The 44,152-nt window shown below is 38.4% G+C and carries 39 protein-coding genes; 20 read left to right on the top strand and 19 right to left on the bottom strand.

The window, feature by feature from the left end; translation table 11 throughout:
• The coding region (locus tag CL42_RS07305) for a YbjQ family protein (RefSeq protein WP_035266706.1) at positions 1–219 on the top strand (219 nt) is incomplete at its 5' end.
• Between the two features lie 9 nt (positions 220–228).
• Positions 229–669: a YbjQ family protein gene (locus CL42_RS07300; RefSeq protein WP_035266705.1), complete on the top strand. Its 441-nt coding sequence runs from the start codon at positions 229–231 to the stop codon at positions 667–669.
• 159 nt (positions 670–828) lie between these two features.
• Here CL42_RS07300 and CL42_RS07295 read toward each other — a convergent pair whose 3' ends face one another.
• Positions 829–1,635 (bottom strand): SDR family NAD(P)-dependent oxidoreductase, encoded by an 807-nt coding sequence (locus CL42_RS07295; protein WP_035266703.1) that lies wholly within the window; start codon positions 1,633–1,635, stop codon positions 829–831.
• Between the two features lie 18 nt (positions 1,636–1,653).
• Positions 1,654–2,334, bottom strand: coding sequence for a hypothetical protein (locus CL42_RS07290; RefSeq protein WP_035266700.1), 681 nt, complete (start codon positions 2,332–2,334; stop codon positions 1,654–1,656).
• A gap of 187 nt (positions 2,335–2,521) precedes the next feature.
• Here CL42_RS07290 and CL42_RS07285 point away from each other — a divergent pair, with 187 nt between their 5' ends.
• From CL42_RS07285 to CL42_RS07275, 3 genes are all read left to right on the top strand, one after another.
• Positions 2,522–5,416, top strand: a complete 2,895-nt coding sequence (locus tag CL42_RS07285; RefSeq protein WP_035266698.1) for a valine--tRNA ligase — start codon at positions 2,522–2,524, stop codon at positions 5,414–5,416.
• Positions 5,417–5,482: 66 nt separating this feature from the next.
• Positions 5,483–6,727, top strand: a complete 1,245-nt coding sequence (locus CL42_RS07280; protein ID WP_035266712.1) for an AAA family ATPase — start codon at positions 5,483–5,485, stop codon at positions 6,725–6,727.
• Positions 6,720–7,385, top strand: coding sequence for an HNH endonuclease (locus tag CL42_RS07275; RefSeq protein ID WP_035266696.1), 666 nt, complete (start codon positions 6,720–6,722; stop codon positions 7,383–7,385). Before CL42_RS07280 ends, CL42_RS07275 begins: the two co-directional genes overlap by 8 nt.
• 42 nt (positions 7,386–7,427) lie before the next feature.
• Here CL42_RS07275 and CL42_RS07270 read toward each other — a convergent pair whose 3' ends face one another.
• Positions 7,428–8,465, bottom strand: coding sequence for a hypothetical protein (locus CL42_RS07270; protein WP_051586557.1), 1,038 nt, complete (start codon positions 8,463–8,465; stop codon positions 7,428–7,430).
• 57 nt (positions 8,466–8,522) lie between these two features.
• Positions 8,523–10,184 carry a diguanylate cyclase gene (locus tag CL42_RS07265; RefSeq protein WP_035266695.1) on the bottom strand — a complete coding sequence of 554 codons (1,662 nt, stop codon included), beginning with the start codon at positions 10,182–10,184 and terminating at the stop codon, positions 8,523–8,525.
• A 309-nt stretch (positions 10,185–10,493) separates the two neighbouring features.
• Between CL42_RS07265 and CL42_RS07260 the strand changes: the two genes are divergently transcribed.
• Positions 10,494–11,171: a YetF domain-containing protein gene (locus tag CL42_RS07260; protein ID WP_035266694.1), complete on the top strand. Its 678-nt coding sequence runs from the start codon at positions 10,494–10,496 to the stop codon at positions 11,169–11,171.
• A gap of 82 nt (positions 11,172–11,253) precedes the next feature.
• Here the strand turns inward: CL42_RS07260 and CL42_RS07255 are convergent, their stop codons facing one another.
• Positions 11,254–12,246, bottom strand: coding sequence for an NAD(P)H-quinone oxidoreductase (locus CL42_RS07255; RefSeq protein ID WP_035266693.1), 993 nt, complete (start codon positions 12,244–12,246; stop codon positions 11,254–11,256).
• A 131-nt stretch (positions 12,247–12,377) separates the two neighbouring features.
• On the opposite strand from CL42_RS07255, the gene CL42_RS07250 reads away from it, so the two are divergent.
• From CL42_RS07250 to CL42_RS07240, 3 genes are all read left to right on the top strand, one after another.
• Positions 12,378–12,668, top strand: coding sequence for a hypothetical protein (locus CL42_RS07250; RefSeq protein ID WP_155756968.1), 291 nt, complete (start codon positions 12,378–12,380; stop codon positions 12,666–12,668).
• Positions 12,669–12,807: 139 nt separating this feature from the next.
• Positions 12,808–15,267: a glycerophosphodiester phosphodiesterase family protein gene (locus tag CL42_RS07245; RefSeq protein WP_035266691.1), complete on the top strand. Its 2,460-nt coding sequence runs from the start codon at positions 12,808–12,810 to the stop codon at positions 15,265–15,267.
• A gap of 264 nt (positions 15,268–15,531) precedes the next feature.
• On the top strand, positions 15,532–17,952 hold the full coding sequence (locus CL42_RS07240; RefSeq protein ID WP_228133242.1) for a glycerophosphodiester phosphodiesterase family protein: 2,421 nt from the start codon (positions 15,532–15,534) through the stop codon (positions 17,950–17,952).
• 56 nt (positions 17,953–18,008) lie between these two features.
• Here the strand turns inward: CL42_RS07240 and CL42_RS07235 are convergent, their stop codons facing one another.
• The 5 genes from CL42_RS07235 to cysD all read right to left on the bottom strand — a co-directional run bounded on the left by CL42_RS07235 (position 18,009) and on the right by cysD (position 22,503).
• Positions 18,009–18,884 (bottom strand): SDR family oxidoreductase, encoded by an 876-nt coding sequence (locus CL42_RS07235; RefSeq protein ID WP_035266690.1) that lies wholly within the window; start codon positions 18,882–18,884, stop codon positions 18,009–18,011.
• A 121-nt stretch (positions 18,885–19,005) separates the two neighbouring features.
• On the bottom strand, positions 19,006–19,254 hold the full coding sequence (locus CL42_RS07230; RefSeq protein ID WP_035266689.1) for a DUF2798 domain-containing protein: 249 nt from the start codon (positions 19,252–19,254) through the stop codon (positions 19,006–19,008).
• A 296-nt stretch (positions 19,255–19,550) separates the two neighbouring features.
• A complete protein-coding gene (locus tag CL42_RS17010; RefSeq protein WP_155756967.1) occupies positions 19,551–19,724 on the bottom strand; it encodes a hypothetical protein in 174 nt (57 codons plus the stop codon).
• Between the two features lie 122 nt (positions 19,725–19,846).
• Positions 19,847–21,463, bottom strand: coding sequence for a sulfate adenylyltransferase subunit CysN (gene cysN / locus CL42_RS07225; protein WP_035266688.1), 1,617 nt, complete (start codon positions 21,461–21,463; stop codon positions 19,847–19,849).
• Positions 21,464–21,588: 125 nt separating this feature from the next.
• Complete coding sequence (gene cysD / locus CL42_RS07220) at positions 21,589–22,503, bottom strand: sulfate adenylyltransferase subunit CysD (RefSeq protein WP_035266686.1); 915 nt, start codon at positions 22,501–22,503, stop codon at positions 21,589–21,591.
• A gap of 141 nt (positions 22,504–22,644) precedes the next feature.
• Here cysD and CL42_RS07215 point away from each other — a divergent pair, with 141 nt between their 5' ends.
• Both CL42_RS07215 and CL42_RS07210 read left to right on the top strand, forming a co-directional pair.
• Positions 22,645–23,088 (top strand): GNAT family N-acetyltransferase, encoded by a 444-nt coding sequence (locus tag CL42_RS07215; RefSeq protein ID WP_035266682.1) that lies wholly within the window; start codon positions 22,645–22,647, stop codon positions 23,086–23,088.
• A gap of 15 nt (positions 23,089–23,103) precedes the next feature.
• On the top strand, positions 23,104–23,631 hold the full coding sequence (locus tag CL42_RS07210) for a hypothetical protein (RefSeq protein WP_035266679.1): 528 nt from the start codon (positions 23,104–23,106) through the stop codon (positions 23,629–23,631).
• Between the two features lie 48 nt (positions 23,632–23,679).
• Here the strand turns inward: CL42_RS07210 and CL42_RS07205 are convergent, their stop codons facing one another.
• Positions 23,680–25,128 (bottom strand): capsule assembly Wzi family protein, encoded by a 1,449-nt coding sequence (locus tag CL42_RS07205; RefSeq protein ID WP_035266678.1) that lies wholly within the window; start codon positions 25,126–25,128, stop codon positions 23,680–23,682.
• A gap of 301 nt (positions 25,129–25,429) precedes the next feature.
• Positions 25,430–26,959 carry a lysine--tRNA ligase gene (lysS, locus tag CL42_RS07200; RefSeq protein WP_035266676.1) on the bottom strand — a complete coding sequence of 510 codons (1,530 nt, stop codon included), beginning with the start codon at positions 26,957–26,959 and terminating at the stop codon, positions 25,430–25,432.
• A 247-nt stretch (positions 26,960–27,206) separates the two neighbouring features.
• Between lysS and CL42_RS07195 the strand changes: the two genes are divergently transcribed.
• Positions 27,207–27,719 carry a YqiA/YcfP family alpha/beta fold hydrolase gene (locus tag CL42_RS07195; RefSeq protein ID WP_035266673.1) on the top strand — a complete coding sequence of 171 codons (513 nt, stop codon included), beginning with the start codon at positions 27,207–27,209 and terminating at the stop codon, positions 27,717–27,719.
• Positions 27,720–27,750: 31 nt separating this feature from the next.
• Here the strand turns inward: CL42_RS07195 and CL42_RS07190 are convergent, their stop codons facing one another.
• Complete coding sequence (locus tag CL42_RS07190; RefSeq protein ID WP_035266671.1) at positions 27,751–28,287, bottom strand: adenine phosphoribosyltransferase; 537 nt, start codon at positions 28,285–28,287, stop codon at positions 27,751–27,753.
• A gap of 492 nt (positions 28,288–28,779) precedes the next feature.
• Here CL42_RS07190 and rubA point away from each other — a divergent pair, with 492 nt between their 5' ends.
• From rubA to oxyR, 4 genes are all read left to right on the top strand, one after another.
• Positions 28,780–28,944: a rubredoxin RubA gene (gene rubA, locus CL42_RS07185; protein WP_000760495.1), complete on the top strand. Its 165-nt coding sequence runs from the start codon at positions 28,780–28,782 to the stop codon at positions 28,942–28,944.
• A 79-nt stretch (positions 28,945–29,023) separates the two neighbouring features.
• Complete coding sequence (locus CL42_RS07180; RefSeq protein WP_035266666.1) at positions 29,024–30,202, top strand: NAD(P)/FAD-dependent oxidoreductase; 1,179 nt, start codon at positions 29,024–29,026, stop codon at positions 30,200–30,202.
• Between the two features lie 61 nt (positions 30,203–30,263).
• Complete coding sequence (locus CL42_RS07175) at positions 30,264–31,199, top strand: alpha/beta fold hydrolase (RefSeq protein WP_035266665.1); 936 nt, start codon at positions 30,264–30,266, stop codon at positions 31,197–31,199.
• Between the two features lie 16 nt (positions 31,200–31,215).
• A complete protein-coding gene (oxyR, locus tag CL42_RS07170) occupies positions 31,216–32,121 on the top strand; it encodes a LysR family transcriptional regulator OxyR (RefSeq protein WP_035266662.1) in 906 nt (301 codons plus the stop codon).
• 51 nt (positions 32,122–32,172) lie between these two features.
• Here oxyR and ppk1 read toward each other — a convergent pair whose 3' ends face one another.
• Complete coding sequence (gene ppk1 / locus CL42_RS07165; protein ID WP_035266707.1) at positions 32,173–34,251, bottom strand: polyphosphate kinase 1; 2,079 nt, start codon at positions 34,249–34,251, stop codon at positions 32,173–32,175.
• 123 nt (positions 34,252–34,374) lie between these two features.
• On the bottom strand, positions 34,375–35,049 hold the full coding sequence (mtgA, locus tag CL42_RS07160; RefSeq protein ID WP_035266660.1) for a monofunctional biosynthetic peptidoglycan transglycosylase: 675 nt from the start codon (positions 35,047–35,049) through the stop codon (positions 34,375–34,377).
• Between the two features lie 76 nt (positions 35,050–35,125).
• Between mtgA and CL42_RS07155 the strand changes: the two genes are divergently transcribed.
• A complete protein-coding gene (locus CL42_RS07155; RefSeq protein WP_035266658.1) occupies positions 35,126–35,938 on the top strand; it encodes a rhomboid family intramembrane serine protease in 813 nt (270 codons plus the stop codon).
• Between the two features lie 31 nt (positions 35,939–35,969).
• Here CL42_RS07155 and CL42_RS07150 read toward each other — a convergent pair whose 3' ends face one another.
• On the bottom strand, positions 35,970–38,456 hold the full coding sequence (locus CL42_RS07150) for an ABC transporter permease (RefSeq protein WP_035266655.1): 2,487 nt from the start codon (positions 38,454–38,456) through the stop codon (positions 35,970–35,972).
• Positions 38,453–39,166 carry an ABC transporter ATP-binding protein gene (locus tag CL42_RS07145; RefSeq protein ID WP_416202014.1) on the bottom strand — a complete coding sequence of 238 codons (714 nt, stop codon included), beginning with the start codon at positions 39,164–39,166 and terminating at the stop codon, positions 38,453–38,455. The genes CL42_RS07150 and CL42_RS07145 overlap by 4 nt, the downstream gene beginning before the upstream one ends.
• A 41-nt stretch (positions 39,167–39,207) precedes the next feature.
• Here CL42_RS07145 and CL42_RS07140 point away from each other — a divergent pair, with 41 nt between their 5' ends.
• Positions 39,208–39,852 (top strand): arylesterase, encoded by a 645-nt coding sequence (locus tag CL42_RS07140; protein ID WP_035266652.1) that lies wholly within the window; start codon positions 39,208–39,210, stop codon positions 39,850–39,852.
• 76 nt (positions 39,853–39,928) lie between these two features.
• On the opposite strand, the gene CL42_RS07135 is transcribed toward CL42_RS07140, so the two are convergent.
• Positions 39,929–40,543 carry a carbonic anhydrase gene (locus tag CL42_RS07135; RefSeq protein WP_035266649.1) on the bottom strand — a complete coding sequence of 205 codons (615 nt, stop codon included), beginning with the start codon at positions 40,541–40,543 and terminating at the stop codon, positions 39,929–39,931.
• Between the two features lie 321 nt (positions 40,544–40,864).
• Here CL42_RS07135 and CL42_RS07130 point away from each other — a divergent pair, with 321 nt between their 5' ends.
• Both CL42_RS07130 and CL42_RS07125 read left to right on the top strand, forming a co-directional pair.
• On the top strand, positions 40,865–41,875 hold the full coding sequence (locus CL42_RS07130; protein ID WP_035266647.1) for an alpha/beta fold hydrolase: 1,011 nt from the start codon (positions 40,865–40,867) through the stop codon (positions 41,873–41,875).
• A 17-nt stretch (positions 41,876–41,892) separates the two neighbouring features.
• The gene (locus tag CL42_RS07125) at positions 41,893–42,894 is read left to right on the top strand and encodes a hypothetical protein (RefSeq protein WP_035266646.1); all 1,002 of its coding nucleotides are present in this window, start codon (positions 41,893–41,895) and stop codon (positions 42,892–42,894) included.
• 28 nt (positions 42,895–42,922) lie between these two features.
• On the opposite strand, the gene CL42_RS07120 is transcribed toward CL42_RS07125, so the two are convergent.
• The coding region (locus CL42_RS07120) for a class I SAM-dependent methyltransferase (RefSeq protein WP_035266644.1) at positions 42,923–44,152 on the bottom strand (1,230 nt) is incomplete at its 5' end.

Below are 44,152 nucleotides of genomic sequence, written 5' to 3'. Positions count from 1 at the left end.
GGAGAACTCACCGCATACACGGAATTACTTGAAGAGTCTCGTCAAGAAGCAATGAACCGTATGATTGATAAAGCACGTGGCTTAGGGGCGAATGCGATTGTCGGAATTCGTTTCTCAACTTCCAATATTACCCAAGGTGCTTCCGAATTATTTGTTTATGGCACAGCTGTGTATGTTACACCGAATGCACCTAAAATTCCTGATCCATTCACCTCTTAAGGATTCGTTATGGATGGTATCATTTTTCAGGTGGTCATCTTTCTCATCCTATTTTGTCTTGGATTTGGATTTGGTCGCTATAATGAACAAAAGCATCTTAAGCAACTTGATGAACAAGAAGCGCGCTTAGCTTATATCAAGTTAGATAGTCAGCGTTTTAAAACTTCTGAAAACCATGGACAAATGATCAGCAGTAATGTTGTGATTTCGCATGATTATTTTAAGTTTGTACTTGCGCAAATCCAAAATTTCTTTGGTGGACGCTTACGCAGTTATGAAAGTATTGTTGAACGTGCAAGACGTGAAGCTATCGTTAGACTTAAACTTGAAGCAGAAAAAATGGGTGCAACTGAAATCTTAGGATTAAGACTCAGCACCACTGATTTAGGTCTTCAAGGTGGAATGGTTGAAGTTTTCGCTTACGGAACTGCTATACAAAAGAGAGACTAAAAGTCTCTCTTTTTCTCTACAAGTATGTAGTAGTCACTCAAGCCGTACACTTTACTTGAGGAGTCTTTAAATCCCTTATCACTCGCATGATCATTGAGATAAAAACCCAAACATAGTTGATTAAATTTTTCTCATCGATAATTGCATGATCATTAAAATTTACTTTACTTTCATTTTTCGGATCATTCGATACAGTATTGCTGGTGATAACCGTGAAATAAAGACGCCTAATTTTTCTTTTGCCCCACCCACGACAATATACTCATCCCCTTTCAATAATGCCTGTACGGTTTGTTTAGCAAATTCCTCTGCTTCTAAACCATTTTCAATAGCCTCATCTTGATAACCTTGGGGCTTTCCTTCACCGTTTAATGCGTTAAAGGACACATTGGTTTTCACAAATCCTGGGAAAATTACCGAGACACCCACACCATCTTGCGCAACTTCAGCACGTAAGCTATTCGCCCACATATGAATCGCACCTTTGGCTGCCGAATAAGTCGCACGATATTGTGTGCCCAATAACCCAGCGACACTTGAGATAAAGGCAATTCGTCCTGACTTTTGTTGCTGAAAAGTCGGCAAAACCGTTTTGGTTAAAAAAACTTGAGAGAAATAGTCAACTTCCATGATCGCACGTTCAGTTTGCATGGTCGTGTCTTTAATTAATGCACGTTGTGATAGACCTGCATTATTGATTAACCAATCAATACGTCCTTTTTGTTGGAGAACTTGTTCATAAGCATGACGAACTTGTGATTCATCTGTGATATCCGCTTTAATGGAAATATGTCGTTCTGGGTGTGCCAAAGACTGCCTTACCGTTTCCAGCTCTTCAAAACGACGAGCCGTCAAAATAACCTGTGCCCCTAAACTGGCACATTCAGCAGCCAACGCTTTACCAAGACCTGATGATGCACCTGTAATCCACACCACTTTCTGATCAAGCTGTTCCAACTTTGCCATTCCCTTTATCCTTATGGTTTAAGCATTTAATTTTGCTTTTTGCTGTCCTTCATTATCAAGAAAAACCAGAAAATGGTCAAAGTACTTCACGATACTTTGTGCATCATGAATTTTGCTTAAATTTTCAAATCGCTTGTACCCTAATCCTGTGGTCAGACTGATCACACCATTTAAGGTTTTATCCACCACCATATTAAATTTCAGCATTTTTTTAGGCTCACGAATTAAGCTCGTAACGCCTTGATCAACCACTTTAGTGAAGGCTTTTAATCCGGGAGCAACATATTGATTTTGACCTTCACGCATACGTTCTGCACAGCCCAGTAACTCATTCACAATAACTTTTTCAACTGGGTATGAAATATAGTATTTTCCATCTTGTTCATACATCAAACTTTGTACATGATTCACCATAGGCGTTAAGCGATCATTACCAAAAAAAGATACCGACCAAGGCATGTATTTCAAGATTGCATCTTGCACTTGTTTCAATACTTTTGCTGAGTCTTGATCCTTTGCATTAGAATCTTTGACCAGTGTGCCAAAGGCTTGATCAATAATCTCACAAGCAATTTTGGACAGATTATCTCCAAGAATTTTAGCTTGCGCTTCACGATCTCCTGCATTGAGTTTTTGGTGAATAGTTTGATATTGCTGATAAGTTTCAGGTTGTAAGCGCAAAGAAATAGTATAGGTCATGCTATTGTTATCCTTTATTGTCAGGCCGATTCCGCGAGTTGACGCTGGCTTTAGTGTTATTCAAAATCAATTACTGTTCGATTGTGTGTGATTTGAAACGAGAATGCATTTGCTTAACGTGCCTCTCCATGCATTTTTTTTGCTACAATAGATGCAATTTTTTATCTACTTTTGATCTGTTCGAACTATGACTGATTCAGCGCAAAATATTGCTACAACCTACGATCCGACCGAGATCGAGAAAAAATGGTACCAAACTTGGGAAGAACGCGGTTACTTTAAGCCGTCTGAAAAAGGCGAGTCTTTCTGTATCATGATTCCGCCACCAAACGTCACTGGTAGCTTGCACATGGGTCATGGTTTTAACAATGCCATCATGGATGCTTTGACACGTCATAAGCGTATGTCAGGTTTTAACACGCTTTGGCAACCAGGGACTGACCACGCAGGTATCGCAACGCAAATGGTTGTAGAGCGTCAGTTGGGCGCGCAAGGCGTAAGCCGTCATGACTTGGGTCGTGAAAAGTTCATCGATAAAGTATGGGAATGGAAAGAACAATCTGGCGGTAATATTACCCGTCAAATTCGTCGTTTAGGTTCTTCTGTTGATTGGTCACGTGAACGCTTTACCATGGATGAAGGTTTATCAAACGCTGTTAAAGAAGTGTTTGTAAAACTTCACGAAGATGGTTTGATCTACCGTGGTAAACGCCTTGTAAACTGGGATCCAAAATTACAAACCGCCCTTTCTGACTTAGAAGTTGAGTCTGATAAAGAAGAACAAGGTTCACTTTGGCACTTCAAATATTTCTTTGAAGATAAGTCACTTCGCACGCACGATGGTAAAGATCACATTGTTGTGGCAACCACTCGTCCTGAAACTTTGTTGGGTGATACAGCAGTTGCGGTTGCACTTGATGATGAACGTTATGCACACTTAGTTGGTCAAAACATTATCCTACCAATCACAGGTCGTGCGGTTCCGATCGTTAAAGACGAATACGTAGACAAAGAATTCGGTACAGGCTGTGTAAAAATTACCCCTGCGCATGACTTCAATGACTATGAAGTGGGTAAACGTTGCGAATTGCCAATCATCAACATCTTCAACAAAAATGCTGAAGTGTTGGCTGAGTTTGAATATATCGCAAAAGCGGGTGAGCAAATTTCTAAAACCATTCCTGCGCCTGCAGACTACATTGGTTTAGAGCGTTTTGAAGCACGTAAAAAGTTAGTTGAACAAGCGGAAACTGAAGGTTGGTTAGATCAAATTCAACCATATACATTGAAGCCACCTCGTGGTGACCGTTCAGGTGTAATTGTTGAACCGTTACTCACAGACCAATGGTACGTGAAGATTGCACCACTTGCGAAACCTGCAATTGAAGCGGTTCAAGATGGTCGTATTAAGTTCGTGCCTGAGCAATACAGCAACATGTACATGGCGTGGATGAACAACATTCAAGACTGGTGTATCTCTCGTCAATTGTGGTGGGGTCACCGTATCCCTGCTTGGTACGATGCAGAAGGCAATGTATATGTCGGTCGTAACGAAGATGAAGTTCGTGCGAAAAACAACATCCCTGCAGATGTTCAACTAGATCAAGACGAAGACGTATTGGATACATGGTTCTCATCTGGGCTTTGGACATTCTCAACTTTAGGTTGGACGGGTGACGAAGCGAAAGATAAAGAAAACTACTTCTTAAATACCTTCCACCCGACTGATGTTCTTGTAACAGGTTTCGACATCATCTTCTTCTGGGTTGCTCGTATGATTATGCTTACGATGCACTTCATGAAAAATGAAGATGGTACACCTCAAGTGCCGTTCAAAACTGTGTATGTACACGGTTTGGTACGTGATGGCGAAGGTCAGAAGATGTCTAAATCTAAGGGTAATGTACTTGACCCATTAGATTTGATTGACGGTGTTGATCTTGAAACTTTAGTACAAAAACGTACCACAGGTTTGATGAACCCGAAACAAGCGGCGAAGATTGAAAAGTCGACTCGTAAAGAATTCCCTGAAGGTATTCAATCTTACGGTACAGATGCGGTTCGTTTCACATTCTGTGCGCTTGCAAACACGGGTCGTGACATTAAGTTCGACATGAAGCGTGTTGAAGGTTACCGTAACTTTGCGAATAAAATCTGGAACGCGACGCGTTTCGTGATGATGAACTGCGAAGAGCAAGTGATTGGCCAAGAAGTGCGTCAAGACCTTTGGGAATTGCCTGAACAGTGGATCATAAGCCGTCTACAAAAAGCAGAACAAGCGGTGCAAACCGCATTTGCAACCTACCGTTTAGACTTGGCTGCACAAGCGATTTACGAGTTCATTTGGAATGAATACTGTGACTGGTATGTCGAGCTGACGAAACCTGTTCTGAATGATGAAAATGTATCGGTTGAGCGTAAAGCTGAAGTACGTCGTGTTCTTCTTTCTGTGATGGAAGCGTCTTTACGTTTGGCTCATCCGTTGATGCCTTACTTGACAGAAGAAATCTGGCAAACACTTGCGCCAAAACTCAACATCGTTGGCGAAACGATTATGTTGGCACAGTACCCTGTTGCTGACCAAGCGCTTAACAACGAACAAGCTGAAGCAGATATGCAGTGGCTTCAAGGTTTGATTGGTGCGGTACGTAACATCCGTGGTGAGATGGGCTTAGGTAATGCTCGCTTGTTGCCTGTTCTACTTCAAAACACAACTGATGCAGAAAAAGCACAGATTGCCCGTATTGAACCATTGTTTAAAGCATTGGCAAAAGTTGAAAGCATTACGTTCTTGGCTGATGCTGAACAACCACCATTGTCATCATCTTCTGTAGTCGGTCATGTGTCTGTATTCGTTCCAATGAAGGGTTTAATTGACCCGAAAGCGGAGTTGGGTCGTCTACAAAAAGACTTAGACAAGGTTCAAAAACAGCATGACCAAATTGCAACTAAACTTGCGAATGAAGGTTTTGTGGCTAAAGCACCTGCGGCTGTGGTTGAAGGCGAGAAAGTAAAACTTGCTGAGTTTGCTGATCAGTTAGCGAAGATTAAAGCGAATATGGAGCAGATTGCAGCGCTTTAATTTGTTGTTAGTTTGATCTAATTTGTGTATAAAGGGCTGATTATTCAGCCCTTTATAATTTTAAATATGAAGTATTTAGTAAACATTAGTGGAGAGATTCCACATGCAAACCTTTATGACATCAATATTCCATTAAATGGGAGAAATTTGATTCTCACTGGACGAAATAGTAGCGGAAAAACAAGTTTCCTTAATAAGCTTTTTGAAACTTTAAATAATGATTTAGATTCATTAAATGATAATCAACAACAATATAAAAATAATATTTCTCATTGGCAGTCAGAGATTCACCGGTTAGGGCCTTCAAATCCAGATTCCCAAGGATTAAAGAATCTAGTCAAAGAATATCAAGGAAAATTAAAACTACTTGAAACTGGTTTTAATATTGAAACAATAAACTTTGAAGAGTTCAAAAATAAATATAAAGAATATAAAGCAATCTTTAGAAATTTTGATGCTATGCGTGAGATTCATATTGATGAGTCTACACAAACTACTCTGTCTAATACTGAAATTGAAAGAGCAAGAAACGCATTTAGGCAAAATATAGGTAGCCGTCTAGAACAACATCTTGTCAACTTAAAAACATCTGAAGCTTTTGCTAAAGGTATTGAACAAAATGAAATCAAAGGGAAAAAATTTGAGAACTGGTTTAGCGATTTTGAAATTTCTTTAAAAAAATTATTTGAAAACGAAAAAACACTGTTAGTTTTCAAAAATGAAGAAAGAAAATTTGAAATTTATAATGGAAAAAACTACACAACTTTCCAAAATTTATCTTCTGGATATAAAGCAATTTTTGATATTTTTGCTGATCTTTTATTAAGAACGGAATTTTTTGATATAACACCTTCTGATTTAGAGGGAATTGTATTAATTGATGAAATAGATGCTCATTTACATATATCACTTCAAAAGTTAATTCTCCCATTCTTTAAAGATTCATTTCCAAATATTCAATTTATTGTAAGCACTCATTCTCCTTTTGTTATTACATCAACAGACAATGATACTGTAGTTTATGACATTTCTAGTGGTGAATTTTTTGAAGAAGATTTAAGTCGCTATTCATACGAATCGGTTATTAAAGGTTTATTCCATGTAGAAATAAAATCGGCACAATTAGAATCAGAAATTAAAGCTATCGCTGAAATTTTAAATAAAGATCCTAATAATTATGAGAAACTTAGAGATCTTTTAAAAAATATTTCACCATTCGCAAAACAACTTGATGTTGAATCTAAATCTTTTTACTTCAAGGCATTAAATCATTTATTAGACAATCAAGAACTAGGTGATCTTGATGTTTAAAGTTATACGATCAGAAAGACCCGAAGATTGGACTAATTCGGATTACACAGATCCAGTTGTAGTTAAACAATTGAAAAAAGATTTCTTATCTAAATGTTATTTGTGTGAACAAGCAGATTTCGGTTATATCAATGTAGAACACTTTGTGCCACACCTTAACAAAAGTGAAAAGTTAAGAACCGATTGGAATAATCTTTATTATGCTTGCTCTCACTGCAATAGTATTAAAGGCTCAAGACATAAGGAATTACTAGATTGTTGTGAAGAAAGCCATAATGTAGATACGGCTATTTCTTTAGAAGCACCAAGCGTTCCAAATGGTAAAATTATCTTAATCAATGCATTAAATAATGATTCTGATTTGTTTGAACTCACAAATAAAACCATAGCATTATTAGAGCAGTGCTATAACAATGCAAATAGTGGTAATCAGCAAGTGAGCCATCAATATTTGAAAGAAAAGATATTGGAAGAACATGCTTATTTGCAAAATTTACGTTTCCAACTAAAAAATGGTTTAAATCGTTTATTGCAAAGAGAAAAAGATGATCTAGTCGAAAGAATAAGTAATATGCTCAAACCTAATTATCCCTTTTCAGCGTTTTGGAAAACATATGTCAGAAATGATCCATTTTTATCAGAGATTTTAAATCAGTAACCCTCACCCCGACCCTCTCCCAAAGGGAGAGGGAGAAAAGCATTAAAGCACCCCATGCTCCAACAACATCTCCAACCCAGTCTTTTTCCCCATATACATCAACCTTTGCTTTTCCGCTTTAAGCTGTTGCTTCACCGCAGACACATCCGCATCAATCTGCTTATATAAGTCCGTAATATTCAATTGCCCTTTCGACTTCCTCACCGCAATTTTGGCTTTATTTGACCACACAAGCGAGTCAATCAATTCCTGAATTTGCTTTTTTAATGCTTGGCTTTGTGCTTCTAAAGCCTGCTGATAAAACTTAACTTGCTCCGCTGTTAAACCTTTATTTGAACCATTTTTACTTTGCTCAACTTCAAGCTGAAGTTTCAATAAATAGAACAAATCTTCCTGTTCATAGGCTTCATTAGCACGCTGTAACAGCTCGGTCTTTTCCGCTTTTTTCGACTCATCAGGCTCACGGTCAGGGTGAATAATCGAGGCAATCTTTAAATATACGGTTTTTAGCGATTGATTCACTAACTTTTCTGCTTCGGCTTGTTTATCTTGCTGCCGTTTAAGTTTGGCTTGCTGCCTTGCTTGTTGATACTGCGCTTTGTCCCATAACGAATCGTCATCAATCGTTGAATCATTTTGTTCACCATGAGCATCTGGTGTTTGACTAGATTCGAAGTTGTTCTTTTTATCTTGCTTATTTCGTGGTTGAGCAAACACCTGTTCGAAATAAATATGGAATTTTTCAACTGTCTCAAGTTGAGTTTCATTGAGCATATTTGATTTGCTCAACATTTGGGTCAAGTTAAAACACTTCTCTTCCACAACCTTTTGAGACGACTTATTTAAATCTATTTGACTTAGGCTATTCCATAGACTTTGTAATTGCTGAAACATCACTTTATAAACATCACGATAGACAGGAATAAGTTTCTTCTGCGTGTAGGTACGAATTTCTTCTTGGGCGTGTTGCCATGCGGATAATTGTAATTTTTGCTGCTCAATCTGATTAATCAAAACCCGTAGCTTATGATCTTGAACAAGTTGTGCAGAAGAACTGGATTGAATTTCGAATGAAGTCACGTCAGGTGTTTAGTCCAATGAGAGAATACTGAGTTTAACAAAATGTGGATGCTTTATTTAAGCATCGATCACAGTTTGATTTCGACCATTGGCTTTTGCTTGATAAAGATGTCGATCTGCTCGTTTAAGAATGGCATAAGCATCAGCATCGTTGAGATCAGTCACACTGACACCAATACTGACGGTCAAAGTTTTCTCTGCCAAAATAACAGCTTGTTCCACCAATGTACGAATTTTCTCTGCCAAAACTTGCGCACCCATCAGATGTGTTGCAGGCAATAAAATTACAAATTCTTCACCACCATAACGTGCCACAAAATCGGTTTCACGTGTTGCTTGATCAAGGATTTTTGCTACTTGTTGTAACACTTGATCCCCTTGATCATGACCATATTGATCGTTGACTTGCTTAAAATAATCGACATCCAATATAAGTGCTGCATAGCCAATTTGATTTCTTTTATGTTGAGCAAACAAGTATTCAAGTTGCTCATTTAAAGCACGGCGATTGTGTAAACCTGTTAATGCGTCATGTCGTGACAATCGAATCAACACAAGATTAGCCAATTCAAGTGCTCGAGTGCGCTCTTGAACCTTACGCTCTAGAGATTGGTTTGCATCAAGTAATTGTTGTTTTTGTTCCAATAAGGTTTGCGTCATGCTTTGTAGAGAATGTGATAATCCTTGGATTTCACGGATGCTGCTTTGACTATGAAATGCCGTATGCACGTCTCCCTGTTCGACCGCATAAGCCGATTTGGCTAAAGCCTCAATGGGTCTGCTCAATTTATTGGCAAGTTGATAAATCACATAAAAGATAAACAGCGAGACGAATAAACCAATCAGAAAGATTTTGAACTGCAAATCACGCATATCAGCCAAAGCAATCGCCAAAGGTTGACGAATAACCACATGCCAACCAATATCACTTTTAGTCTCGGACTCCACCGCAATATTTGCGGTTAAGAAATCCTGTCCTTCATTCCAATCATCAATATAATAAAGTGCATCGTTGACTTGAAATTGAGGTGGCTGGACTCGTCCAATACTTTTAAATGGATACAGCAGTTCACCCTGTTTATTTAAGATAAAGACTTCTATGCCACGCTGAGATGCTGTTTGAGATAAAGCTCTATTGAGAATATGACGTGCCCACTCCCAATCTGCATGTGCAGCTAACACTCCTTTTAATTTTTGAGTATTTGGATCATAGATTGGTGTTGCGAAATCAATAAAACGCATCGGCTCATGAGGATTTAAAGCTTGAATTTTTTTTGCCAATAACACAGCTTCATGCACATCACCTAAGTATGTACCCTGTAAACCTGCCTTAAACCATGGCCGTGAAGAAACATTTTCACCTTCAAGAATACCATCCGCAGCGATTTGAACATCACCGTTTAAATCCGTTACCCCCATCCAAGCATAATAGACATACGCATTTTTGACTTGTTCCAAGCGTGTACGGACACGTGGATCATCTAGATTTGCTTCTGAAAAGAAAGGAGATTGGCTGAGCAGCACCATTTCGCGCTCGCGTTCGGCAAGAGAAGTTGCCAAGGCATTACTGATATTTTTTGCTGCGACATGTAGGGTCTGTCCACTGGCTTTAGCCAAGTGCTGAGATGCGATATTTCCAATATACAGCGATACGCATATCCCAAGGATAATGGTTAACCCAGCAAATATGAACAGAACGCGATTACGGAATGAATCCAAAATACACCTTAACTCTTGGTTAAACACCGAAACATGCAACCATAAGAATATAACAGAATATTACAAATACATAACAAACATTTCAGCTCATTGTAATGAATAAAAAATGCCAACCTTATCTCATATATTCAAAATCCTGATTAACATTAACAACTGTAATTCCACTCCCTATCTTTTAAACAACATGATTTAATATTCAAGTCACGCACCACATCTACATAAAGTCATAATAATTCGACAATAATTCTGTATTTCTTTTTTTTGGCGCTTGATAGCTTAAGTAGAATCACCTAGAAAATTGAGAAACAAATGGATTTTGCTTCTATCTTTTTTTACGACACCACATGGGTATTTGTTTTCGAGATTTTAATCCGATGTGTGGTGATGTATTTACTGATCATTCTGTTTCTTCGTTTGACAGGCAAGCGAGGGGTTAGACAACTCTCCATCTTTGAAGTTGCCATTATTCTTTGTCTTGGATCAATTGCTGGAGATCCAATGTTTACGGAGGATTTACCCTTAATTCAAGCCGTAGTCGTCATGAGTGTGATCATCTTACTTTACCGCACCACAACGTGGTTAATGATGAAATATCAGCCTTTCGAAGACTTAGTCGAAGGTAAATCCTGCTACATCGTTAAAGATGGCATGCTCGTCCTTGAAGCATTCAAGCGAGGTAATATGTCGCATGATGAGTTCTTTTCGGAAATGCGTCGTCAATCTGTTGAGCATTTAGGTCAAATTCGAGTCGGTCTATTAGAGTCCGATGGGAATTTCAGTATTTTGTTTTATCCCGATGAGCAAGTTAAATATGGCTTACCAATTTTTCCAGATCAAGCTCAATCAATATACAAGGTAAAACCTAGCGTAATATATGCGTGTACACATTGTGGATTCTGTACTGAACTTCAGCAACCACTTCAAGATTGTCCGCGCTGTTCTTGCCAAGATTGGACGCAAGCAATGAACAGTCTAAGAATTGGTTAGCAGATGAATAATCTACAGTCTGTTGGGACGAAGCAGATTATTCATCCTCAGCGCTGACTCAATCGAACATAGGTGGTTGAGATTAATCCAAGACTTTCACCACAATTTTACCAATGTGATCACCTGCATCCATTGCCAAATGAGCCGCTTGAATCTCATCAAAATTAAAAGTTTTATAAATCATCGGTAGACATTCACCTTTTGCCCATAACGGCGCAACATGTGTCTTTAAATCTTGAGCGATTTTGGCTTTTTCTGCTGTGGTACGTGCACGCATGGTTGAGCCAGTAATGGTTAAACGCTTCATCATGATTTGACCTAATTTTACGCCATCGGCTTTAGCTCCTCCAAGAAATGCGATATAAACCAAACGTCCATCACGACGTAGTATATTCAGGTTTTGAGCTAAATAAGGCGCTCCAACCATATCTAAAACAATATCTACACCATTTTCTTCCGTCGCTTGCTGAATGACCTGTTCAAAGTCTTCCGTTTTATAATTAATTGCATGCGTCAAATCTTGAATTGCTTTTAGTTTCTCATCTGAACCAACAGTCGCAAAAGTTTTTAAGCCAAATGCGTTACACAACATCAATGCCGTTGTTCCAATCCCACTGGTTCCGCCATGGATTAAAGCCGTTTCCCCTGCTTTAGCTTTGCCCATTTGAAAAATATTCGCCCAAACGGTAAAAAATGTTTCTGGAATTGCAGCAGCTTGAATATGACTCACCCCTGCAGGAATATTAATCAGCTGAGATTCAGGCACCACACAGTATTCCGCATAACCACCACCATTGGTAAGTCCACACACTTGATCCCCCACCTGATAGGCGTTTACCTCAGCCCCTACTGCAACGACTTCCCCTGATACCTCTAACCCAGGTACAGGTGTGACCCCTTTAGGCATTGGATATAAACCTTGGCGCTGTAAAATATCAGGACGGTTAATGCCGAAAGCATGTACTTTCACCAAGACTTCATTGTCTTTAGGTTGCGGAATATCAACCGTTTCATAAGCCAACTTCTCAACGCCGCCTGGTTCAGTAATGATCACGTGTTGCATGCTTTGTGCCATAATCAAATCCTTTATTTACAATACTTTTCATTCATTTCAATCAATTTCATCATAGTTGATCACATTGATAAAGTCCTGTATTACTTATGTATAAGGATGAAAACGAATCATTATTTTTGGGGGAAAATAATATGCGTTACTTGCTGCAATTTATTTTGCCATGCAGTTTTGCTGCCTTGGTCATCATCTGTTGGACTTTTTTGTTAAGTTTTCCATGGGATTCAGCAGTAATTGCGATGATCTACTTCCAAATTGGGCTGGTGTTGTTATTGCTATACATTGAATACGATGCGAGCAAAGTGGATGGTGCAGCAGGTTGGACTTTTTTAGTTTTCTGTTTTTTTGAAATGATATTGTTCGTCGCTTTGGGGATCATTCGTGTCATTATTGGTGGATGGCAAGTTTTAAATCTTTTATTTTAAACCTTGCCTCAGACACGAATATTAAAATAACTCAATAATACAAACAAAGCTTCGTATTTTTTTGATTTACAACGGAATTGTAACCTTAATGTCTTAAATTTTAAGGTCGTCATGGATCGTACACTCGAGAATTTTTAACATGAAAAAGCAGACTCTAGTTGTCATACTATCGCTCATGCTCGGTTTAGCAGGATGCTCTGGGGAAGATAAACCTAAATTAACCACACCAAGTGCCCCTGAACCAACCATACCAATTCAGCCTGAAGATCCAGAACCATCTCTACCACCGGATCTCGAACCTGAAAGACCGATCAATGTTCCACAACCAAAAACGTATTTAAATCTGGATTTTACTGAAATTTATTCAATACCTTCTGATTGGAATATTCTGCCTTCAAATCCAGGTAGCATTCAATTTAAAGAAGGTGCCTTACTGATTGATGGTCGCAAAGATTTAACCAAACCCACCACCATCATGTTAAGTTCGGATTTTCAAAAGCTTCGCAACTATAAAATTGAGTTAGAATTTGAATACCTTGAGCGTAATAACGGTACTCGTTGGGGAAGTATTATTTATAGAGCTTCAGATGTGTTTGCTCAACCTGAATATACACCATACTACCAATTTGCTATTCGTGCAGATGCATCTGCTTATAATGGTCTAGAACTCGCACTTAGACGCTCAAATAACACATGGAATGTCATCGATACATCCAAATTCGAATCAAACATTGCTTTAAATACACCTTATAAGGCTACAGTTGTTGTTCATGATCAACGTGTTCGTCATTACTTGAATGATCAATTGGTTTTTGATGGTGAATTACCCACCAACCTAAACCAAGGTGCCATTGGACTTTCAGCAGCAGGATTGCTGATGAAGGTCAACACAATACAGGTGATTGAACAACTTGATGCCCTCCCTACTCAAGATCGGATTACAGATGTCATTGATCACAAATATCCAGTTGCAATGGCGCCTGCTTTAGCGCAACCAGCCGACTCATTAACAAATGATAACGCTCATACCGCCACTTATATTGCTTACCAACTTGATGAACAATTATTTTTAAAAGATTTCGACAATAAGACCTCGCTGCACCTCAGAAGTCTTCTTTCTGATCAAACCAAAAGAACACTTCCTCTTCTGCATATCGACTCTGAAAACACACTGGCTGAATTAAGATCTTTGTCTTCAGATTATGATTTTAGTGATGTCACGCTAGTCTCTGATGATCCATATCTATTAAGAAAAGCGCGTGTGGAGATTCCAGAAATCCGTACAGCATTGGATTGGTCTGAAAAGTACAATTTGATTTCAGATCAAAATAGTGTTGTGAAAATTGCACAGGCAACCAATACAGCACTTTCTAAAATTGTGATTTTACCAGCCCATTTGGTTCAGTCTCATGTAGTTGCACACTTGCAACGTTTATTGATCACACCTTGGGCAGGTTTTACCCACAATACTTCTGGACAGACCAGTCCTAAGCTTGATGCCTATCAAGCCGCTGAGATATTAACAACAGGAGTAAATGGCATTTATACGCATCAGCCTGAATTATTTCATTCCATCATGCGCTCAATGGCGCCCAACACCCTACTTCGTAAACCACTCATTACAGGTCATCGTGGAATTCCATCTCAAGTTGATGAAAATACCCTTGAAGGTATTCTTAAGGCGATAGAAGTTGGTGCTGATGCCGTGGAATATGATGTATATCTGACGAAAGATGACCATGTCGTTTTAATGCATGATAAATCGGTTTTACGCACAACGGGTATCGCAAAAAATATTGAGAACATGACGCTCGAAGAAGTTCGTAAACTAAAAACGACCGGGCAGCGACTTGCCATACCGACGATGGATGAAGTATTGGCTGCAGTAGTTAAAAAGTACTCACATGTCACCAATTTTATCGAGATTAAGAGTGCAAAACCCGAAATAATTTCAAAAATTAAAGATTTACTTGATAAATATGATGCATATGGTCAAGCCATTGTCATAAGTTTTGATGGGCAACAAATTCTTGAAATGAAGAACACTCTAAAAGGTGTATCAACGGGTTTATTGGTATATCCACCAAAGGAACAAACTACTTTTCTAAACATTCGAAGAGTTTTGGAAACAACACGACAATTTTCTTCAACATTCAATCCGAATTATAGTGGTTTGAATCAGGATGTCATGTATCTGGCAAGTTTACGTGGGGTGACCTTCTGGCCTTGGACGTTCCGTTTAATTAAAAATGATTTCTATCGTATGTACATTCAAGGTACACATGGGTTGACCACAGATTATGCACAAGATGCATCGAATTTTGTGGTCAAAATTGAAACTCCACGACAAATATCAGCAACTGTTGGTCAACCTTTACAAATCACTGGGCAAAAATTAACGCAACTGGGTCAATCTAGTTACCAAAGCTTCAATACGATGCTCGTACTATCAGGCTCTGCAAAATATAGTCTAAATGGTCAATCTGTGAGTTTCAGTGAACGTGGTACAGCCTATGTCATGCCAAGCTACCAATACACCATAGCACCCAATTTCACCTATACCATCTATGCAAAACCCGTGACTGTGACCATTCAATAAGAAAGCCACATTGATATTTGGAGACCAATTCAGTTCGCTGAGTTGGTTTTTTTCGAAAATGGCATTTTTCCTCATCTTTTCATAAGATTTCAACTGGACTTTTAATGATGTTCACCGCTTAAACACGACAGTATTTAAAACTGATGAATTTCATAAATATTTAATATGTAATATTTTTTTTACTTTATGACAAATCCATAGAGTTGTCATTTTACGTACTTAGATTGTGTCTCGCTTAGGGACATACTTTTCGAGTACTTTTTAATGATGAAATTTACAACACTGACGTCAGCAATATTATTAACATTAAGCTTAACAGCTTGCTCCGATGATGATCAAAAAAATGCTGTATCAAATCCAGATCAAACAGAAAATCCTAATCCATCTCCAGAACCTGAAACACCAGAAATTGAAGTTCCTGTACCCAAAATACTTTTTGAAGAAAATTTCAATGCTTTAACTGCTATTCCAAACAATTGGACTCAACTTCGCAGCAGTCCAGGGAATCTTGAGGTTAAAGATGAAGCACTACTCATCAATGGTACGGCGCACGATACACAAATGACGACCATCATGTTGCCAAACGAACTACAGCAACATCGTAATTATCGTATCGATATGGATTTTGCTTTCTTAGAAAAGAACAATGGCGGGCGTTGGGGTAGCATCATCTATCGTGCCGCTGATCAATATGCTGATCCAGCTTTTACGCCGTATTATCAATTCGCATTTCGTGTTGATGCAACCGCTGCAAGTGGTCTTGAACTTTCTATGCGTCAACCTAACAACACATGGAATGTTTTACAAAAATCTGCTCATAAAGAGAATTTTGAGTTAAATAAAACCTACAAAGCAACAGTCATCGTACATGGTCAACGCGTACGCCATTATATTAATGATGAACTCGTACTCGATAGCACGCTACCTTACAATTTAAATCAGGGTGGCATTGGCATTTCTACAGCAGGCACTTTGATGCGTGTAGATTCAATTAAAGTGACTGAGCAACTTGAAGCCCTACCAGAGTCTAATCGAGTTACAGATCTAATCGATCAGCAATTGCCAGTCTCTATGGCACCAGCACTCGCTCAGCCTGCTGGCGCAACTACACTGAACTCAGCTCCATTAGCAACTCATGTTGCCTATCAACTGGATGAGCAACTCAATCTTCTTAACCAAGATCAAAAGAAAATTACTCATTTAAAAGATTATTTAAATGATTCAACACGACGTCATATTCCGCTATTAACGATCAATTCAGAAAAAACAATTCGTAATCTGAAAACGTTGACAGAAAACTATGATCTCGCTGATATCACCTTGGTGTCGGATCAGCCTGAACTCTTACGTAAAGCTCGTGTTGAAATCCCTGTTTTGCGTACAGCACTCGACTATTCAAAACAATCTGGTTTAACCAATAGTAAATCAGATATTGTAAAAATTGCTCATAATACCAATTCTTCTTTATCAAAAATTGTCATTTTACCGCCGCACTTAGTGCAATCAGAAGTCGTATCTCATCTACAACGCTTATTAATTACACCTTGGGCAAGCACACTTCATCCAGATCAAAAAGATGGCATTGATGCATTCAAAGCAGCTGATATTTTAAGCACTGGGATTAATGGGATCTATACACTACAGCCAGATGTTTTCCAAAACATTATGAAGCAGATGACACCGAATACCCTGTTAAGAAAACCCCTCATCACAGGCCATCGTGGCATTCCAGCTTTAGAGGATGAAAATACTTTAGAAGGAACAATTAAAGCTATTGAGGTGGGTGCTGACGCAGTTGAATATGATGTTTATCTATCGAAAGATGGTCATGTTTTCTTGATGCATGACGGGACGCTAAAACGTACCACAGGTGATAACAGAAATACTGAAGATCTGACCTTAGCTGAAATTCGTCAGTTACGTACTATTCCGAATGGTCGCCCAGTTCCAACCATGGATGAGGTTTTGGCGGCAGTCAAAAAATACCCCCATGTGACCAATTTCATCGAAATTAAAAGTGCTAAGCCTGAAATTGTAGCGAAGATTAAAGAACTTTTAGATAAGCACAATGCCTATGATCAATCGATTGTCATCAGTTTTAATGGTGATCAAATCTTACAGATGAAAAATACCTTACCGGGTGTTTCTACAGGCTTCTTAACGAATACGCCGAACGCACAAAGCAATATTGTAAACACACGTCGAATATTAGACGCGACTCAAAAATATTCTTCTACATTTAACCCGTCTTTTGCAGGATTAAGCAAAGAGTTAATGTCAATGGCGAGCTTACGTGGCGTAACTTTCTGGCCTTGGACATTCCGTACCAATAAAGATGATTTTAATCGTATGTATGTACAAGGAACACATGGCTTAACCACCGATTATGCTCATGAATCTTCTGATTTAGTCGTCAAGATCAATACTCCAGGTCAAATTACTGCGAAAGTGGGACAGCCTGTTGTTTTTAGTGGAGAAAAAGTTACTCAGATAGGTAAGGCTTCAGCACAAAACTTTAATTCAATGATTGTTCTGCCTGGTTCTGCCAAATATAGTAAAAATGGTCAGTCGATTACGTTTAGTGAAACAGGCAAAGCCTATGTCATGCCGAGCTATCAATACACGATTGCTCCGAATTATAGCTACACCCTGTACGGTAAACCTGTGACAGTCACGATTCAGTAAGAAACTTTAAATTTACATGCCCAATTGTTAAGTTTAAAGCTTCAATTGGGCATTTCTTATTTTTTTAAATTTTGAATCACTTCGGGTAAAAAAGAACGGTGAAATCCATCATAGGCTTGATTATTCTCAGCCGGACTTAATGAAAATATACGTGTGCCTTGAGAAGCTGCGCCATCAATCCGTATCGTGACACCCGATATAAATTTAGACGCTTCAGACAACAAATAGACGATAGTTGATGATACTTCAGCTTCTGTTCCCATGCGTTGCAAAGGAACTTTCTCCGCCATACTTGGAATCACTTTTTCAGCCATTTCACCAGTATATGTATCCATACCCGATGACAAAATCCATCCAGGTGCTACGGCATTCACACGAACTCCAGATTTGCCCCATTCGACAGCAGCTGTCTTGGTCAGATTATCAACGCCTGCACGGGCTGCGCCTGAATGTCCCATATTCGGCATACCTCCCCACATATCAGCAGTCATGTTGACAATACTTCCACCATGCTTATTCATCCACTGATTGTAAGCTTCGCGCATGAGATAGAATGTAGCGTGTAGATTATTTCGAATGACAGCATCAAACCCATTGGCTGAGATTTTTTCTAAATGCGCTGGAAATTGTCCGCCTGCATTATTCACCAAGCCATCAATTCGTCCGAATTTTTTAATCACTTCACTAATCATGGCTTTCACTTGTGCCTCATCACGATTATCACAAGCGATGCCATAGGCTCTGCCACCATCTTCCATGATTTCAGCAACAACTTTATCGAGTTTTTCTTGGGTACGCCCTGTAATAATCACTTGTGCATCTAATGATGCGAGCTCATGAGCTGTACAACGTCCAATACCAGAACCACCTCCTGTCACAATGATGACCTGATTCTGAAATAATTTTTCCTTGAATACTGAGTTATATGTCATGCCAATCCTTAGGTTGTAATTTTTATCGACTTGCAAAATTATCCCGATTTTTTAACAGTTGCAAGATCATAGAATTTTATAATTGTTGTTTTAAATGCTAATCAAACCTTTCCTTCAAGGACTATGGGATAGTTTTTACAAAACGCATTAAAATTTTTCTTACCACAGGTAAAAATATTAAGATCAATGGAAATGCGATTAACCAAGACATTGCCCACGTCTTTATCCAGACCGCCCAGATCCCATCAAAAAATCCACGATTCATTACAATATTAATTAAAGAAATTGAACCACTCATCAAACATGACAAAATTAACGGCATCAGCCAATTGAGATGTTTGGGGTGAAATTTTGGGAGTGCTTTATTCATTGTAGCGCCTAATCATTTCATCTCATTTAATTTAGCACCAATGCAATCACTATTCCTATATTTTTCAAGTTTCAAGCACACAAAACTAATCGAATATCTTTAAAATTTTGAACCTTGAGGCATGATTGAATAATTTTTCTTAGTAAATGAATATTAAATAGAATGGATTAGTTTCCATCTTAATCAAGACTCATGAGCAATAAAAAAATATTTAACTTTAAACGATGATTTTATTTTTTAGCTTTTCTACTCTACGAAAATGTTTTAAGTTTTTAGTTCAATTTTACCGTTAATCTCTATTCTTTAGATTCCAAGCATTTTTTTTGCAGTTTTTGCATAGCTTCTCTAGGCATAGGCGCTGTCATCATCTGTTGGTATTCTAAACAGGCTTTACTGGGTTGTTTTTGTTCTATCGGAGCATTCATACACGCCGTCAAGAACATCAAAAGCAAATACGCTACTATTTTCATAATATCTCTAATTTATGGTTAATGTTCACCCTATCATAGCTCATTAAGACTAGTGTGATCGTTATTGAATTTTAAATAAAAAAAACCCGCCATCAGGCGGGTTTTGTTTAAATCAGTCAATCTTAAAGACGAACCAATTCCACAATCTTCTCAGCCAATTCTTCAGCAGCTTCTACTTCAAAACTTGCATCAGTACCTGTTGCAGTATCGGTAATCACTACCACACCAGTTTCACGTAATAATGCAACGTGTTCAGCAGTTAAGTCCGCTTTAGCAATCGCAACAACACCTTGTTGGATCAATAAGCTTTCTAATACTTGCGCATTCGCAATTGCAGCATTTGATACAGTTACCGCAGCAGGTTTTTGACCCAAACGTGCCGCACGTGCTTCTGCTGTTACAGGCTCATTATGTGCAGTCCACTCAACAGCCTCTTCAACCATACCTGCACCAACAGTTACGTTGCTTAAGCGGTCAATAAAGATAAATGAACCTGTGTAACGGCTATCTTGATAACGGTCAAATACGACTGGTGCATCAAATTCTATCGTTACATTCGCAATCGCATTCAGCTCCAAGTTTTCAACTTGAACTTTTTCAAGCGTATTTACGTTTGTACGGAAGTTAATTGCTGTTACCTTAGCAGGAACAGTTTGCGTACCAATCTTCACGTTATATAACTTACCAATCGCAAGCGGTTGGTCAGCCATCCATACAACAGTCGCTTGAACAGAACGAGAAATTGCAGGTACTTCTTGGTCTGCACGTACAAGTACGTTACCACGGGAAATATCAATCTCGTCGTTTAACGTTAATGTCACTGCTTGACCAGCAACTGCACGCTCTAAGTTACCGTCAAAAGTAACGATTTCTTTAACTGTAGATGATTTACCTGATGGCAACGCAGTAATCGTATCTCCAACGTTGATATCACCTAGTGCGATCGTACCGCAGAAACCACGGAAATCGAGGTTAGGACGGTTCACATACTGTACAGGGAAACGGAAGTCAGCTTTAGCTGAAGTACGATTAATCTCTACAGATTCAAGCGTACCCATCAAAGTTTCGCCTGTGTACCAAGGTGTATTTGGTGATTTGTTTACAACGTTATCACCATTTAACGCAGAAATCGGCGTAAAGATGATGTTAGATGGTTTACGATCGCCAAGTTGTGCAACAAAGCCTGCGTATTCTGTTTGAATCTCATTGAAGCGTGCTTCAGAGAATTCAACCAAGTCCATTTTGTTGATCGCAACAATAATGTTCTTGATACCAAGTAAGCTTGCAATATACGTATGACGACGTGTTTGTGTCTGAACACCGTAACGCGCATCAATTAAAATGATCGCAAGGTCACACGTAGACGCACCTGTAGCCATGTTACGTGTGTATTGTTCATGCCCCGGAGTGTCGGCAATAATGAACTTACGTTTTTCTGTAGAGAAATAACGGTAAGCTACATCAATAGTAATACCTTGTTCACGCTCTGCTTGTAAACCATCTACAAGTAACGCTAAGTCAGGTGCATCACCTGTTGTACCGACTTTTTTAGAATCACGTGTCACTGCTTGCAATTGATCTTCATAAATCAATTTTGAATCGTAAAGTAAACGACCAATTAAAGTTGATTTACCATCATCTACGTTACCGCAAGTCAAAAAGCGTAATAAGTCTTTATTTTCGTGTTGTTTTAAATAACCCAAGATATCTTGGCTAATCAAATCTGATTGATGAGACATGGCTCATAGCTCCACAAATATGTTGAAATCGGTGTATTTGAATCCCCCTCGTTCCCCCTTTGAAAAAGGGGGATGACTCCTCTCTTTTACAAAGAGATGAGCAGCGCTGCTGCGGAAGAGAGATTCTAGAAGTAACCTTCTTGCTTTTTCTTTTCCATCGAGCCCGCTTCATCATGGTCAATCATTCGACCTTGGCGCTCAGAACTCGTTGCAAGCAACATTTCTTGGATAATTTCTGGCAAGGTGTTAGCAGTCGACTCCACCGCACCTGTCAATGGGTAACACCCCAAAGTACGGAAACGAACCGATTTCATTTGTGGAACTTCACCTTCTTTTAAAGGCATACGCTCATCATCCACCATAATTAATGTACCACTACGCTCAACAACAGGTCGTTCTGCCGCCAAGTACAATGGAACAAGTGGAATACTTTCTAAGTAAATATATTGCCAAATATCAAGCTCAGTCCAGTTCGACAATGGGAACACACGGATACTTTCGCCTTTATTCACTTTACCATTGTAAAGATTCCAAAGTTCTGGACGTTGGTTTTTAGGATCCCAACGATGTTTATCATCACGGAATGAATACACACGTTCTTTGGCACGTGATTTTTCTTCATCACGGCGAGCACCACCAAATGCAGCATCGAACTTGTATTTATCTAATGCCTGTTTTAAACCCTGAGTTTTCATGATATCAGTATATTTCGAACTACCATGATCAAATGGGTTAATCCCAGCATCCTTACCTTCTTTATTTTGGTGGACGATAAGATCGAAACCGTGTTGCTTAGCCATATTGTCGCGGAAAGCAATCATGTCCTTAAATTTCCAACCTGTATCTACATGTAACAGTGGAAAAGGGAGTTTTGCAGGATAGAATGCTTTAAGCGCTAAATGCAGCATAACTGCCGAGTCCTTACCAATCGAATAAAGCATGACTGGATTTTCGAATTCTGCAGCAACTTCGCGAATGATATGAATACTCTCAGCTTCAAGCTGTTTAAGATGAGTAAGTCTTTCCTCATTTAATGACATGGACAACACCAGCTAGAATATGTGTACTTATGACACTTTTGAAAATTTATATTCATTATAGTGATTTAGACAACAGAGCTTTATCTCGTTTTTTTATATTAATATACTCAAATAGAATATAAGCAAAGAGACAATCTAATTATGATAACAATTACAGGCCTTTCAAATATAAAATACCAAGAATGGTTAACCCTTTGGTCAGCTTACCTTGAATTCTACAAGACCGAATTGAATCCTCAACAAGCGGCTCTGACTTTCAAACGATTATCTGATGCGTCGCAAACCGATATGTTTGGCTATGCCATTATAAAAAATCAAAACGTCGTCGGAATTGTACATCTCATTTCTCACGCAAGCACTTGGACTAAACTCCCTTATTGTTATCTCCAAGATTTGTTTATTGATGCAAATTATAGAAATCAGGGCTTAGCCAGGAAATTAATAGAATTTAGCTATGACGAATGTAAAAATAATTATGATAGAGTATATTGGTTAACCCATAAAAGCAATGATAATGCTAGACTTTTGTATAATCGTGTTGCAACCGAAACGGGATTCATTCAATATAAAAAATCTCTAAATTAGTTATTTTTATCTCCCATGCTTAGCCTTGAATCTCTTAAACAACATTTAGAGCGAGCTCATATTGCTGGTCATATTTATCAGCATCATCAAATTCTAGTGTTACAAGAACCGTTTACTGAAAATGGTTCTGCTTTAAATATTTTTGTTCAGCACGAGTTAACTGCTGATCAAATTGGCTTACAGTTTGCTGTTGAACATACTGATCAAAAACTAAAGTTCTTGATTGGCGTTACACATAGCAATCAAGATCATAGAAGTGAAATTAGTATTGGTCATTTAAAAGGCAATCAAAAAGCTTTTAATTTGTGCTACGCCTTTTACAATTATCCAAAACATTTTTTTGTAGTTGAAACAGATTTATATGCGAACGCTGAGCAATTTAAAGACTGCTTAGAAAAGCAATTATTCAGTCAGCCTGAGCTTAGTTTTTTAGACACAGCCACTAAAGTAAATCCAATGGGACAGAATTACCCATGGATGAAGGATTATATCGCGCAACTTAGCTTAGAAATGAAAGTTCGGATACAAACAAGTCTCATGTAAAAAAAGCCACCTTTTTAGGTGGCTTTTTCAAATGCTAATCTAAGAATATTAACGTCCCAGTTTTTTGACATCTAAAGGTATTTCAATACCAACAGAAGCACCTGCATCATTACCATGACGATCTGAATCTGCAATCCAACCATTAATCTTTAATGGCAAATTCGGCTTCACAAAATGCGTCCAAGTTAAATCTAATGCTTGGATATCATCTTCCTCAGAAAATGCAGCATTGGTATCTCGATTAGATTGATTTACTTTTGCAAATAATACGCGACCTGAAAGTCTATTCATGGCATCAAAACGAATATTTCCACCCAAAGAAATCATCTCACCATCTCCTCCAATCGCATGTGCAAGAGGATAGCCATGTTGATAATATCCATCTGTATAAACACTGTGATTATAAGATACTCCTTGGGCCTTCCCATTTGTATTGGTGTCTACCCACTCAGCATAAACTTGATAAGGCATTTTTTTTAAAGATGAAGAATAATCCACCCCTGCCTGATACATTTTCTTAGCAGGTAAGCCACCTGCTTCATCTTCCCCCACGTATTGAGCATAGACGCCGATTGGCTGGTTCAATAAATAGCTTAGATTCAAACGCGCATCAAATCCAGCAATCTGGTTAGATGGATTAACAGTATCCCCGTAAACATTATCCTTACCAATCCAAGCATCCCAGAGAGTTCCTAAATCCTCAGGGCGACCTTCACCACCCCATTGAATAATGCGTGATGCACCGAACTCTAAATAAGGTAGTGGTTGTGCGGTCAAACGTAAACCAATAATTTTAGCATCAGGAACTGCTTTATAATCATCTAACTGGCCGCCAAAAGCTTGGTATTGCCAAGGCCCGATCCATGAGAGCCATTTATGATCAAAAGCAGACTGTTCAGCACGCTGTAGAGTGAAACCATATACTGGTCGACTTGCATCTCCACGTATCAAACTACCATCGTGTCCAGGTCCCCAGTAGGTTGGAATCTGACCAGCAATGAACCATTGATTCCAAAGTTTACCCGCAAGATATGAGCCTTCTAGGTTAACGTCTTGCCCATTGTCTATCTGAGGGTCTTTTTCACCTTTAACTTTGAGCTTCGCATCCCAATTTTGCCCCCCAAGATTTAACTCTGCACCAAGCGCGTATTGTGCTTTTTGATGATCGGCAAAAGATTGTGGGATTTTCTTTTGATCACTCTCAGCGAAAGCATCAACTTTTAATGTTTCATTTTGCTGCTGAATTGCTCTTTCGACTTCCTGGATAACCTTTTGTTGTTCAATTGAGTTAATTTTAGCATTGGTGAGGGCACGTTGGACTTCATCACCACTTAGCGGCCATGTCGAGGTGCTTATTTGAATCACACCTTGTTGATTCAGCCAATTTAAATCATCTCTCAGGTTTTCATCGTTGAGGAGAATACCATTGGCAAAAACCAGTGGACTAGAAAATAGTAAGCTCGATGATAGGATTTTTATAAGTCTATTCGGGTTCATCACAAATCAATTTAGGATTATATCTTATTGATTATTTGAATTTTTAATTTATAAATCCATTAACTTTACATTAAGTATTTAATTAGATACATTTAATAACATTGTATAAATATTTTGATAAACATACAGCCGGTTAAACAAATTAGCTTTAATGATAATTTTCTATATTTTTTATCACCTTAATTAAATATTTTGTGATTAAAACCTCAAAATACACTCACACTAAAAAACATTTAAATTTAATTTTATGTTAAGAAAAATTAAAAAAGCCCTTCAAAGAAGGGCTTTTTTAATTTCACTATTACGCATTTTTGTGACGCATATGTGGGAATAAGATCACATCGCGAATACTTGGCTCATTGGCAAATAGCATTACCAGACGATCAATACCAATCCCTTCACCTGCTGTAGGAGGTAAACCATATTCAAGCGCCTCAACGAAGTCGGCATCATAGTGCATTGCTTCATCATCACCCGCATCTTTTTCAGCTACCTGTGCTTGGAAACGCTCAGCCTGGTCAATTGGGTCATTTAACTCTGAGAAGCCATTTGCAAGCTCACGACCACCAATAAAGAATTCAAAACGGTCAGTAATGTGCGGGTTGTCATCGTTACGACGTGCCAATGGAGAGGTTTCCGCAGGATATTCAGTAATGAAGGTCGGTTGACGAAGTTTCGTTTCAACAGTTTCTTCAAATACAATCGTTTGAAGCTTACCTAGACCAAAACCTGGCTTCACTTGCTCTTTAAGTTCATTCTTAACAAACTCAGCTAAGAACTCGCGATCATTTACATTTTCAGGTGTAAATTGTGGGTTATGTTCAAGAATTGCATCAAACATTGAGATTTTCTTGAATGGACCTTTGAAGCTATATACTTCTTCGCCATAAGGTACATCTGTCGAACCTAAGATATCAATTGCTAGTTTTTCTAGCATTTGCTCTGTCAGTTCCATCAAGTCTTTGTAGTCTGCATAAGCTTGGTAGAATTCGATCATTGTGAATTCTGGGTTGTGACGTGTAGACACACCTTCATTACGGAAGTTACGGTTAATCTCAAACACACGTTCAAAACCACCTACAACCAAACGCTTTAAGTAAAGTTCTGGTGCAATACGTAAGAATAATGGCATGTCTAAGGCATTGTGATGCGTTTCAAATGGACGCGCAGAAGCACCACCTGGAATCACATGCATCATTGGCGTTTCAACTTCCATATAACGTTTTTCAGTCAAGAAGTTACGAATACCAGCAACTACTTTTGCTCGAATTTCAAAAGTCTTACGCGTTTCTTCGTTCACGATCAGATCAAGATAACGTTTACGGTATTTTACTTCTGTATCTGTTAGACCGTGGAACTTATCTGGAAGAGGACGGAGTGATTTAGTGAGGAGTTCAAAATGTTCAATATGCACATAAAGATCACCTTTGCCTGAACGTCCAATGTAACCTTCAACGGCAATAATATCACCTAGATCAAGACCTTTAATGGTGTCTAAAGTCTCTGCAGATAATTCTTTACGTGCAACATAAAGCTGAATACGGCCAGTCATGTCTTGGATCACCATGAACGAACCGCGGTTCAACATCACCCGACCCGCAACTTTGACATAAACTTTTTCACTGCCTTCAATTTCTTCTTTTGATTTATCAGCAAACTGATCCTGAAGGTCTTGTGCATAATGTTCACGCTTAAACGTGTTTGGCCAAGGGCTCGTACCCTGCTCTTGAGCCTTATCTTGAATCTGTTTTAACTTGGCATGACGCTGTGCGATTAAATCGTTTTCGGAAATGGCTTGTTCAGAAGTCGATTGAGCGTTTTGTTGCGTCATCTCTGCCTCGTAATTTTATTTAAAAAAGAAGTTGCATAGCATAGCAGAATTCAAAGTACTTGAGCATTAGAAAATAATCAGCCATTTGAAAAACGCTTAATTTCATCCACTAAAGTCTAGGTCTGAACATTTCTTAGACCAAAAGCTAAGTTGTACTTTGAATACAGCACTCTACAATCATCCTATAAATTGTGGAAAAGTATACTTTCAACAATCATAAAAAATAGAATGGATTTAATGATGACTTATGAACACTCAAGACCCTAAAGTATTGTTTATGCATGGATTAGATTCTTCAAGAGAATCTACCAAGTTTCAGGCAATTCTTTCTAAAAATAAATATTGCATTAATGTTGATTATCGAAATTTAAAATACGCTGCTGTTGAACGTTTTTATATCGATATGATCGAGAAAATTAAACCAGACATTTTAGTAGGACATAGTCTAGGTGGTTACTGGGCATTAAAGATGTCAAATCGATTTCAACTTCCTGCTGTGATTGCAAATCCGAGCTTAATGCCATCTTTTGATCCTGATTATCCAGCGATTACAATTGAGGAGCTTCAATCCAAAACCTCATCTCAAATCGCTTATATCGAACTTGGTGATGAACTGATTGATATGCATAGTACCTCTGACTTATTAGAGCCATACATGTACGTTGAAAGTATTATTGGTGGCCGTCATCAACTGGAAAACCCTGATCGTCTGAATTACCTGATCGGATTAGTCAGCCACTCAAATCATCAATCACATTAAAAAAGCCTTGTGAATCACAAGGCTTTTCGACTTAAATTTGAGGTTTTGATTTATCGTCCAAAACAGACCAAATATTCATTCCTAAATCCGCGTGTAAGTCTGGCAAATCAAGGAAAATACTCGCCCCTAAAACAGTGTGCTGACATTTATCCATCAATTGCTTAACTGCTTTTAATGTACCACCTGTGGCCAATACATCATCAACAATAATCACTTTTTGAGCCTGTACATCCGCAGACATTTCTAAACGGTCCATGCCATACTCAAGGCTATAGCCCACACCAATCACTGGTGGTGGTAATTTTCCAGCTTTACGAACCAACAACAACCCCTTACCAGTACGTTGCGCCAACAAACTCGCCAAAACAAACCCACGTGCTTCAACCGCAACGAAACTCTCTACCTCTGCCAATTGCTCCGCAGGAATACTTTCGATTAAGGCGTCAGTTAAAGGTGCAATGCTCTGCATGAACAAAGGAGTTAAATCAAAGAAACAAATTCCTGGTTTTGGAAAATCTTGGACCGTACGAATGTGTGACCACAATGATGTAGACAAAGAAGTAGACATAGGAGATAAAAATTAGACAAAAGAATGCGTGAATTTTAACGAATTATTGACAAAAAATATAGCAAACATGAGCTAAGAAAAAATACCGACCAATATAACTTATTGATTTTTAATAAACCATTTTTTAATTAAATAACAAGTATAAAACACAAACAGTATAAATTTTATATGAGTAGCTGGTAAATCAATACGCGACAAAAGTCTGACAATTTTTTTTAAATCATAATACATATAATTTTGGCAAATATTTCAAAGATTTAATGCTCAGTCCTATCATGCATTAGCATAATTAGCATGCGTTTTGTCCTAATCTGCCATTCAGCTTCTCTTTTAGTCAGCTAAACTCCGTTATTTACTTTACTTTCCACCTCGAACTGCGTAAAAATTTGCTTGAATATGAACGATAAAAATTCATATCACTCGAGTCTAGGTGTGAGAAAGATTTTGGCTGACACCAATAAATGGAATTGTCAGTATTTTTTGGAGAATCAAATGAAAAAATATCAATGCATCGTTTGTGGATGGATTTATGACGAAGCAGAAGGCTGGCCACAAGATGGCATTGCTGCAGGCACTAAATGGGAAGATATTCCAGATGATTGGACTTGCCCAGATTGCGGCGTATCAAAAGCAGATTTTGAAATGATTGAAATCTAATACAGATTTCCTTTAAAGACCATTTTGATATGGTCTTTTTTCTTATTTACTAAAAAAATTATCAGTATTGGAGAGTACTATGCAACCGATCATCATTGTTGGCTCTGGCATGGCAGGTTACACATTAGCGCGAGAGTTTCGCAAACTGAATGCTGAACAAGCACTTGTTATGATTTGCTCAGATGATGCGGTGAACTATGCAAAACCAACTTTATCTAATGCACTTGTAGGTAAAAAAGCGCCAGAGCAAATTGCCTTAGGTGATGCTGAGAAAATGTCTGCGCAATTGAATATGCAAATTATTCATCATGCGACTGTAACTTCAATTTCTGCAGATCAACATCAATTGACCTACACAAAAGATGGACAAGCTGAAAACCTTATATACAGCAAATTAATATTAGCTGTAGGTGCTAACCCTATTCGTTTAGCCATTTCAGGTGATGGCGCTGATGATATTCATGTAGTTAACTCACTGATTGATTATCGTGAATTTCGCTCTAAGCTCGACCTTAAACAAGACAAGCGTGTTGTCATTTTAGGTGCAGGCCTCATTGGGTGTGAGTTTGCCAACGATTTACAGAACACTGGTCATCAAGCGACTGTGATTGATCTTGCCCCACAACCTTTGGGTCGCCTTCTACCAGAACACGTTGCACATGCTTTCCAGCAAAATCTTGAAGAAACAGGTATTCAGTTTGCATTAAGTACCACCGTAGATCGGGTAAGTAAAAACTCAGACGAAAGCTATACCGTAACGCTTGCAAATGGACAGAGCTTTACAGCTGACGTTGTTCTTTCTGCTGTTGGCCTGCAACCCAATACATCAGTTGCACAAGAAGCAGGAATCCATACCAGCCGTGGGATTGTGACTAACACTTTAATGGAAACCAATAAAACCGATATTTATGCATTAGGTGATTGTGCAGAAGTAAATGGTTTACTGCTTCCGTATGTCATGCCAATTATGCAACAAGCACGTGCTTTAGCTAAAACATTGTCTGGTGAAAATACACAAGTTCATTATCCAGCGATGCCAGTTGCAGTGAAAACTCCTGCTGCACCACTGACTGTATTACCTGTACCTCAAGGTGTGGAGGCAACTTGGGAAACTGAAGAACTCGATGACGGAATGATTGCTAAAGCACTTGACCAAGAATCAACGCTTCGTGGATTTGTGCTACTTGGACCAACAGCAGCGAAGCAACGTTTAACATTGACCAAACTGGTCCCAGATTTAATTCCAGCTGCCGTTTAATTATTCAAAGATTTAGGGTATTTTCAAATGAAAGTACCCTTTTAGTTTGGACACAATAAAAATGAATAACGCACTAGAATATCAAGTTTCACCTTATGCTCCATTCATGCAAGAAAGTAAAGTGAGTCTAGGCAATGGGATCGACCTTCATATTGAAGTTGGAGGCAAGGCTGAACATCCTACGATTATTCTCATCATGGGACTGGGTGCGCAGATGCTTTTTTGGCCAGATTTTTTTTGCAAATCTTTAATAGACCAAGGTTTCAGAGTCATTCGTTTCGATAACCGAGATATTGGCCTCTCAACAAAAATTAAGCACAAGGGACCTCGCCTCAATACATTTAAACTTATGGGTCGATTTGCTTTTGGTCTAGGAAATCAAGGCTCTCCTTACAATTTATTTGATATGGCTGAAGATGTAGCGTTACTCATTGAACGATTAGGTCTTGAAAAAGCGCATATTATTGGTGCATCAATGGGGGGAATGATCGCTCAGATATTGGCAGCAAAATATCCAGAAAAAGTGGATAAACTAGGATTATTATTTACCAGTAATAATCAGCCATTTCTTCCGCCACCATTTCCAAAACAATTATTTAGTCTTATTGGTCGCCCTGCATCGAATGATGAAGATGGTATTGTAAATCATAGTATTAAAGTCATTCAGACGATTGGTTCACCTGGTTACGTCAATCAATTGGAAGTTATTCAAAACGCGCGTAAATTATATAAGCGTAGTTATCATCCAGCGGGTGTACTTCAACAGTTTTTAGCAATATTATGTACAGGCTCATTAGTTTCTATCGATAAGCAAATTCAAAAGCCAACACTGGTTGTACATGGCTCAAAGGATCGTCTACTCCCTTTTAGCCACGGCAAGGCAGTATCAAAAGCAATATCAGGCGCAAAGTTTGAATTAATCGAAGGAATGGGGCATGATATTCCTGCGCATTTCATCCCACAACTGAGTGGTTTGTTTGCAAAACATTTTAAATGATAAACACTAGGACACTATGGCTGCATTACCATCCCTAAGACAGCTGTCATATCTCGTGACTCTGTCTGAGACGTTGCATTTTACAGAAGCAGCACGTCGCTCATTCGTTACTCAGTCTACGCTTTCTGGCGGGATTATGGAGCTCGAGCGTTTATTGGGTGGCGTTCTCGTTGAACGTGATCGCCAAAATGTACGTTTAACCCCTCTCGGTGAGCAAGTGGTTGCACGAGCACGTGTCCTTCTTGCTGATGCTCAAGATCTCATGCGACTGAGCCGTGAGATGAGCGAACCACTTACTGGTGATCTTCATTTAGGAATTATTCCAACGATTGCACCATTTATTTTGTCGCAATTGTTAGAAGAAGTTCATAAAGAGCTGCCTAAAATTCAACTACATCTTCATGAAGCACAGAGTGAACATTTGGTTGAAAAGCTAGAACATGGCAATTTAGACATGATCATGTTAGCGCTCCCATTCGACACACGTGGCTTAAAAGTCGCTGAAGTTGCGAAAGAGAGTTTGTACTTAGTTGCAAACAAAGCTGACCACAAAACGGCGCAAGCTAAATCTCTAGAAGACCTTGATTTGACACACCTCATGTTGCTTGAAGAAGGTCATTGCTTAAGAGACCATACTTTAAGTGTATGCCCTATCGGTGAACGCAAGAATGATCATCGCCTTAAAGCGAGCTCATTACCAACCTTGGTTGAAATGGTGAGTTCTAATCTGGGCTTTACATTACTCCCTCAGATTGCGGTAAATACACATATGCTGAAAAATAATGATCAATTGGTGATCCGACCAATTGAGAATGCCCCTTCACGCATTCTGTCATTAGTGACGCGTAAAAGTACGCCATTGCAAAGCGAATTTGATGTCCTTTTACAAATTCTACAGCGCATTACTGCTGATATTTGCTAATAAGTCATCACAAAAAAGGAGCCATTTGGCTCCTTTTTTTATAAAAATCATTTAAGATTTAAAGAGTTCAAGCAATTTATGTTGCGCATTATGAGGAGTCTCACCTTCATCGCATTGCGCACGTGACCAAGTTCCATCACCATTTAACAACCAAGCTTGTTGATTATCTTTCATATAATTCAATAAACCATGTTGATAAATGTGCTTTCTCAAAGTTGGATCCTCAACAGGGAAACAAACTTCAACACGATTAAATAAATTACGATCCATCCAGTCTGCGCTTGAACAATACAGTCGTGGTTGCCCTGCATTTCCAAAATAATACACACGTGTGTGCTCTAAGAATCGTCCAACGATAGAGCGCACACGGATATTCTCAGAAAGCCCTGGCAAACCTGGTCTTAAACAACAAATTGAACGTATGATTAAATCAATCTGCACACCAGCTTGTGATGCTTCATAAAGTTTATTAATCAGTTGCACTTCAGTCAGCGCATTCACTTTCACAATAATCTGAGCTGGCTTACCCGCTTTGGCGTGAGCAATCTCTTCATCAATATAACTAATTAACTGTGTATGCAACGTAAATGGCGCATGAAGTAATTTCTTCAATTTTGCCATTTTGCCCATTCCAGTCAACTCTTGGAATATACGATGCACATCTTCACAAAGCTCTTTGTCCGTTGTCATCAATCCGTAATCGGTATAGATCCGGGCATTGGTTGCATGATAATTCCCTGTACCTAAGTGCACATAACGAACCAATTTATTATTTTCACGGCGCACAACGAGAATCATTTTTGCATGTGTTTTATAGCCTACGATGCCATAAACCACCACAGCACCAGCCTCTTGCAAAACATTTGCTACCGCAATATTTGACTCTTCATCGAATCGCGCTCGAAGTTCAATGACAGCTGTGACTTCTTTACCATTGCGTGCAGCTTCAGCCAACACTTGAACAATCTCAGAATCAGGTCCACTTCGATATAATGTTTGCTTAATCGCTAAAACTTGTGGATCTCGTGCTGCCTCACGTAATAAATTAATAACTGGAGCAAATGATTCAAAAGGATGATGTAAAAGAATGTCCTGTTTCTTCATCGCAGAAAAAACATTTTCAGACTTCTTTAATACTTTAGGAATGACCGGCGTATGGGAGTCATATCTTAAATGTGGACGTTTAAAATTAGACACTAAACGCGCCAAGTTTACAGGTCCATCAACTTTATATAATTGTTCTTCATGTAAGTCGAATTCGTTGAGAAGATAATCATAAATATGTTTTGGACAATTTTCTGTCACTTCTAAACGGACAGCACGTCCAAATCGACGAGAGTTTAACTCCCCTTTTAATGCTTTTGCCAAATCTTCGACATCTTCATTAAGGGCTAAATCCGCATTTCGCGTCACACGGAATTGATAACAACCTGTCGCAGTCATTCCTGGGAATAAATCAGAGACATGCTCATGAATAATCGCTGACAGCATCACGTGGTGTTCTTTACCATCGGTTAACTCGTCAGGTAAACGAACCACACGTGGTAAAGAACGTGGCGCAGGGACAACAGCTAAATCAATCTGTCGTCCAAAAGCATCTTTACCTTCTAGAGTGACGATAAAGTTGAGTGATTTGTTGACTAAACGCGGGAATGGATGTGCTGGATCTAAACTAATCGGAGTAAGTACTGGCGCAACTTGTTCCTGAAAATATTTTTTAATCCATTGGGATTGAGCAGGTGTCAACTCTCCACGACGTAAGAAGCAGATATCTTCTTCGCGTAATTTGGGAAAAATTTCATCATTTAAAATACGATATTGACGCTCTATTGCAGCATGCGCAGTCTGTGAAATTTTCTCAAGAACTTGCTTTGGTGTTAACCCATCTGGACTACGGCTTTCATTACCGAGCTCCAATTGCTCCATGACACCCGCAACACGAATTTCAAAGAATTCGTCCATATTTCTTGAAAAAATCAATAAGAAATTCATTCGCTCAAGCAATGGATGCAATGGATCAACCGCTTGTTCTAAAACACGAAGATGAAAGTCTAAAATCGAAAGTTCACGATTGATATATCGTTCATTATAAGTATATTCAGTTGGAGTATTTGTCATCGCGGTATTCATACCACAAACCTGCATGCTAAAGATCTGTATTAAGTATGCTTCAAATTTATGACAATTTCATAAAAAATGCACATGATCACTGTGCATTTTTGATCTCACGAGAGTTTTTTAAACAAGTCCATCTCACGGAATTCTTGAAGCATTCATGTAACGCAAAATAATTCGCTGTTTATTTTTGAGTTTACGATCTTGACGGTGGTGTTGATAATAACGCGGATTCGGCAAGATCGCTGCCAAAAATGCGGCTTGCTCACGTGTTAGACTGCTTGCAGATTTTCCAAAATAATGACGTGCTGCAGCTTCCACACCAAAGATATGATCTCCAAATTCAATGGAGTTCATGTATACCTCAAGAATGCGTTGTTTTGACCACATACGCTCCATCATGACTGTGGCGACAGCCTCTTGTCCTTTACGTAAAAAAGAACGCTTATTAAATAAAAATAGATTTTTGGATAATTGTTGGGAAATGGTAGATCCACCCGCAACCACTTGTTCTTTTTCTTTATTTCTTTCCAAAGCATGTTTTATGCCGTCAAAATCAAAACCATGATGTTGCATAAATTTAGCATCTTCAGCTGCAATAATCGCACGTTTCAGATGATCACTGATATTCTCATAATCACGCCATTGATGCTGAATAGGCTTTGAACTGTCGGTCCAATATGTCCAACGCATGAGCATCGTTGTATCAACAGCATTGGTTCTCCACCATGCAAGACTTGAAAAAATCCACAGTTGAATTACAAGGATGATACTGACAATGACCAATAAAGTTCGAACAATAAATGCTTTCATGTCAGTGTGTTGCTCCTTTTGTTAGCGTAGTGCATGCTTGACCTTAATCCATATCATTATCACAGAATACAATGACATGACTGAAATGCAACCACCCCAATTTCAAAGCCAATCACGTCTACCCTTAAGTCAGATTACGTTTTTACTCATTACACTGAATGTTGGACTTTTTATCTGGCAAATCTTTAGCGGAGTGGATGTATCAAACCCAGCAACAATAGATGCTTTACGCTGGGGTGCTGATTATGCACCGCTGACTTATTTAGAGGAACCCCTTCGGATCTTCAGCAGTACATTTTTTCATTTTGGTCTTATTCATTTAATGCTCAATATGTGGGCATTGTATATCTTTGGCAATATCGCTGAGAAAACATTTGGGCATGTTTATTTTCTAGGCTTGTACCTATTAGCAGGCATTATGGGAAGCTTGGTCAGTGGGCTGATTGATATTCGGAATAGTTACGAGCTATTGGAGCATGTCAATCATGATTTATTTCCACGTGTATCCGCAGGTGCATCAGGTGCCGTTATGGGTTTAGGTGGTGCTTTAACGCTCTTATCTCTTTTTCCCCCTTTACCACAACAACAATTTCTCTTTGATCGTAAATCGCTACTGATCATCTTGGCATTAAATATTGGTATGGGATTCATGATCCCTGGAATAAATAATGCGGCGCATATTGGTGGAATGTTGATGGGTGCTGTCATGGCTTTATGTTGGTACATCGGTCAACGATTTAGACTAGGCTTCACCACCACCATCGTGGTACTTCCTCTAGGCATCTTCTTATGTTGGCTCATGTATCAATATAACTTAGGCTTAGTGAGCGGAATACAACCCATTTGGGCTGAAATTTTGCAGCAAATGAAAATGCAATTGGCGTATTAATTCCAATTGCATTTTTTAGACCTCATAAATTTTATGATTGATTGAGTTCGCGCAAGCTTTTTAATGGAGGAATCTCAGTTAAGTAGCTTAAACGATAACGACCAATCAGCGCACATAAGATCATCATGCTCATGGGTAGAATCACCCAGATTTCCCAATGCGGTTGTATTGCGAGATCCATTTTATAACTGGCGATCGCACTGATGACCTCAGCAAAAAAACACGATACTAAGCCAGCCATAAAGCCGATAAATCCAATTTCTAAACTCAGCATATTTTTCAAATTGGATTTTGAGCTGCCAAATGATCTTAAAATCGCGACTTCTCGCTTTCGCTCATCCATCAATAAATTAATGCAAGCAATCAACACCAAAAAACCTGAAACACTGACGAGAAGCGCAAGAATGCTAACAATCTGAACCAGAACAGATACAAAGTTTTTAATTTCCTCTAAAATTAAGGAAACATCGATAAATACAGTATTTGAGAACTGCTGAATCAGATTGACCAACTTGGATTTTTCATCTTGAGGTACAAAAAAACTTCCTAAATAACTTCCAGCATTTTCATCCATCGTATTCGGTGCAAAAATGAAGAAAAAATTTGGACTGAAGCTTTCCCACTCGACTGTTCTTAAATTTACAACTTTGGCTTGAAGTTCACCTTCTGGCAAGCTAAAGCTGAGTTGATCACCCACTTTTATCCCTAACTCTTCAGCAAGATTTGCCTCAACAGAAACATCTCCCACCTGCTGCAATTGCGGCTGCCCACTGACAATGACATTATCTTCTGGATAGCCTTGAGCTTGAGTCAAATTCAACTCTCGTCTGAGTGAGTTATTTTGCGCTCTTAATGATTCTGAAAATGGCTGACCATTATGTTTAATTAGGCGTCCGCGGATATTCGGATATAAGGGGGTACTTGGCCAACCTTCTTTTTCGATCTGAGCTTTAAATTGCTCAACTTCATATGGAGGAAGACCATAAATAAATTGATTTGGCGTACCTTCAGGTAACTGTTGCTGCCAACGATCTAATAGATCCGTCCTTAATACTACAAGAACTGTAATCAGGCTCAGACCTAATGCAAGTGCAGTAATTTGAAGTGCTGTTTGATTAGGTACACGTACATAGGCTGACCATCTATTTTTCAAAGATTTGATCATCTTTAAGAGCAACCAAACTATGCTGAACATACTTGCACACAATGCGAGGATCGTACCGATAACGAGCAATGAGAGCTGTATATTTTGAGTGAGCAAAATACAAAATAAAATAAGACTTACAGCTCCCGCTCCCAATAAGGTTAAGAGAGAACGCGTAGATTTAACATCCTCACGGATAACACGAATTGGAGGCGTATTTAAGAGCTGCATCAAACTTGGGACAATAAATCCAAACATCACAATGACACTGGTGAATATTGCAATCGGCAAAGGACCCAAAACCAAATCAAACAAGCTAAATTGGATGTCTAAATGCGGAATTAGTTGTAACATAAACTGCAATAAAATATAGCCTAGACCAATCCCTAATCCAGTACCGATGAACATCGCAATTGCGACGGCAATCATAAGTAATGCAATATAGTTCTTAAGAATTTGGAACTTTGCAGCCCCCATACATCTCATTAAAGCAACATGATCTTGATTTTGTTGAACGTACCGTTGACTGGTCAACGCAATTGCAATACCGCACAGTAAAATTGTAAGAATGTTTGCAAGCTGTAAAAAAGTATCTAGATTTTCAATTGGACGCATCAAGCGGGTATTCGCCTCATCCGCAGTTCTCAAGCGAATTGAGCTTTGGGTTCCCATTGCTTGCTGATCATCTGCATTTGGTTCAATCATTTTTTTAGGATAGAGCTGATCAAAATAAGCCGTAAACTCATTAAGTCTATTCGGCTCACCAGACATAAGCAGACGATATTCGATACGACTTCCAGGCTGAATCGCATTGGTTGCCGCAACATCAGATTGTGAAATGATCACTGTAGGTGAAAAGGCTGAAAATCCGAGTTCTTGGTTAGAATCCTTTTCAATGACTCCTGTGACTGTAAAACTCGCATCTGCGATTTGAACCCTCTCCCCTATTTTGACATTTAATAAATCTAAAGCACGTTGACTCAGCCATACCTCTCCTGACCGAATAGCAGTCTGATCAGGTTGAATAATGAGTTCACCACGTAGCGGAAAATTGGACTCAATCGCTTTGACATTCACCATGACAAATTGTTCATCAGTATGTGCCATTGAACCAAAAACTGTCACTTGGGACTGTTGTAGATTGAGTTGACTTGCCTTCTGTTTAAATTTTTCATTGAGCGGATATTGATCACTCAAGACTAGATCTGCAGCTTGAAGCTTAGCAGCCTGCAATGAAACAGCTTGTTGAATCTGATCATTACTGAACTTTAAAGCGGTTGTCGCACTAATCGCGAGACTCAATGCAAAAATGAGCAAATAAATCCCTGTGCTAGCAAAACTTTGCTTCAACAAAGGTTTAAATAGCGCACTCATACACGCTCTCCAGATGTTGAAGCACCTTGTACTTTTTGTAATTGACCATTGATCAATTCATAATGCGTCTCACATTTTTGTGCTAGCTTTTGATCATGAGTGACTAAAACCAATGTAGTACCCAGCTCCCGATTTAAATCAAATAAAAGCTGTTCAATCTCCTGGGCTGTCGTCCCATCTAAATTTCCCGTTGGTTCATCCGCAAATACAATTTTGGGCTCAGCAATTAAAGCGCGTGCAATTGCTACACGTTGTTGCTCTCCCCCTGACAGTACTTTAGGTGTTTGAGCACTTTGACGATCTAAACCCACTTTATTCAACCAATAAAGGGCTTGTTGTTCTGCTTTGGCATAATCAAAATTCTTTTGAATTCTCAGCGGCAACATGACATTCTCAAGCGCAGATAAAGAAGGTAAAAGCTGAAAGGATTGAAAAACAAAACCAATATTTTCAAGTCTAATTTGAGCGCGTTGCTCTTCGCTTAATTGCTCAACTGCTATACCATTAATCGACAATGTTCCTGAACTTGGCTGATCTAATGTCGCCAGAATTCCCAACAGTGTAGATTTTCCAGAACCCGATCTGCCTGTGATTGCGACTTGCTCGCCAGGATAAATTTGTAGATTTAGATTCTCAAAAATCGTCAACTTTTTTTGTTGGATCTGTATTGTTTGTGTCAATTGCTGTGCAGAAATTAACGCTTGTGGCATGATTGAAGAAGTTGAGTCATTACGAACCATAGAAAGCCTTTATGCAAATCAGTCAAAGTTTAAATATTGTTACGTTGAGAAAAACTGCCTTTTTATTTATCTGCAGTTGTCTGTTTCTTTTACCGATCAATAGCTTTGCAAAAACTATCCTTATTCTTGGTGATAGTTTAAGTGCTGGTTACGGCGTGCCCACCGAGAAAGGTTGGGTCAATCTTTTGCAAAAACGTCTTGATCAACAGTATCCGAAACAACATCGAGTGGTCAATGCAAGTGTCAGCGGTGAAACAACCAGTGGTGCATTAGCACGTTTGCCTAAATTACTTCAAACACACAAACCAGATATTGTCGTAATTGAATTGGGAGGTAATGACGGTTTACGAGGTCAACCTCCAAAAATGATTCAACAAAACCTAACTCGATTAGTTCAATTGAGCCAAAAATCTAATGCCAAAGTACTCATATTTGGCATGAAGATTCCTCCAAACTATGGCTCAGCGTATAGCAAAGCCTTTGAAAATAATTATAAAGTTGTGAGCCAGCAATTTAATGTGAAGTTGCTCCCTTTTTTTCTAGAAGGTGTTGCTGGAAATAATAAACTCATGCAAAAAGATCTGATTCATCCTAATGAACAAGCTCAACCTAAACTCTTAAATAATGCATATCCTTATATTAAAGGCGCTCTATAAAGTTATAGACATATAGATCCATAAATCCCAATCAATAAAAAAGCCAGCTTAAGCTGGCTTTTTTAAAATGCTGATATTAGAAGTCAAAGAATGTAACTTCACCTGTTTCAAGTGAGTATTCTGCACCTACAACTTTTAATTTACCTTGTGCAATCAAGTTTTCCAGCACCGCAGAACCATGGCGCAACTGGTTAACTGAAGCAAAAACATTTGAGCGAACCGCGTGTACTGAAAGCTTTTTCAAATCATCTTTTAACTCAGTTTGCATTAAAATTTCGACTGATGGACGTACGCGATTGACAATAGACATCAAATTAACAGATGGCGGTTGTTGAGGATTACGTAATGCTTCAATCGTTGAGTCGATTGCGCCGCAATGTGTATGACCCAATACAATCACTAAAGGACAATTAAAACTTTCGGCTGCAAACTCCACACTTCCAACTTGAGATGGAGCTACGATATTGCCTGCTACACGAATAACAAATAAATCACCTAAGCCCTGATCAAAAACCATTTCAGCAGGAACACGTGAATCAGAACATCCTAATACAATCGCAAATGGCTCTTGAGTTTCAGCCATCTGAGCACGCTCATGATGCGTCAATAATCGTTGATGCTTGGTTTGACCTTCAACAAAACGTTGATTACCAATTTTTAAACGTTCTAAAGCTTCTTGTGCAGTTAGCATCTTGTATCCATGGTTTATCAAGGTTTGAGGTAATTTTAATACTGTGCTTTTTGATTGTCACTGACAAAATTTAAACTCTGTTACAATTTTTGTTAATTGCTAAAAATATCTTCAATTTCTTCAAATCTGATGATTATGATCATTCCTTACAGAAACAATTTAGCAGCTGATTCAGCGCTTAAATTTATGTTTATGAAGTAAAACTTATTTAAATCGAGAACCAATTATCACAAAATTAGGATTTATTTTTTTACTTTTAACTACTACTTTATAAAAGTCACTTGATTATAATGTCGCCCTGTTTTAAGGGATTTCACCTGCATGTTTGTTCATCTTCCTTTACCCATATTAAAGCATCAACATTTATTTTCCATTTTACTCGCGTTAATGCTCAGCCTCGGTATCTCATCTACCCGAGCAGATACTGTTGAATTTATCGACTATCAAAAAGTTTTAAATGAAGAACGTGCTTGGGCAGGACTATCCACTAAAACGATTCGCGTCGGAGATGTTGTGTGGTCTTATAGCGAAGGTGGTCCTGCTGATCGACCTGCCTTATTGCTCATTCATGGTATAGGCATGAATCGAGATAGTTGGAATCATGTAGCTCGGAATCTCACACAGCAATATCGCGTCATTATCGTTGACTTGCCTGGAAGTGGACAAACGCTAACACCAAAGGGATTTGACTTATCACTTCCTCATCTGACTGAACAGTTACGTCGTTTTGCAGAAGCATTACGCATTGAAAACCAGCTTAATCTAGCAGGTCACTCTGTCGGTGGATCAATCGGACTGATGTATGCTGCTAAATATCCTCAAGAAATGAAAAGTTTATTTCTGATCAGTGCCGGTGGATTATTCAGAAGCAACAAAACATTCTTCCTCAATAACCCAATTTATTTAAAGCAGCTTTTAATCTCACAACCTGGAGACTTGAATTATGTTTCTAGGAGAGTCATGCATAAAGCTCCCTTCGTACCCAGTTTAATCAAGAAACAACAAGAGCAAGCACTTATTCAACGCGCGGCGGATACATCTGAGCTGATTCATCAGCTTGTAAAACTCAATCAACAGTACACCGTTGAATCATTTGCTCAATTGTTAAAAAATATTGAGGTTGAAACATTGATTTTGTGGGGAAAACAAGATCAGATAGTAAATGTTGAAGTTGCACATGAATTAGGGACCGCCTTAAAAAAAGCACATCCCCCTATTCTATTAGATCAAATTGGTCATACACCTATCGTAGAAACACCTGATCTTGTGGCGCAACATTACTTAAGTTTTTTAAATAAGATGAATACCGTTAAAATGTCATCATCAAATTAAGGATATTGAGAATTTTCATGGAAAAAAATCCTAAAATCGAACAGTTGATTGAGGCACATTTGGCATTTCTTGATCATGAATTTTCTCAAGATGACACCATTGAAAATGAATTTTTATATTTTTATCAATGGTTTCGAAAACAACCTTTAAAGCAAATTTGGTCTTTCGAGGCAATTAATGCACTGCTTCAAAAACAAATTCTAAATACACCTGCAACTGATTCTCTCATTCAACAGATTGCGGAGCATATTCGATTTGCGTTGGTTCACCCGCTTAATGAAATGACTCAAATCGAAGATATTATCTCGGTTCACACCATTGATCGAATTGCACTTTATATTTCATCTAAAAGTGCTCACCGCCAAGCTCTAATTAAACGTATTGTGAACAATCCCGCATTTTCGAGTATGCTCACCGAGTTAATCCATCATTCTATTCAGGATTATATTGATAATTCAGTGATGAATAAAAAAGTACCCGGTGTCGGCCGCTTTATGAAAATGGGGAAATCAGTTCTTGAAAGTGTCACTGATTCCAATCTTGATGATACGGTCAAACATTATCTTCAAAAAAATATTATCAAGATCAGTCAAATTAGCGAACAAGTGATTAACCAACACTTTGATGATAATAAGCTATACCACTTCCAAGCCAATCTTTGGCACAAAATAAAGCAAGTCCCACTCTCTTCTGTTAAAAACTATATTGAAATCAATGATCTAACAAATACTGTGGCAATGGGACATGATATTTGGGACAACCTCCGTCAAACTGAATATCTAAAGCAACAAGTACACGATGGTATTTACACGTGGTATTGCCATAATCAAGACCGCTCTTTTGATCTGATCATGCAAGATATCAGTATCAACGAAAGCCTTGTTCAAAATGAATTAAGTGCTCTACTCTGCCCCGTAATCAAGCATATGATTTCTAGTGAACACCTTAAACAACGTGCACGTGTATATCTTGAAAAATTCTACTATTCTGAACCAGCACTGAGTATTCTCAAATCATAATTAGAAAACCGCTCCTTAGAGCGGTTTTTTAGAAATATGTCGTCGGTATTTGAATCTCAATTTGATGCTCACTCAGCCATGAATTGAGACGTTCTATTTTACGTACGTCCTTTGATTTTCTATGCTCGCTTATAGGGTAGATATAATGGCAATTCATCAATAAAAATATACTCTCAACAAGTAGTTTTAAATTTTGCTGAAAACAAGGAAGGTGATGTAACTGTTGAAAAGTTTTAGAACCTTTTCTTAAACTTTCAATAATGGCACTGATCACCTCCTTCGGAGCTTGAATTGGGCCAATTGATGTTTTTAAATTAATATTATCCAATCGCTGATTGTTAAGAATAAGATCTAATCTAATCTTATATAAAATTCCTAAATGGTCTTCAAAACGGTAATTCACTGATTTTTTTTGAAACAAATCCATACGCTGCTTTGAATCCCGAGCAATATCTTTTAGATACTCTTTTATATTCGAAATATTCACATCTGATATCAACTGTTGCAAGTCGATTGGAATGCTAAGCGAATCTAAGTTTTCAGTTGGAACTGCACTCCCAATATATGATAGATCAGCTTCGATCTTTAAAATCTCATGTACATCTACACTATAAAGGGGTTGCCAATAATCAGTTAATAGTTCGTGAGCGAGATAATTGGTATCATTTTTTAATGTATTCACAATTCCTTGTATTTTGTCATATCCAATAAAAGCGCCTCTCCGATTTAATTCACTCACTAGTGCTGTAGACAATTCAATACTTTGAGCAGATTGCTGAGAAGTATTTTTATCAACCAAGTTAAAGATTTTTTGAATAGGCTGTAAAGTTGCGGATCCAGGAAAGCACATATAGTGTAAATAGAATAGCCCTTGGTCCTTTAAAGATGTATCTAGAATCTGCCTAATAAAATATTGATTGTGTTCAGAAACCCAAGAATACACTCCATGACAGACAATGAAATCAAACACTTCATTATTATTTTTGTTAAATTTTTCAAAGTCTATATTTAAGAATCTTATATTGCTTAATTGTAAGGATTGAGCAAGCTCTGTAGCTCGTTGTATGTGTTTGTCATTAAAATCCACTCCGACAAACTCAGCGTGCGGATTTGCCATTGCTGCCACAATCAAGTTAAGACCACAACCACAACCTAACTCTAAATATCGAAAATTTTGAGATATATCTGGCGCTATATAACCTTGAAATTGGCTGATTGTACTCAGCCAAATTGGCTGCATCTCTGGATAAAAAAACAT

The sequence above is a fragment of the Acinetobacter sp. Ver3 genome, from assembly GCF_000632455.1.
Taxonomy (GTDB): Bacteria; Pseudomonadota; Gammaproteobacteria; order Pseudomonadales; family Moraxellaceae; genus Acinetobacter.
The sequence above is the reverse complement of the archived record's forward strand: the minus strand, read 5'-3'. Positions and strand labels throughout refer to the sequence as shown.

Coding starts and splice junctions, on each gene's coding strand:
- CL42_RS07300 (WP_035266705.1), top strand. CDS start 229: ATGGATGGTATCATTTTTCAGGTGGTCATCTTTCTCATCCTATTTTGT.
- CL42_RS07295 (WP_035266703.1), bottom strand. CDS start 1,635: ATGGCAAAGTTGGAACAGCTTGATCAGAAAGTGGTGTGGATTACAGGT.
- CL42_RS07290 (WP_035266700.1), bottom strand. CDS start 2,334: ATGACCTATACTATTTCTTTGCGCTTACAACCTGAAACTTATCAGCAA.
- CL42_RS07285 (WP_035266698.1), top strand. CDS start 2,522: ATGACTGATTCAGCGCAAAATATTGCTACAACCTACGATCCGACCGAG.
- CL42_RS07280 (WP_035266712.1), top strand. CDS start 5,483: ATGAAGTATTTAGTAAACATTAGTGGAGAGATTCCACATGCAAACCTT.
- CL42_RS07275 (WP_035266696.1), top strand. CDS start 6,720: ATGTTTAAAGTTATACGATCAGAAAGACCCGAAGATTGGACTAATTCG.
- CL42_RS07260 (WP_035266694.1), top strand. CDS start 10,494: ATGGATTTTGCTTCTATCTTTTTTTACGACACCACATGGGTATTTGTT.
- CL42_RS07255 (WP_035266693.1), bottom strand. CDS start 12,246: ATGGCACAAAGCATGCAACACGTGATCATTACTGAACCAGGCGGCGTT.
- CL42_RS07250 (WP_155756968.1), top strand. CDS start 12,378: ATGCGTTACTTGCTGCAATTTATTTTGCCATGCAGTTTTGCTGCCTTG.
- CL42_RS07245 (WP_035266691.1), top strand. CDS start 12,808: ATGAAAAAGCAGACTCTAGTTGTCATACTATCGCTCATGCTCGGTTTA.
- CL42_RS07240 (WP_228133242.1), top strand. CDS start 15,532: ATGATGAAATTTACAACACTGACGTCAGCAATATTATTAACATTAAGC.
- CL42_RS07235 (WP_035266690.1), bottom strand. CDS start 18,884: ATGACATATAACTCAGTATTCAAGGAAAAATTATTTCAGAATCAGGTC.
- CL42_RS07230 (WP_035266689.1), bottom strand. CDS start 19,254: ATGAATAAAGCACTCCCAAAATTTCACCCCAAACATCTCAATTGGCTG.
- CL42_RS17010 (WP_155756967.1), bottom strand. CDS start 19,724: ATGAAAATAGTAGCGTATTTGCTTTTGATGTTCTTGACGGCGTGTATG.
- cysN (WP_035266688.1), bottom strand. CDS start 21,463: ATGTCTCATCAATCAGATTTGATTAGCCAAGATATCTTGGGTTATTTA.
- cysD (WP_035266686.1), bottom strand. CDS start 22,503: ATGTCATTAAATGAGGAAAGACTTACTCATCTTAAACAGCTTGAAGCT.
- CL42_RS07215 (WP_035266682.1), top strand. CDS start 22,645: ATGATAACAATTACAGGCCTTTCAAATATAAAATACCAAGAATGGTTA.
- CL42_RS07210 (WP_035266679.1), top strand. CDS start 23,104: ATGCTTAGCCTTGAATCTCTTAAACAACATTTAGAGCGAGCTCATATT.
- CL42_RS07205 (WP_035266678.1), bottom strand. CDS start 25,128: ATGAACCCGAATAGACTTATAAAAATCCTATCATCGAGCTTACTATTT.
- lysS (WP_035266676.1), bottom strand. CDS start 26,959: ATGACGCAACAAAACGCTCAATCGACTTCTGAACAAGCCATTTCCGAA.
- CL42_RS07195 (WP_035266673.1), top strand. CDS start 27,207: ATGAACACTCAAGACCCTAAAGTATTGTTTATGCATGGATTAGATTCT.
- CL42_RS07190 (WP_035266671.1), bottom strand. CDS start 28,287: ATGTCTACTTCTTTGTCTACATCATTGTGGTCACACATTCGTACGGTC.
- rubA (WP_000760495.1), top strand. CDS start 28,780: ATGAAAAAATATCAATGCATCGTTTGTGGATGGATTTATGACGAAGCA.
- CL42_RS07180 (WP_035266666.1), top strand. CDS start 29,024: ATGCAACCGATCATCATTGTTGGCTCTGGCATGGCAGGTTACACATTA.
- CL42_RS07175 (WP_035266665.1), top strand. CDS start 30,264: ATGAATAACGCACTAGAATATCAAGTTTCACCTTATGCTCCATTCATG.
- oxyR (WP_035266662.1), top strand. CDS start 31,216: ATGGCTGCATTACCATCCCTAAGACAGCTGTCATATCTCGTGACTCTG.
- ppk1 (WP_035266707.1), bottom strand. CDS start 34,251: ATGAATACCGCGATGACAAATACTCCAACTGAATATACTTATAATGAA.
- mtgA (WP_035266660.1), bottom strand. CDS start 35,049: ATGAAAGCATTTATTGTTCGAACTTTATTGGTCATTGTCAGTATCATC.
- CL42_RS07155 (WP_035266658.1), top strand. CDS start 35,126: ATGACTGAAATGCAACCACCCCAATTTCAAAGCCAATCACGTCTACCC.
- CL42_RS07150 (WP_035266655.1), bottom strand. CDS start 38,456: ATGAGTGCGCTATTTAAACCTTTGTTGAAGCAAAGTTTTGCTAGCACA.
- CL42_RS07145 (WP_416202014.1), bottom strand. CDS start 39,166: ATGCCACAAGCGTTAATTTCTGCACAGCAATTGACACAAACAATACAG.
- CL42_RS07140 (WP_035266652.1), top strand. CDS start 39,208: ATGCAAATCAGTCAAAGTTTAAATATTGTTACGTTGAGAAAAACTGCC.
- CL42_RS07135 (WP_035266649.1), bottom strand. CDS start 40,543: ATGCTAACTGCACAAGAAGCTTTAGAACGTTTAAAAATTGGTAATCAA.
- CL42_RS07130 (WP_035266647.1), top strand. CDS start 40,865: ATGTTTGTTCATCTTCCTTTACCCATATTAAAGCATCAACATTTATTT.
- CL42_RS07125 (WP_035266646.1), top strand. CDS start 41,893: ATGGAAAAAAATCCTAAAATCGAACAGTTGATTGAGGCACATTTGGCA.